Below are 56247 nucleotides of genomic sequence, written 5' to 3'. Positions count from 1 at the left end.
GGAGCACGGCGTAGCTGGACTGAGAAGGAAAGTCGGTCAGTACGACGCCCGGTTCAAGTTATCGGTGCTACAGCGCATGCAGCGTGATGGGCTGTCGTATGGCCAAACGGCAGCGGTGTTTGACATTCGAAGCGTCGGGCACGTGTCAACCTGGGAGCGCCTGTATCATGAAGGCGGTTTCGATGCACTGTCCCCTCGCCGACGAGGGCGCCCCCGAAAGATGGCCACTTCACTTCCGCCCAAACCCACTGAAGCCGGTTCGCCGGACGAACGCTCGCGCGAGGAATTGCTCAAGGAAAACGAGTATCTGCGCGCGGAGGTGGCGTACCTAAAAAAGCTCGATGCGCTGCTGCAAGCGAAGAAGCAGGCAGCGCAAAAGAAAAAACGCAAATAGTGCGTGAGCTCAGGCAGCACCATCCGGTGGCAGCACTTCTGAAGGCGGCCGGCTTGGCACGCAGTACGTTCTATTACCAACTCAGGACGCTGGATGCCGACGATCGTCACGCCGATCTGAAAGCGCAGATCCGAACGGTGTTTGAACGCCACAAGGGCCGCTATGGTTATCGACGCGTCACGGCTGCGATTCGGCAGGCTGGCCATCTCGTCAACCATAAGACGGTGCAACGGCTCATGCAGCAACTGCAACTGAAGTCCTGGGTGCGTCCGAAGAAATACCGAGCGTGGCAAGGCGAGATCGGCAAGGCCGCACCGAACCTGCTGCAACGCCAGTTCGAGGCCACTGGCGCCAATCAGAAGTGGGTAACGGATGTGACCGAGTTCAAGGTCAACGGCCAGAAGCTGTATCTGTCGCCGGTGATGGACCTGTACAACGGCGAGATCGTTGCTTACCAGATGGACAGACGGCCGAGCTTCGAGTTGGTCAACAGCATGCTGAAGAAGGCGCTGGCTAAACTCCCGCGCAAGGACAAGCCGTTGCTGCATTCGGATCAAGGCTGGCACTACCGGATGCCGGAGTTCCGCCGGAAGCTCGCGCAGCGCGAGTTGACGCAGAGCATGTCCCGCAAGGGCAATTGCCTGGACAACGCCGCGATGGAAAGCTTCTTCGGCACGCTCAAGTCCGAGTGCTTCAAGAAGCAGCGCTTCACTTGCGTGGAGCAACTACGCCAGACGCTGGAGTGCTACATCCATTACTACAACCACGAACGCATCATGAACCGCACCGGGAATCGTGGAGGCTGGTTGGTTTAAGTTAATGCGGACACGTCAGCGGCATTTCTGAGTTGCCTGTAGTAGTTTGCCTCAGCTTCAGCAGGCGGGATATAGCCGAGCGGTTCCATCAGCCGATGACGGTTGTACCAGGCGACCCATTCCAGCGTTGCCAGTTCGACGGATTCCCTCGTTTTCCAAGGGGCGCGCCGATGAATCAGTTCCGTCTTGTACAGGCCGTTGATCGTCTCGGCCAGCGCATTGTCGTAGCTGTCGCCCCGGCTGCCGACCGACGGCTCGATGCCGGCCTCAGCCAGCCGTTCGCTGTAGCGGATGCTGACGTATTGAGACCCTCTGTCGGAATGATGAATCAAAGTCCCGTCCTCACCCGGTTGGCGGGCGTACAGCGCTTGTTCAAGTGCATCCAGAACGAAGTCCGTGGTCATCGACGAGCTGACGCGCCAGCCAACAATACGGCGGGCAAACACGTCGATCACGAATGCCACGTACAGCCAGCCTTGCCATGTCGAGACATACGTAAAATCCGACACCCAGAGCTGATTCGGTCGGTCAGCCTTGAACTGCCGGTTGACTCGGTCCAGCGGGCGCGGCGCGGTCACCTCGGGAATCGTCGTGCGAACACGCTTACCGCGAACTGCGCCACGCAAGCCCTGCAGTTTCATCAACCGTCCGACCGTGCAGCGTGCCACTGCAATGCCTTCCCGGTTCATCTGCTTCCAGACCTTCGGCACGCCGTAGACCTGCATGTTGGCCTGCCAGACACGCTTGATCTCCGGTTGCAAAAGCTCATCGCGTTTCGCGCGGGCGCAGCGCTTCGACGGATCGCGAAGTTGTGCTGCATGGCGTCGGTAGCCCGACGGGGCAATCCGCAAGACCCTGCAGATCGGCTCGACCCCGAAGGTGTCGCGATGCAGATCGATAAAGGCCTTCAGGACTTCAAACGGCGGTCGAGCTCCGCCTGGGCGAAAAACGCACTGGCCAGCTTCAGGATCTCGTTGGCCCGGCGCAGTTCCTTGACCTCGCGCTCCAAGGCCTTGATGCGTTCACGCTCGGCCGTACTCACGCCATCGCGCTCTCCACGGTCGACCTCGTCGCGCTTAACCCAATCCAACAACGTCTGCGGCGTGCAGCCGATCATCGGTGCAATCGATTCGATCGCCGCCCACAGCGACGGATGTTCACTACGCTGCTCTCGTACCAGACGGACTGCGCGTTCCCGGACTTCCGGCGAAAACTTGTTCGACTTCTTGCTCATGGGCTCCATTCTCTCAAGAGTTGGAGCCTCCACCAAATCCGGGGCGGTTCATCAAGCTCAAACTGAAAGGACTGAGTCCCGTGCAATACAGAACTCAGTCCTCGGGCGCCTAGCCTTCAACTGTCCAACTTCGTGGGGTCAGTTCACTGGCGGGGCCTTTTAGCCAAACATGGGATTGCTTGGGAGTATATGTGGTGCGTGAGGCCGGACTCGAACCGGCACACCCTTGCGGGCGTCAGGACCTAAACCTGGTGCGTCTACCAATTTCGCCACTCACGCGCATTTCTGTCGCCCTGACCGCGCGGCACGCAAACATGCGTCGCACGCAGCCACGGATCCCGCGCCGGCTCGGAAACCGGCGCGCCCGATCAGGCGAGCGCGAGATTCTACCCGATCTCCGCCGCGTTGTGTTGCCCGGCCGGCGCCTGCCGGACAGCGGTGCTAGAATGCCGCGCTCGACGTGTCGTCCAAGCGCCGCCGCGCGCATCCCCGAACCTGCCTCCGCCACGATCCCACCCGTGAATTTCGACGACTACTGTCAGCAGAAAGCCGCGCCCGCCGGCTCCAGTGTCTACTACGCGTTGCGGCAGGCGCCGTTCGCCGTCCAGCCGCGCCTCACGGCCCTCTTCGCGCTGCGCCGCGAACTCGAGGAGACCGTCAAGGAAACCAGCGACCCGACCGTCGGCCACACCAAGCTCGCATGGTGGCACAAGGAACTCGCGGCGCTGGCCGCCGGGGAGCCGTCGCATCCGGTGACGAAGGCGCTCGCGCAGCACCATCCGTCGATCGCGGCCGAAACCGACGCGCTGCGCGCACTGGTCAGCGGCTACGGAATGGATCTCGAACAGGCGCGCTACCTCGATTTCGCGAACCTGCGGCGCTACATCGCACAGGTGGGCGGCGGCTTCGCGTCGCTCGTCGCGCGGGCGAGCGCCGCGCGTCCGGCCGAGCCGCAGCCGTGGGCCGATGAAGTCGGCCACGCGCTGATGCTCGCGCAATTCGTGCAGGAGCTCGGCAACGACGCGCGGCACGGCCGCATCTACCTGCCGATCGACGAGCTGCAACGCTACAACGTGACGGCCGCGGACCTGCTGAACCGGCGCTACAGCCCCGCGTTCACCGAACTGCTGACGTTCCAGACCGCTCGGGCGCGCGACGCGCTCGCGGCCGCCGACGCGGCGATTCCCGCCGCCGAGCGCCGCGCGCAGCGCACGCTGCGCGCGCAACTCGCGCTTGCCCACGCGCTGCTCGTCGAGATCGAGCGCGACGGCTACCAGGTCCTGCACCAGCGCATCGCGCTGACGCCGATCCGCAAGCTGTGGATCGCGTGGCGCGCCGCGCGCCGCCGTTGAGGTTCCGCTACGCCCTCAACAGCGGCAGCGGCTCGAATCGCTGCTGCAGCACGCGCGTCGCATCAAGCCCCCACCACGGCCCGAGCACCGTCGCATAGAGCTGGCGGAAGTCGACCTCGACCGGCAGGTTGCCGTTGCCGTCGAGCCGCCCGAGCGCGGGCGGCGCACCGTACAGCCCGCCGGCCACGCGCCCGCCCATCACGAAATGCGGCGCAGCCGTGCCGTGGTCGGTGCCGTTGCTCTGGTTCTCGCGCACGCGCCGCCCGAACTCCGCATACGTCATCACGAGCGTCTCGTTCCAGCGCCCGAGCTCGACCAGCGCGCCGCGCATCGCACTCATTCCTTCGGCGAACTGCTTGAGCAGCGCCGCCTGCTGGCCCGGCTGGTTCTGGTGCGTGTCGAAGCCGTTGAGCGTGAGCCGCAGCACCGCGACCCCGTCCTGCGCGGCCGGCCCCGACGCGTCGCACGCGGCGAGCACCTGCATCGCGGTCTTCACCGCGGTACCGAACGCGCCGCCCGGAAACGCCGTCCTGAATTCGCGCATCCCGCCGCGCGGACGCAGCCGGTCCGCGGCCTTCACGATGTCGTTCTCGACGTCGATGATGTGCGCGAGCGCCGGGTTCTGCTCGCGCAGCGACACGGGCTCGGCGAGCCGCGCGGCGCGAATGAACTGCGCCGGATTGACGAGCGCGATCGCGCGCGCGCCGTTCGCGAGCGGCCCCATCTCGGCGCTGCCGAGCACCACGCCGTCCGCCGCGAAGCCGGGCGGCACCGGCGCCTGCGCAAACGTGCGCGTGAGCCAGCCTTCGCGCAGATACTGGTCGGAACGCGACGCGGTATCCCAGATCTCGATCGAGCGGAAATGCGACAGGTTCGGCTGCGGATAGCCGACGCCCTGCACGATCGCGACCTGCCGGTCGCGCCACAGCGGCATCAGCGCCGCAAGCGACGGATGCAGCCCGGTACGTTCGTCGAGTTGGAGCACCTGCTCGCGCTTGATGCCGATGCTGCGGCGGAACGCGTAGTACAGCGGGTCCGCATAGGGCACGACGGTATTGAGGCCATCGTTGCCGCCCTTCAGCTCGACGAGGATCAGCACGTTCGCATAGCCCGCGCGCGCGTTCGTCGCGGCAAGCGGAGCCGCCAGCGCGCCGGGCTGCCAGAGCGACACGCCCGCCGTCGCGGCAGCGCCGGTGAGCGCGAGGAAATCGCGTCGGTTCATCGTGAATCCTTTGCCGGGCGCAGCGCATGCGTGCCGCGCCGGCGACTCGTCGTCATTTCAATTGATAGGCCGGGTCCATCAGCAGCGCCTCGAGATACGCGCTGCCGGTCGATCCGGTGTCGATCGCCGCGACGGGCGGCACCGGCAGCACCGCATGCTGCAGTTGAAGCTCGGTCGACAGCCCGGCAGGCGCCTGCGGCCGCGCGCGGTATTGCGCGAGCCAGCGTTCGAGATCGAAACGCAGGCCGCCGCGCGCGGGCATCGCACGCGGGTTGCCGCCGGCCATCGCGGCCATCCCGCCGGGACTTGCCCCGGCCTTCGCCGCCATCGCGCCGGCGCTTCCACCGAGCGTCGCGGGACGCATGCCGGCGGTCTCGGTCGCGCGGAACAGCTGCTCGACGAACTGCTTGCGCGCGAGCAGCGTCGAGCTGTTGATCCAGATCGCGCCGCCCGGCCAGCCCTTGACGTTCGGCGGATAGAACAGGTTCTGCCCGAGCGTGCGCACGGTGTTCGCGAGCATCTGCGGATCGCCGTAGCCGACGTCGAACAGCCGCACCGAGCCGACGACGAATTCCGCCGGCGACTTGACCAGCACGCCGCGATTGCGCGGATCCCAGAACGCGTCGGTCGACCACAGTGCGGCGAGCGCCGCGCGGATTTCGTAGCCGCTCGCGCGAAAGCGCTCGGCGACCGTCTCCAGTTCGCCTGCGTCCGGCGTATCGGACACGAACTCGCGCCACAGCTTGCCCGCGACGAAACGCGCGGTCTCCGGACGCTTCAGCAGGATGTCGAGGAAGCCGTCGCCGTCGAACGGCCCCGTCTCGCCGAGGATAGTCTTGTCCCCGGCGTCGTGCCACTCGGTCCGCACGGCAAAGCGCAGCGTGTCGGGATCGATCGTCCAGCCGGTCATCGCGCGCGCGGCTTCGGTCACGTCGCGCTGCGTGTAATGCCCTTCGCCGAGCGTGAACAGCTCCATCACCTCGCGCGCGAAATTCTCGTTCGGGCGCCCGTTGCGGTTGCTCGCGCCGTCGAGATACTGCAGCATCGCCGGGTCCTTCGCGATCGCATGCAGCAGCGTGCCGAAATTGCCGAGCGCCTCGCGGCGCAGCAGCGCGTTCTGCGCGGCCATCGTTTGCGGAAACGGCACCTTGTCCTGGCCCGACGTGAAATGGCCGTGCCAAAACAGCGTCATGCGCTCCGTCAGCGGCGACGGCGTCGCGATCATCTCGTTGACCCAGGCCGCGCGCAATGCGTCGTAGCGCCGGTTGCGCGTGCGCTGCTCGTCGCGCCGCTGGTCCGGCGTCTGCGCCTGCCGCTCGGCGCGCGTCGGCGGCAGTTCGGCGAGCCAGTCGGGCCACGTCGCGGCCGGCTCGCGCCGGACGTTGCCGAGCGCGTCGGCCACCGCCTGCGCACGCGTCTGGCCGACGAGGCGCGCCACGTCGGCGGGCGCCGGCGTAAAGCCGGTGCGGCTCAGGAAGAACAGCGCATCGTCCGCCTCGAGGGGCGTTTGCATCGCAGGCGGCAGCGCCTGCGCAGCGGCGTTCGCTCGACTCATCGTGAAGGACTCCCGAAGCGCGCGATGCGCGCATGTGCCGGTTAAACGGCATCCGGTGAGCGAAAGTTGACTGCAAAATTGCTACGGAATTTTTCCGGCGGCGGGCGGAAACAGCGCGAATCAGCGCTTGTACAGTTCGCGGACGGCGTCCTCGATGTGCTGGCGCAGCAAGTGGCGCTCCTCGGGCGTCATGTGCCCGTCGCGGCGGCGCTGTTCGAGATCGGGAGGCACGGCGGAGCGGGCAACGGCATCGGCGCGGTCGGCCTGCTGCGCCGCCTTGCCGCGGGGCAGCTTGCGCGACGAAGCGCCCGGCTCGGGGCGTTGCGCATATGCGAAGTTCGACGCACACGGACCGGCGAGCGCGATCGTCAGCATCAGTGCAATCCGGGCAGATCGCATGACCGTCCTCGCTTCTTTGGTCGATTTGTTCCCTACGTCACGCGGCAACCGGCTACCTCTGGTACTTGAAAAACCCTGCGGAAATCGGGCGTGCAAACCATGAAAGATTAAGTGCAGCAGTATCCACCGAATTTCGTCTTCGAGTAAAGGAATCTCTATAGCCTGCCTTTACTCCGCGCCACACCACGGGTAAATTTTGTAACTGACTGTAACGTGCCAAAATCCCCGGCCGCGCGCCATTTCCCATTCGCGATAAGATGCCGTTCATGGAAACGAAAAACCCCTCCAAGATTCTCGTCGTCGACGACGACCCGCGCCTGCGCGATCTGCTGCGCCGCTATCTGGGCGAGCAGGGCTTCAATGTGTACGTCGCGGAAAACGCGACCGCGATGAACAAGCTGTGGGTCCGCGAGCGTTTCGACCTGCTCGTGCTCGACCTGATGCTGCCCGGCGAGGACGGCCTGTCGATCTGCCGCCGCCTGCGCGGCAGCAACGACCGCACGCCGATCATCATGCTGACCGCCAAGGGCGAGGACGTCGACCGCATCGTCGGCCTCGAGATGGGCGCCGACGACTACCTGCCGAAGCCGTTCAACCCGCGCGAGCTCGTCGCGCGCATCCACGCGGTGCTGCGCCGCCAGGCGCCGGCCGAGCTGCCGGGCGCGCCGTCGGAAACGACCGAGGTGTTCGAGTTCGGCGAGTTCTCGCTGAATCTCGCGACTCGCACGCTGACGAAGTCCGGCCAGGAAATTCCGCTGACGACCGGCGAATTCTCGGTGCTGAAGGTGTTCGCGCGCCATCCGCGCCAGCCGCTGTCGCGCGAGAAGCTGATGGAGCTCGCGCGCGGCCGCGAATACGAAGTGTTCGATCGCAGCCTCGACGTGCAGATCTCGCGCCTGCGCAAGCTGATCGAACCGGACCCGGGCAGCCCGCGCTTCATCCAGACCGTCTGGGGCCTCGGCTACGTGTTCATCCCGGACGGCGCGGCCTGACCTTCCCTTCTTCCGGCATCGCCTGTCCACGGCCCGTCCCATGCGTATCGACCGGCGCCTTGTGCAGCTCGCCTTCGGCGGGCTGTTCTGGCGCACCTTCCTGCTGATCGCGCTGCTGATCTCGGTCAGTCTCGCGGCGTGGTTCCAGAGCTTTCGCGTGATCGAGCGCGAGCCGCGCGCGCAGCGCGTCGCGCTCCAGCTCGTCGCGATCGTCAAGCTCACGCGCACCGCGCTGCTCTATTCCGATCCCGACCTGCGCCGCGCGCTGCTGCAGGATCTCGAGAGCAACGAAGGCGTGCGCGTGTATCCGCGCGAGAAGACCGACAAGTTCAGGCTGCAGCCCGACGAGTCGCTGAACCGCCTGATCGAGCACGACATCCGCAGCCGGCTCGGCGACGATACCGTGATCGCGCAGACGGTCAACGACATCCCCGGCGTGTGGATCAGCTTCAAGATCGACGACGACGACTACTGGGTCGCACTCGACCGCGAGCAGCTCGACACCGTCACGGGGCTGCAGTGGGCCGGCTGGGGGCTGTTCGCGCTCGCGCTGTCGCTGTTCGGCTCCGCGTTCATCACGAGCCTCGTGAACCGGCCGTTCTCGCGCCTCGCGCTCGCCGCGCGCCAGGTCGGCTCCGGCCAGGCGCCCGAGCGGCTGCCGGAGCGCGGCATGGGCGTCGCCGCCGACACCAACCGCAGCTTCAACCAGATGGTGCGCGACCTCGAACAGCTCGAGGCCGACCGCGCGCTGATGCTCGCGGGCATCTCGCACGACCTGCGCACGCCGCTCGCGCGGCTGCGCCTCGAAACCGAGATGAGCCCGTCCGACCAGGCGACCAAGGACGCGATGGTCGACGACATCGAACAGATGGACCGCATCATCGCCGCGTTCATCGACTACGCGCGCCCGACGCAGCGCCGGCCCGAGCCCGTCGACCTGTCGACGATCGTGCAGGAAGTCGCCGCGCGCATCTCGGGCGAGGACGGCGTGCAGATCCAGACGCGGCTCGCGCCCACCGCCGTCATCGAGGCCGACGAGACCGACATGCGGCGCGTGATCGGCAACCTCGTCGAGAACGCGCGCAAGTACGGCCAGAGCCGGCAGGACGGCGTCGCGCGCATCACGCTCGAGACGCGCGTGTCGCACGCGCGGGTCGAGCTGTCGGTCAGCGACGAAGGCCCCGGCATCCCGGAGGACCAGCTGCCGCTCGTGATGCGGCCGTTCTACCGCGTCGATACCGCCCGCACCAAGGCGGACGGCACGGGCCTCGGAATGGCCATCGTGCAACGCCTCGTCGGCCGCTACCGCGGCGCATTGCGCCTGCGCAACCGCAGTCCGGAACCCGGGCTCGAAGTCACGCTCGAATTCCCCGGCGGCAAGGCGCGTGCGACTGCGTGACGCGCACAGGCACGCGTATTGCGCCGCACACTATCGACCCGGTTGACAAAATCTATGAGGGTCGTTAGTCAAAATCTATTGAGGCGTTCAGTCAATAGTGTTATAGTCTTCCCCATGCTGTCACATCACCGTTGCAGCACCGAGGTAGCTTGACTCAAGTCTTCTTCCCAACTCATTCATTCATACAGGAGTAGCCGCATGAAAACCGTGGGCGATAAACTCGAAGCTTTCACCGTCGTAGCCGCGAAGCCGGGCTTCAACCACCACGAGGAAAACGGCCAGTCGGCGTTCGAGACCATCACCGAAGCGTCGTTCCCGGGCAAGTGGAAGATCATCTACTTCTATCCGAAGGATTTCACGTTCGTGTGCCCGACGGAAATCGTCGAGTTCGCGAAGCTGACGAAGCAGTTCGAAGAGCGCGACGCCGTCCTGCTCGGCGGCAGCTCGGACAACGAGTTCGTCAAGCTCGCATGGCGCCGTGAGCACAAGGACCTGAACAAGCTGAACCACTACTCGTTCGGCGACGTCAAGGGCGAGCTGATCGACCAGCTCGGCGTGCGCGACAAGGAAGCCGGCGTGGCGCTGCGCGCGACGTTCATCGTCGATCCGGACAACACGATCCAGCACGTTTCGATCAACAACCTGAACGTCGGCCGTAACACGGACGAAATCCTGCGCATTCTGGACGGCCTGCAAACGGACGAACTGTGCCCGTGCAACCGCTCTGTCGGTGGCGCAACGCTGTAAGCGCATCGATGCACGAAGCCCGTGGCGCACTTGCTGCCTGCGGGCTTTTTTAACGGCCAACCCATAGGAGATATCAATGGAATTCATCGACTCGATTAAGGCACGTATCCCCGACTACGCGAAGGACATTCGCCTGAACCTCGACGGCACGATCTCGCGCTCATCGCTCGAAGGCAACGACGCGGTCGGCGTCGCGCTGGCGGCGGCGTTCGCGGCCAAGAGCACGGCGATCGTGAAGACGATCCGCGAAGCCGGCGTGCTGTCGCCCGAGGAAACCAACGCGGCGCTGACCGCGGCCGCGCTGATGGGGATGAACAACGCCTGGTATCCGTATGTCGAGATGGCCGACGACGCCGACCTGAAGACCCAGCGCGCCGAGCTGCGGATGGGCGCGTATGCGTCGCACGGCGGCGTCGACAAGCGCAAGTTCGAGATGTATGCGCTCGCCGCGTCGATCGTCGGCAAGTGCCACTTCTGCGTGAAGTCGCACTATGCGCTGCTGAAGAACGAACAAGGCATGACCGTCACGCAGCTGCGCGACGTCGGCCGCATCGCGTCGGTGATCAACGCCGCCGCGCAGGTGATCGCCGCCGAAGGCGAATAAGGCGCGCCGCGCGAGCCGCACGGCGCGCGCAACCAGCAAAAACGCCACGCGGGCCTGCCCCGCGTGGCGTTTTTCATTTCCGCAAGCGTTTGCAGCGCGGGCTGCGTCGCCGCGCTGTCGCGCGAGCCAGCCCCGCCGCGGCCCGTCAGCCGCCCTGCTTCACCAGCAGCGCGGCGGCCTGCGCCTCGATGCCCTCGCCGCGGCCGAGATAGCCGAGCTTCTCGTTGGTCTTCGCCTTCACGTTCACGCGCTCGAGCGGCAGGCCGAGATCCTCGGCGATGTTCGCGCGCATCCCGTCGATATGCGGCGCGAGCTTCGGCGCCTGCGCGATCACGGTGCTGTCGACGTTCCGGATCGTGAAGCCCGCTGCCTTCACGCGCGCCGCGCATTCGCGCAGCAGCACGCGGCTGTCCGCGCCCTTGAAGGCCGCGTCGGTGTCGGAGAAGTGGCGGCCGATGTCGCCGAGCGCCGCCGCGCCGAACAGCGCGTCGGTGAGCGCGTGCAGCAGCACGTCCGCGTCCGAGTGGCCGAGCAGGCCGCGCTCGTACGGAATCGTCACGCCGCCGATGATGAGGGGGCGCCCCGGGACGAGCTGGTGCACGTCGTAGCCTTGTCCGATTCTGAAATCCATGCGTGTTCCGATTGAGATTGAGTGGGGGTCAGGTGGATTGCGGGGCGCGCGCGAGGATCGCTTCCGCCAGCGCGAAGTCTTCCGGATACGTGACCTTGAAGTTGCGCAGGCTGCCCTGCACGACGCGCGGCGTATGGCCGGCCCATTCGATCGCGCTCGCCTCGTCGGTCAGGTCGTGCCCTTCCCGCTGCGCCTGCAGGATCGCTTCGCGCAGCATGCCGATGCGGAACATCTGCGGGGTCTGCGCCTGCCACAGCGCGTCGCGCGACTCGGTGCGCGCGATCGCGTCGCCGCCGGCCGGCACGCGCTTCAACGTATCCGCGACCGGCAGCGCGACGATCCCGCCGACCGGGTCGTCCTTCAGCGTCACAACCAACGTGCGGATCAGCTGCGGCGTGATGCCGGGGCGCGCGGCGTCGTGCACGAGCACCCAGTCGTGGTCGGTCGCGCCGAATTCGGTCAGCTCCAGGAGGCCGTTCAGCACCGACGCCTGCCGGGACGCGCCGCCGCAGCGGCGCACCGCGAAGCGCAGGCCGGCAAAGCGGCGCGCGTCGAAATGCGTGTCGTCGGGCGCGAGGACGACGAGCGTCTGCGCGAACTCGCTGCACCCGTCGAACGCGGCGAGCGTGTAATGCAGGAGCGCGCGCCCGGCGAGCGTGCGGTATTGCTTCGGCACGGCCGAGCCGGAACGGCTGCCCGTGCCGGCGCAGGGAATCAGGGCAAAGAGTCGGGGAGTCACGAAATGAAACGCCGGAAAGGTGAAATCGAGAAGCGGATTTTATAATAGGTCTTTCGTCTCGACCGGCGCACCGCGATGCGCCTCGCGCCCGCTACCCTGCCGTCCCTATGCCAGACAACGCTTCCAACCCGTTCGCGTCGCCCGTCGCACGCGTCAAGCCCGGCCAGCGCTTCGCCTTCGACGGCGCCCACGGCTCCGCCGATGCGCTCGCCATCGCCCGCTATCTTGCCGACAATCGCCACGACCTGCCGCTGCTCGCGGTGATCTGCGCGAACGCGGTCGACGCGCAGCGCCTCGCGCAGGAGATCGGCTACTTCTCCCCCGACGCGCGCGTGCGCCTGCTGCCGGACTGGGAAACGCTGCCGTACGACACGTTCTCGCCGCACCAGGACCTCGTGTCCGAGCGGCTCGCCACGCTGCACGACCTCGGCGAAGGACGCTGCGACGTGCTGCTCGTGCCGGCGACGACCGCGCTGTACCGGATGCCGCCCGCGTCGTTCATGGCGGCCTACACGTTCGCGTTCGCGCAGGGCGAGCGGCTCGACGAGGCGAAGCTGAAGGCGCAGCTCACGCTCGCCGGCTACGAGCACGTGAGCCAGGTCGTGCGGCCCGGCGAATACTGCGTGCGCGGCTCGCTGATCGACCTGTTCCCGATGGGCTCGCCGCTGCCGTACCGGATCGACCTGTTCGACGACCAGGTCGACTCGATCCGCGCGTTCGATCCGGACACGCAGCGCAGCCTCTACCCGGTGCGCGACGTGCGTCTGCTGCCGGGCCGCGAATTCCCGTTCGACGAGGCCGCGCGCACCGCGTTCCGCAGCCGCTGGCGCGAGACCTTCGAAGGCGACCCGAGCCGCGCGCCGATCTACAAGGACATCGGCAACGGCGTGCCGTCGGCCGGCATCGAGTATTACCTGCCGCTGTTCTTCGACGAAACGGCGACGCTGTTCCACTACCTGCCGCAGGGCGCGCACCTCGTGTTCACGGGCGACCTCGACGCGGCGATCCGCCGCTTCACCGCCGACACGAAGCAGCGCCACGCGTTCCTGTCGCACGACCGCGAGCGGCCGATCCTCGAGCCGCAGCGCCTGTTCCTGTCGGACGAGGATTTCTTCGCGTTCGCGAAGCCGTTCGCGCGCGTCGTGCTGCCCGCGCAGCCGGCGGGCGGCTGGGCGACCGGCCTGCCCGAGCTCACGGTCGACCGCCATGCCGACGATCCGCTCGTCGCGCTGCGCACGTTCATCGACACGTCGGGCAAGCGCGTGCTGCTGACCGTCGAATCGGCCGGCCGCCGCGAAACGATCCTGCAGCTGCTCGCCGAGCACCATCTGCGGCCGGCGTCGAACGACCACTTCGCCGGCTGGCTCGCGAGCGACGACCGCTTCGCGCTCGGCGTCGCGCCGCTGTCCAGCGGCTTCGCGGTGCCGGGCGAAGGCTATGCGATCGTCACCGAGACCGAGCTGTACGGCGCGCTCGGCCGCCGCGCGGGGCGCCGCCGCCAGGAGCAGGCGAGCAACGTCGACGCGATGGTGCGCGACCTGTCCGAGCTGAAGGTCGGCGACCCGGTCGTGCACGCGCAGCACGGCATCGGCCGCTACATGGGCCTCGTGTCGATGGATCTCGGCGAAGGCGAGACGGAATTCCTGCATCTCGAATACGCGGGCGACAGCAAGCTCTACGTGCCGGTCGCGCAATTGCACGTGATCTCGCGCTACAGCGGCGCCGATCCGGACAGCGCGCCGCTGCACGCGCTCGGCTCGGGCCAGTGGGAGCGCGCGAAGCGCAAGGCCGCGCAGCAGATCCGCGACACCGCGGCCGAACTGCTGAACCTGTACGCGCGCCGCGCGGCCCGCGAGGGCCACGCGTTCGCGCTCGACCCGCGCGACTACGTGAAGTTCGCGGAGAGCTTCGGCTTCGAGGAGACGCCGGACCAGGCCGCGGCGATCGCGGCCGTGATCGGCGACATGACGAGCGGCAAGCCGATGGACCGCCTCGTGTGCGGCGACGTCGGCTTCGGCAAGACGGAAGTCGCGCTGCGCGCCGCGTTCATCGCGGTGCTGGGCGGCAAGCAGGTCGCGCTGCTGTCGCCGACCACGCTGCTCGCCGAGCAGCACACGCAGACCTTCGCGGACCGCTTCGCCGACTGGCCGGTGCGGATCGTCGAGCTGTCGCGCTTCAAGACCGCGAAGGAAGTCAACGCGGCGATCGCGCAGATCAACGAAGGCAGCGTCGACATCGTGATCGGCATGCACAAGCTGCTGTCGTCGGACGTGCAGTTCAAGCGCCTCGGCCTCGTGATCATCGACGAGGAGCACCGCTTCGGCGTGCGCCAGAAGGAAGCGCTGAAGGCGCTGCGCGCGGAGGTCGACGTGCTGACGCTGACCGCGACGCCGATTCCCCGCACGCTCGGGATGGCGCTCGAGGGCCTGCGCGACTTCTCGGTGATCGCCACCGCGCCGCAGAAGCGGCTCGCGATCAAGACCTTCGTGCGCCGCGAGGAGGAAAGCGTGATCCGCGAGGCGATGCTGCGCGAGCTGAAGCGCGGCGGCCAGGTGTACTTCCTGCACAACGAGGTCGAGACGATCGAGAACCGCAAGGCGATGCTGGAGGAGCTGGTGCCCGAGGCGCGCATCGCGATCGCGCACGGCCAGATGCACGAGCGCGAGCTCGAGCGCGTGATGCGCGATTTCGTCGCGCAGCGCGCGAACGTGCTGCTGTGCACGACGATCATCGAGACCGGCATCGACGTGCCGAGCGCGAACACGATCATCATGCACCGCTCGGACAAGTTCGGCCTCGCGCAGCTGCACCAGCTGCGCGGCCGCGTCGGCCGCTCGCACCACCAGGCGTATGCGTACCTGCTCGTCCACGATCCGCAGGCGCTGACCAAGCAGGCGCAGCGCCGGCTGGAAGCGATCCAGCAGATGGAGGAGCTCGGCTCGGGCTTCTACCTCGCGATGCACGACCTCGAGATCCGCGGCACCGGCGAGGTGCTCGGCGACAAGCAGTCGGGCGAGATCCACGAGATCGGCTTCCAGCTGTACACGGAGATGCTGAACGACGCGGTGAAGGCGCTGAAGAACGGCAAGGAGCCCGACCTCACCGCCCCGCTCGCCGCGACGACCGAGATCAACCTGCACGCGCCCGCGATCCTGCCGGCCGACTACTGCGCGGACGTGCAGGAGCGGCTGTCGCTGTACAAGCGCCTCGCGAACTGCGAGCACGGCGACGCGATCGACGGCATCCAGGAAGAGCTGATCGACCGCTTCGGCAAGATGCCGCCGCAGGCGCACGCGCTCGTCGAGACGCACCGGCTGCGGCTCGCCGCGAAGCCGCTCGGGATCACGAAGATCGATGCGAGCGAGGTCGCGATCGGGCTGCAGTTCGTGCCGAATCCGCCGATCGATCCGATGCGGATCATCGAGATGGTGCAGAAGCATCGCCACATCAAGCTCGCGGGACAGGACAAGCTGCGGATCGAGACGCGCTCGCCGGATCTCGCGGTCCGCGTGTCGACGATCAAGGAGACGCTGCGCGCGCTCGGTCATTCGAACCGGCAGGACGCGGCCGCCGCATCGCGCTGAGCGGCCGCTTCGGCGGCCCGCCGACCCGAAAAGCGCCGCGTTGCTGCAGCGCATCGCGGCCCGCGAGAGCGGGCCGCAGCGTTTTTGAGTATGATTTTCGCATTCATCCGACGGAGTTGAGCCATGCCCACCCTCGACGCGACGGCGCCGGCCGCTGCCGACCATGTCGACCACGACGACGCATCGCTCGTCAGCCTGCCGTGGATCACGCAGCTCGTTTCGATGGACACGACGAGCCGCGTGCCGAACCTCGGCCTGATCGAAACGGTGCGCGACGCGCTCGCCGCGCGGGGCATCGCGTCCGTGATCACGCACGATCCGCGCAAAGGCTGGGCCAACCTGTTCGCGACCGTCCCCGCGCATGACGGCGCGACCGACGGCGGCATCGTGCTGTCCGGGCATACCGACGTCGTGCCCGTCGACGGCCAGCAGTGGGACAGCGACCCGTTCCGGCCGGAACTCCGCGACGGCCGCCTGTACGGCCGCGGCACCTGCGACATGAAGGGCTTCATCGGCGCGGCGCTCGCGCTGCTGCCCGAGATGCAGGCGGCGAAGCTCGCGAAGCCGATCCATTTCGCGCTGTCCTACGACGAGGAAATCGGCTGCGCGGGCGCGCCGCTGATGATCGCGGATCTGGTCAGGCGCGGCGTGAAGCCGTCCGGCTGCATCGTCGGCGAGCCGACCGGGATGCGCCCGATCATCGCGCACAAGGGCATCAACGCGTACCGCTGCTGCGTGCGCGGCCACGCGGCGCACTCGTCGCTGACGCCGAAGGGGCTGAACGCGATCGAATACGCGGCGCGCCTCATCTGCCACATCCGCGACATCGCCGACCGATTCCGCGCCGAAGGCCCGTTCGACGCGCTCTACGACGTGCCGTTCTCGACCGCGCAGACGAGCACGATCCAGGGCGGCAACGCGATCAACACGGTGCCGGCCGAATGCCGTTTCGATTTCGAATTCCGCAACCTGCCGACGCTCGATCCGGAGCCGATCTTCGCGCGCATCGAAGCCTATGCGCAGGAAACGCTGCTGCCGCAGATGCGGCGCGAGCATCCGAACGCGGCGATCGAATTCTCGAAGATCGCCGCGGCGCCCGGTCTCGACGCGACCGAGCAGGCGGCGATCACGCAGCTCGTGCGCGCGCTGACCGCCGACCAGGACAAGCGCAAGGTCGCGTACGGCACCGAGGCCGGCCTGTTCGAACGCGCGGGCATCCCGAGCGTCGTGTGCGGGCCCGGCTACATCGAGCAGGCGCACAAGCCGAACGAGTACGTGGAGCTCGCGCAACTGGCCGAATGCGAGCAGTTCCTGCGCAAGTTCATCCGCAGCATGTCGGTCGACGCGCACTGACCGTTTCCCGCCACGCCGGCTCGCGTGGGCGGGCCGGTTCACTCCCCCCACACGCCAGGCCATGTCGACACCACAACAGGGCACCGCCCACACGATCGACGGCGAGCCGATCCCGACGCTCGACGAAATCGCCGCGCAGCACTTCGCGCTGTCGCCATGGGTCTCGCGCACACCGGTGTTCGAGCGCGCCGACCTGCCTTCGCTCGAAGGCACGCACGTCAACTTCAAGTTCGAACTGCTGCAGGCCAGCGGCAGCTTCAAGGCGCGCGGCGCGTTCACGCACCTGCTCGCGCTCGACGAGGCGCGCCGCAATGCCGGGGTCACCTGCGTGTCGGCCGGCAACCATGCGGCGGCGGTCGCGTATGCGGCGATGCGGCTCGGCAGCAGCGCAAAGGTCGTGATGTTCCATACCGCGAGCCCGACGCGCATCGCGCAATGCAAGCAGTACCGCGCGGAGGTCGTGCTGGCGGCGAGCGCGTCGCAGGCGTTCGATCTGGTGCGCCGGATCGAGGCCGAGGAAGGCCGCTTCTTCATCCATCCGTTCAACGGCTATCACACCATCCTCGGCACCGCGACGCTCGGCTACGAATGGGCGACGCAGACACCCGACCTCGACGCGGTGATCGTGCCGATCGGCGGCGGCGGGCTCGCGGCCGGCGTGTCGACCGCGCTGCGGCTCGCGAATCCGCGCGTGCACGTGTATGGCGTCGAGCCTGACGGCGCCGACGCAATGAGCCGCAGCTTCGCGGCCAACCACACGGTCAAGATGGCCGCGATGCACACGATCGCCGATTCGCTGATGGCGCCGCACACCGAGGAATACAGCTACCAGCTGTGCCGCCGCCACATCGACAGCATCGTCACCGTCTCGGACGACGCGCTGCGCACGGCGATGCTGTACCTGTTCTCGCACCTGAAGGTCGCCATCGAGCCGGCCTGCGCGGCGGCGATGGCCGCCCTGCTCGGCCCGCTGCGCGAGACGCTGCAGGGCAAGCGGGTCGGCGTGCTGCTGTCGGGCACCAACACCGATCCGGTCACGCTCGGCATGCACCTCGCGCACGCGCAGTTGCAGCGCTGAACGCGCTCGCGACGCTCAGGGTTATCCCCAGTTTTTGTTGACAGCCCTGTTGATAACCCGCCGCACCTCTCCGCAAGTGGTTGAGCGCGCAGCGTTTTACGTGCGCGCACGGGGCCGGACGCAAAATAGGCAGATGCGGCCGGCGAACGCGATCCCTCGGCGCTTTGCGCGGCGCACCCGACCCTTCGTGATCCCGATCATCGCCGTCCGTTGCATCGCGGCGATCCGCCACGCGTAGCGCGGGCGATTCCTCACACGAACCATCGAACCATCGGCGTGCGCGTCGCGCCGGCACCCGACCGCCGGTCTGCTCGGGTTCGCGATCGACGTCGACGCGCGGCCGCACGCAAACGAAACGGGCGCCCGAAGGCGCCCGTTGCAGTCGACACGTCAGTGTTCCGCTTACTTGCTCTCGAACATGTCCATGATCTGCTGCTTCTCCTGCGCGGTCACGGGCGGCGGCGCCAGGCCCGCCACGCCGGCCGAGCCGAGCGCGTCGTTCGCGCTCATCGCATTGGCCGCCGGGTTGATGTCGACGCTCGCGACGAAGCCGGCGCCCGGCGTGCGATCCGCGTAGTACAGCTCGCCGTCGATCGTCGTCAGTCCGTCAGGCATCGGCATCGGCTGCTCCGGTACGCCCTGCAGCGCGGTGCGCATGTAGCCCACCCAGATCGGCAGCGCGAGCTGCGCGCCGAATTCGCGGCTGCCGAGGCTCTTCGGCTGGTCGAAGCCCATCCACGCGACCGCGACGAGCGACTGCTGATAGCCGGCGAACCAGCCGTCCTTCGCGTCGTTGGTCGTACCCGTCTTGCCCTGCAGGTCGCCGCGCCCCAGCACGTTGGAGCCGGCGCCCGTGCCGGCCGTCGCGACCGTGTGCAGCAGGCTGTTCATCACGTACGCGTTGCGGCCTTCGATCGTGCGCGGCGCGGTGCCGCCGGCGATCACCGGCTGCGCCTTCTGCAGCGGCTGGCCGCGCGCGTCGTCGACTTCGGCGATCAGGTACGGATCGACCTTGTAGCCGCCGTTCGCGAACACCGCGTAGCCGGTCGCGAGCTGCAGCGGCGTGACGAGCCCCGCGCCGAGCGCCATCGGCAGGTACGGCGGCGTCTTCGCCGGATCGAAGCCGAAGCGCTGCGTCACGTACTCCTGTGCGTACTGCGTGCCGATCGACGCGAGAATGCGGATCGACACGAGGTTCTTCGAACGCTGCAGGCCGGTGCGCATCGACATCGGGCCGTCCGGCTGGTCGTCGTCCTTCGGCTCCCACGCGGTGCCGCCCGGCACGCTCGGCGGGAAATACAGCGGCGCGTCGTTGATGATCGTCGCCGGCCCGAGCCCCTTGTCGAGCGACGCCGAGTAGACGAACGGCTTGAACGACGAGCCCGGCTGCCGCCATGCCTGCGTCACGTGGTTGAACTTGCTCTTGTTGTAGTCGAAGCCGCCGACGAGCGAGCGGATCGCGCCGTCCTGCGGCGCGATCGCGACGAGCGCGCCCTCGACCTGCGGCAGCTGCACGACCTGCCAGCCCGTCTTCGCGTCCTTCAGCACACGCACGATCGAGCCGGGCTTGATCTTCAGCGTGGCGTTCGCGCGCGGCCCGAGCGCCGCTGCGACGAAGCGCAGCCCGCCCGCGCCGATCGTGGCCGTCGCGCCGCCGACGAACTGCACCTCGACCGCGTTCGGCGCGGCGGCCAGCACCACCGCCGACTGCAGGTCGCCGTTGTCCGGGTGATCGGCGAGCGCGTCGTCGATCGCCTCGTCGCGGTCGTCGCCGGCCGCCGGCAGCGTGATGAAGCCTTCCGGCCCGCGGTAGCCGTGGCGGCGCTCGTAATCGAGAATGCCGCGCCGCACGGCCTGGTACGCCGCTTCCTGGTCCGCCGCATTGATCGTCGTCGTGACCGTCAGGCCGCGCGTATACGTCTCGTCCTTGTACTGCGCGTACATCATCTGCCGCACCATCTCGGCGACGTACTCGGCATGCACCGCGTACTGGTTGCCCGGGGTGCGCACGTGGATCTCTTCCTTGATCGCCTGGTCGTACTGCGGCTGCGTGATGTAGCCGACCTCGCGCATCCGCTTCAGGATGTATTCCTGACGCACCTTCGCGCGCTTCGGATTGACGACCGGGTTGTACGCGGACGGCGCCTTCGGCAGGCCCGCCAGCATCGCGGCTTCCGCCAGCGTGATGTCCTTCAGGTCCTTGCCGAAGTAAACCCGCGCAGCCGCGGCGAAACCGTACGCGCGCTGGCCGAGGTAGATCTGGTTCATGTACAGCTCGAGGATCTGGTCCTTCGTCAGGGCCTTCTCGATCTTGTACGCGAGCAGCATTTCGTAGATCTTGCGCGTGTAGGTCTTCTCGCTCGACAGGAAGAAGTTGCGCGCGACCTGCATCGTGATCGTGCTCGCGCCCTGGCGCGCGCCGCCGTGCATCAGGTCGGCGACGCCGGCACGCAGGATGCCGAGGAAGTCGACGCCGCCGTGTTCGTAGAAGCGGTAGTCCTCGATCGCGAGCACCGCCTTCTTCATCACGTCGGGAATCTCCTGGAAGCGCACGAGGCTGCGGCGCTCCTCGCCGAATTCGCCGATCAGCACGTGATCGGCGGAGTAGACGCGCAACGGCACCTTCGGCTGGTAGTTCGTCAGCGCATCGAGCGACGGCAGCTGCGGCGCCATCACGACGAGCGCATAGCCGACGATCAGCGCGCCGACGACGGCCAGCGTGGCGAACAGGCCGACGAACCACAGCGCGACGCGCGAGCGGAACGAGCGGCGGCCCCCGCCGCCGCCGTCATGCGACCCGCCGCGGTGCGCATCGCGGTCGTCGTCATCGGTGTAATAGGCTCCCGCGGGCGAACGGCGCAGCGTGTAGTGAGGTTCGTTCCTGGCGGGAGAAGAAGGCGGTCGTTTGATAATTGGCATGTCGGAATGGCGGGCGCGCATTGCGCCCTCGGACGCATGCGGAATGCAAGCGGATGAATCGAGAGAGAGTGCATCGTGACACATTCGTCACGTCGACAGACCGCGTCGCGCGGCGATCCGTTCCCGCGACGTGACAGCGCATTTTAATGAAATCAATCGATTGGCTTCGCGATTTTTTGTAAAAATTCCCGCGCCGCGGCGCTGCGCGCGCCATTTTGCCCGCCTGCCCGGCCTATCATGAACACGAAACCCGCGCGCCCGGGCTTTCAATCATGAAAGACTCGGCGCGCGGTTTTCCGGCCCGGAATTCGCATCGCTTGAACTTGCACGTTTAAGCCGTATTTAAGTGATCCGGTGGTGTAATATCCGCCGGCAATCGCGGGCCGGAACCGGCACCGCCGAGGGCCACGCCGCTACGATGCGGCGCCTTTCACACACGGAGGATTTCATGTCGCTTTTCGACTCTATTTCGCGCACGCTCAAGGGCTTGCTGAACGACGCGGCCGACTCGGTGCAGGACCCGTCGCGCGACGCACGGCAGATCGTGCGAGAGCTCGACGACAGCATCGGCCGCGCCGAGAACTCGCTGATCGAGATCGAGGCGCAGGTCGCGACCCAGCGCAGCAAGCGCGATGCGGCCGACGACAAGGTGAAGAAGTACGAGGACGGCGCCAGGCGCGCGCTGCAGTCGGGCGACGAGTCGCTCGCGCGCGAAGCGCTCGGCGCGCAGGCGAACGCCGAGGCGGAGCGCGATGCGCTCGCCGCCGAACTCGCGACGCTCGAGCCGTCGGTCGACAGGCTGAAGGGGCAGATCGCCGAGATGCGCCAGCGCCGCAACGACCTGAACGCCCGCTCGAACATCCTGCAGGCGAAGCAGGAAATCGCGCAGGCGAAGGACGTCGCGGCCACCGCGCTCGGCGGGATCGGCGGCAAGAACCTGTCGGAAGATTTCCAGAAGCTCGAGGACAAGGTCGCGCTGCAGAACGCGCGTTCGGACGCCCGCCTCAATTCGGCCGACACGTCGAGCGGCAAGGCGCTCGACGACAAGCTCGCCGCGCTGAACAAGGGCCCGTCGGTCGAGGATCGACTCGCTGCGCTGAAGAAGCAGCTCGATACGCCCGCGCAGTAACGGCGCGCGCCGCCCGGGGTGCCGGCGCGGCGCGCATCGATCCCAAGGAGACGGGCGCGCGCGCCCGGTTCGATCATGAAGAAATCCCTCGCCGCTCTCGGCTTCGCGCTGCTGACGTTGTCGTCCGCCGCGTTCGCGGTACCGTCGCTGCAGCAGGTCGAACAGTCGATCGCGCAGCGCGACTGGCAGCGCGCCGACACGCAGCTGTCGCAAGTCATCGACGCGCATCCGAACAACGCGCACGCGCACTACCTGTATGCACAGGTGCTCGATCGCGAAGGCCGTGCGTCCGACGCGCTCGCGCAGCTGCAACGTGCGAAGACGCTCGATCCGCAGTTGCGGTTCACCGATCCGTCGCGCTTCGCGCAGACGGAAGCGCGCATCCGCGCGGACGCCGGCCGCGTGAGCAACGCGCCGTCCATGAGCAACGCGCCGTCGGCAAGCGCCCGGAGCGGTACGCTTCAGTCGTCGCTCGCGCCCGCGGAAAAGCACGGGCCGTCGGCCGGCATGTGGATCGGCCTTGGCCTGATCGTCGCGGTGATCGCGCTGGTGCTGCGCTGGACGCTGCGGCGCGCGCGCTCGGCCGGCGACACGCGCGCCGACGACGAACGCCGCGCGCAATTGAAGCGCGCAACCGACGTGCTCAACGGCATCCGCCCGCTCAAGCTCGACGCGCGCCTGTCGACGGCGCCCGGCGCCGCCGCGCTGACGAGCGAGCTCGAGGGGATCGAGACCGACGCGCGCGAACTCGTCGAGGCGCTGTCGAACGGCAAGAACCCGGTGCCGTCGTACCGCGTCGACGAGCTCGAGAAACGCCACGCGAGCGTGAAGGCGCGCGTCGAAGGCCGGCCCGATCCGGCCGCGCCGGCGAGCGCGCCGGCCGGCGGCAGCGGCTCGGTGTTCGCGCAGGAAGCGGACCGCCTGAGCGGCGCGCAGGGCCAGCCGTACCCGCCGCAGCAGGTTCCGCCCCCTTACCCACCGCAATATCCGCCGCAGTATCCACCGCAGCAGCAACCGCCCGTCGTGATCCAGCAAGGTGGCGGCGGCTTCGGCGGCGGCATGGGCGGACTCCTGACCGGCGTGCTGCTCGGCCAGGCGATGTCCGGCGGCCGCGACCGCGTAATCGAACGCGAGGTGATCGTCGACGACGAGCACCGCCGGCGCGAAGCCGATCCGGGCTTCGACCTCGGCCGCGGCGACGATACGAACTGGGACGACGGCAGCAGCGGCAACAGCAGCAACGTCGATCTCGGCAGCAACGACGACGGCTGGACGGACACCTGATCGTCACGACCCGGGGCGCTGCCGCATCGCGCGCCGGCGTCCCGCGCGAGCGGGCTCCGCAACGCCGGAACCCGCTCGCGGCACCGATTTGTCAATCATTTCAAGATGGGCTATCGGCAATGGGGCACGTTCGCTATCATGCGGCCATCGGCGTGCCACCGACCCTGAATTCGACGCAACGCGTCACGGCACGCCTTCCCTTGCCCCAACCAGGAGAAAGCCGCTCATGAGCATCATCAAGGAATTCAAGGAGTTCGCCGTCAAGGGCAACGTGATGGATCTCGCCGTCGGCGTGATCATCGGCGGCGCGTTCTCGAAGATCGTCGACTCGATCGTGAAGGACCTGATCATGCCGGTCATCGGCGTCCTGACGGGCGGCCTGGATTTCTCGAACAAATTCGTACTGCTCGGCACGATCCCGCCGTCGTTCAAGGGTAATCCCGATTCGTTCAAGGACCTGCAGGCCGCGGGCGTCGCGGCGTTCGGCTACGGTTCGTTCATCACCGTGCTGATCAACTTCATCATCCTCGCGTTCATCATTTTCCTGATGGTGAAATTCATCAACAAGCTGCGCAAGCCCGCGGAAGCCGCGCCGGCCGCGACGCCGGAAGACATCGTGCTGCTGCGCGAGATCCGCGATTCGCTCAAGCAGCGCTGAGCAACTGGCCGCCGTCGTCAGCCAGGCCCGCCGTGTGCGGGCCTTTTTGTTGCCGCGCGCCATGCGGGACGCCACGCCGGCGCCTCGCATTTTTTTGTGACGAGCGGATGCACGCGCCGGGAAACCGGGTCTATGATGGAGACTAAACGACAGTACAGGCGCCAAGCGCTGACTGTGTCGGTGGCGAGCAGGTCGACGGGAGACATCGATCGTCGCACTGCACGAGCGCAGCATTTTCGTGTGCTATAAAGGATCGACATGCGGCGTACATAGCCGGGAGTGGGTCGCATGAAAATGCCGCATTTCTTGCAATTGTTTTTGAGGCGAGTGTTTATGTCCTTCCCGAAGAAACGTCGACGCGCGCAGCAGGATGGCCAGGAATCGTTCCTCGCGGTATTGCGCCACTCGAAACCGTTCGCCCAGCTCGACACCAAGATCGCGCGCGCCCGCGCGCAGGACGAACCGGTGCTGTACGCGCATGTGCTTCCCGGCCTGGACGTGCTCCTGTGCAGCGTGCGCGGCGCGCAGCCGCCATACCCGGCGATCGCCGAACTGCGCAAGCGCTGCATCGAATCGATCGCCAACGCGCTCGAACAGCCGCTCGACGGCCTCGAAAACGGCGGCTACTGGTACGAGTCCAACGGCTTCGGCTTCCTCGTGTTCGCGAGCCGCGCCCGTGCGCGCATCCTGCCCGAATTTGGTGCAGGCGCGAAAGCGAGCCTGCGCAGCGGACTCGGTCGACAGAACGCCGGGGACACGACGCCCCGCTCGCTCGGCTGATTCAACGCCGGTTTTCGATGGGCCGCCTCCGGGCGGCCCATCCGCCATTCATGCGTTGCCGTCACGCCTGCCGGCGCCGGTTCCCCGGCCTGACGATATCGATGAACGCGGCGAAGTCCGCATCGGCGAGCCCCATCGCCGCGCCGAGCCTCAGCACCTGCTGGACGGTGGCCGACACCGGCATCACCGCGCCCGTGTCGCGCGCCGCATCGGCAATCGTGTCGACGTCCTTCTGAAACGTGCCGAGCGCGCCGATCGGAGTGTGTCCGCCCGAGGTCATGCGCGGCACGAACGTCTGCAGCAGCACCGAATCCGCCCAGCCGCCGGCAAGCGCTTGCGCGAGGCGCGCGGCGTCGATGCCGCTCGCCTGCGCGAGACCCACCGCCTCTGCGATCGCGGTGACGGTCGCGGTGACGATCGCCTGGTTGCACAGCTTCGCGGTCTGGCCCGCGCCCGCGTCGCCCATGTGCGTGATGCGCGCGGCGTACGCATCGATCAGCGGCCGCACCGCATCGAGATCCTCCGCGCGGCCGCCCGCCATCACTGCGAGCGTGCCGGCCTGCGCGCCGGGCACGCCGCCCGACACCGGCGCGTCGACCCAGCCGACGCCGAGGTCCGCCGCGCGCTTCGCATAATCGCGCGTCACGCCGGGCGGAATGCTCGAGTGGTCGACGATGCGCCGCACGCGGCGCGCCGCCGAGTCGCCGGACAGCAGGCCGTCCGGGCCGAACACGACGTCGCCGACCGCGCGCGCGTCCAGCACGCACAGCAGCACCGTTTCGACCTGCTCCGCCAGCGCGCGCGGCGTGTCGACGACCTGCGCGCCGTCGGCCGCGAGCGCCTCCGATTTCGCGCGCGTGCGATTCCACACGCCGACGCGGTGACCCGCCGCCAGCAGATGCCGAATCATCGGCGCGCCCATCAATCCCGGTCCGCAAAATCCGACTTCCACGATGCCTCGTCTCCGATATGGGTTGAACTTGCCGCCCATCATACCTATCACTCAAGAAGCCGGACGCATTCCGCACGTGGCTGCGCTTGTGCGCTGCGCCCGCGGCGGAACCCGACACGACAGGGAGCGCATCATGAGCGACCACATTTATAAGCTGATCGAACTGACCGGCTCGTCGCGGGAGTCGAGCGACGATGCGATCCGCAACGCCATCGCGAAAGCCGCGTCGACGCTGCATAACCTGCACTGGTTCCAGGTGACCGAGACGCGCGGCCACATCGAAGGCAACCAGGTGATTCACTGGCAGGTGACGCTGAAAGTCGGCCTGCGCATCGACGACTGACGCGCGAGCGCCGCGTCACGCCTCATGCCCCCCGGATGCGCGCCCCGCGCATCCGCGCACCCTTCATGCGCCCCGCGCCCGCCGCGGTCGCTGCCGTGCCGGCGGCCCCGTGCGGGTATCCATCGCTTGACGCTCTTTTTCGTTCATATTAAAAACCATATACCCCATCCACCTCTCGATCAGCCCGGGCATATAAACGGAGAAATCATGAGTCAGCAACGCGAGGCGATCGACACGTACCTCTTGCGCGTCTTGCACACCCTGTTGATGGAGCGCAGCGTCACGCGCGCGGCCGTCAAACTGAACCAGTCGCAACCGGCGATCAGCGCGGCGCTGCGGCGCCTGCGCGACATCACCGGCGACCCGCTGCTCGTGCGCGGCAAGTCCGGCATGGTGCCGACCGAATACGGGCTGCGCCTGCTGGAGCCCGTGCAGAACGCGCTGCGCGAGATCGAGCGGATCAAGTTCCAGCAGCACAGCTTCGATCCGGCGACGTCGATCCGCTGCTACCGGATCGGCTGCCCCGACTACCTGAACGTGCTGTTCGTGCCGACCGTCGTCGAGCGCTTCCGCCAGGCCGCGCCGAACGCGACGCTCGAGTTCCACTCGCTCGGCCCCGCGTTCGACTACGAGCTCGCGCTCGAGGACGGCAAGCTCGACATCGTGGTCGGCAACTGGCCGGAGCCGCCGGAGCAGCTGCACCTGTCGAACCTGTTCGTCGACGAGATCGTCTGCCTGATGAGCAACACGCATCCGTTCGCGAAGCGCGGCGGCCTCACGCTCGACCAGTACCTGAACGCGCCGCACCTCGCGCCGACGCCCTACTCGGTCGGCCAGCGCGGCGCGATCGACGTGCACCTCGCGCGCGAGCGGCTGAAGCGCCACGTGGTCGTCACGCTGCCTTACTTCAACCTCGCGCCGTACGTGCTCGTGAAGTCCGACCTGATCTTCACGACGACGCGGCTGTTCGCCGATCACTACGCGAAGTTCCTGCCGCTGTCGGTCGTGCCGGCGCCGCTCGACTTCCCGCCGATGCAGTATTACCAGCTCTGGCACGAACGCTGCCATTACTCCGACGAAGTGCGCTGGCTGCGCGGCCTCGTCGCCGAGGCCACCCGCACGCTGATCGAGGCATAACGGCACGCGCGTGCTGCCGCCGGCCACCGCCGCGCACCATGACGGCGCGTGGCGGCGGCTAGCCGCGGCGTCAGCGCGACGCGTCGACGAGCGCCTGCGCGAGCGCGTTGTGGCGCGCGATGACGGGCGGCAGGTCGAGCGTCGCAAGGCGTCCTTCGCGCACGACGACCTTGCCGTTCACGACCGTATACGCCGCCTGCGACGGCGCGCAGAACACCAGCGCCGCGACCGGATCGTGCAGCGCGCCCGCGAACAGCGGCTGGCGCAGGTCGAACGCGGCGAAGTCGGCCGCCATGCCGGGCTTCAATGCGCCGATGTCGTCGCGGTTCAGCACCTTCGCGCCGCCCAGCGTCGCGATTTCGAGCGCCTCGCGCGCGGTCATCGCATCCGGCCCGAAGCCGACGCGCTGCAGCAGCAGCGCCTGGCGCACTTCCGCGACCATCTGCGCGCCGTCGTTGGACGCCGAGCCGTCGACCCCGAGCCCGACCGGCACGCCCGCAAGCCGCATCTTCTTCACCGGCGCGATGCCCGACGCGAGCCGCATGTTCGAGCAAGGACAGTGCGCGACGCCCGTGCCCGTGCGTGCGAACAGGCCGATGCCGGCATCGTCGAGCTGCACGCAGTGCGCATGCCACACGTCGTGCCCGACCCAGCCGAGATCCTCCGCGTATTCGGCCGGCGTCATCCCGAACTTCTCGCGGCTGTACGCGATGTCGTTGACGTTTTCCGCAAGGTGCGTGTGCAGCGACACCCCATGCTCGCGCGCGAGCACGGCGGCGTCGCGCATCAGCTCGCGGCTCACCGAGAACGGCGAGCACGGCGCGACGACCACGCGCAGCATCGCGTAGCGCCCTGCGTCGTGGTAGGTCTCGATCAGCCGTTGCGCGTCGCGCAGGATGTCCGGCTCGCGCTCGACGACCGAATCGGGCGGCAGGCCGCCGTCGCGCTGGCCGACGCTCATCGCGCCGCGGCTTGCGTGAAAGCGCATGCCGATCCGCTGCGCGGCCGCGATGCTGTCGTCGAGCCGGCTGCCGTTCGGATAGATGTACAGATGATCGCTCGACGTCGTGCAGCCGGACTGCAGCAGCTCGGCCATCGCGGTCAGCGTCGACACTTCGATCATCTCAGGCGTCAGGTGCGCCCAGATCCGGTACAGGTTCGTGAGCCAGCCGAACAGCTCGGCGTTCTGCGCGGCCGGAATCGCGCGCGTCAGGCTCTGGTACATGTGGTGGTGCGTGTTCACGAGCCCCGGGATCACGACGTGCCCGCGCAGGTCGAGCACCTCGTCGGCCGTGTCGGGCAGTTCGGCGCTCGGGCCAACCGCGACGATCCGGTTGCCTGCGATGTAGAGCCCCGCGTCGCGCAGCTCACGGCGCGCGTCGTCCATGGTCACCAGCACGTCGGCGTGCTTGACCAGCAGGGTCTTCGGGCGGAATGGGGAATCGTGCGGCGCGCGGGCGGGCGCGGGCGCGCCGGAGTGCTGCTCGAGGTTCATGCGTTCTCCGCGTCGGTCTGCCCCAGGGCGGTTCCTGTGGGCGGTCACAAAGCCGTTCGAACGCTGATTCGCGGCACGCCCGGTGCCTGCGTCCGTTCGAACGCCATGGCCCGGTTACCCGGCGTGCTCGCCGTCTTCGGGGTGCGCGCCGGCCGGAGCCGACGCGCACGGCGGGAGGATCGCGCATGCGCGTGCGGCACACAATGCGCGATCCCGAATACCCGAGTTCACAGTTCCGATATGGTACGCGCGCAGCCGGTGCGCGGAGGCGTCCGGCCACGGGCGGGAACGGCGTCGGGACGGCGTTGGTCGAGTGGATTTCGCGCCGTCGACAGCCGTTCATGCGCGGCGCATTATCTTTGATATCGCGCCCGTATTTGCATGGGGAACGTTCTTACAATGCCTGCACGGCGCTCGCTTCAATCTCGTCGACGGGTATGTAGCCACGTGACGTGGAGCCTCGATCCGCCGCACGGTCAATGGATCGGGTCGCCGCCGAACCACGCATTCACACAAGGACACAACGAATGGGAAAGCTCACTACCCACGTACTCGATACGGCGCACGGTCGTCCCGGCGCCGCGCTCAAGGTGGACCTCTACGCGCTGGACGGCGAATCGCGCCGCGCGATCAAGACCGTGCTGACCAATAGCGACGGCCGCTGTGACGCGCCGCTGCTCGAAGGCGCCGCGCTCGCCGCCGGCGAATACGAGCTGGTGTTCCATGCCGGCGACTACTTCGCGTCGCTCGGCGTGAAGGTGCCCGAACCCCGTTTCGTCGATCGCGTCGTGCTGCGTTTCGGCATCGCCGACCCGGGCGCGCACTACCACGTGCCGCTGCTCGTGTCGCCGTGGTCGTACAGCACCTATCGCGGCAGCTGACACCGTATCGGCCGCCCGCAACAAGACAACGATCCGAGTCTGGAGGAGTTTCATGGAAGGCTTCATCACCGACTGGCTGAACCTCGCGCTGCGATGGCTGCACGTCATCGTCGCCATTGCGTGGATCGGCGAGTCGTTCTATTTCGTCGCGCTCGACAACAGCCTGAAGCCGCCGACCGACCCGAACCAGCGCAAGCGCGGTGTGTTCGGCGAGCTGTGGCACGTCCACGGCGGCGGTTTCTACAACATGCAGAAATACACGGTCGCCCCGCCGGAAATGCCGGATGACCTGCACTGGTCGAAGTGGCCGTCGTACACGACCTGGCTGTCGGGCTTCTCGCTGTTCTTCGTGCTGTACCTGCTCGCGCCGAACACGTACCTGATCGACAAGAGCGTGCTCGACATGGGCCCGGTGGTCGCCGTCGCGTCCGCGCTCGGCTTCCTCGCGGCCGGCTGGATCGTCTACGACTCGCTGTGCCGCATCCTCGGCACCAACGACCGCGTGCTCGGCATCTGCGTCGGCATCTACGTCGTCGCCGCCGCGTACCTCGCGTGCCACATCTTCGCGGGCCGTGCCGCGTACCTGATCGTCGGCGCGATGCTCGCGACGATCATGTCGGCGAACGTGTTCTTCGTGATCATCCCCGGCCAGCGCAAGATGGTCGACAAGATGCTCAAGGGCGAGGAGCCGAACCCGATCTACGGCAAGCGCGGCAAGCAGCGCTCGGTGCACAACACGTACTTCACGCTGCCCGTCGTGTTCGCGATGCTGTCGAACCACTATGCGATGACGTATACGAACAAGTTCAACTGGGTCGTGCTCGTGCTGATCATGCTGGCCGGCGCGCTGATCCGCCAGTTCTTCGTGATGCGTCACCGCGGCAAGCAGCTGTGGTACTTGCCGATCGGCGGCGTCGCACTGCTGTCGGGCGCGCTGGTGTGGACGATGCCGAAGCCCGTCGCGCCGGAAGCCCAGGCCGCGAACGCACCGAAGGTCGTGATCAACGACATCATGCCGATCCTGCAGCAGCGCTGCGTCGAGTGCCACTCGTCGAAGCCGACGCTGATGGGCAGCGCGCCCGCCGGCGTGATGTTCGACACGCCGGACGAAGTGTCGAAGAACGCGCAGCGCATCTACGAACAGGCCGTGCGCCTGAAGGCGATGCCGATCGGCAACGTCACGCACATGACCGACGACGAGCGCACGAAGCTCGCCGCGTGGTTCGAGGGTGGCGCGGTGAAGTGAGGCGCTGTGAGCCGGCGTGTGATCGCCGGTGCGATACGTTGGTGGATGCGGGCCCGGAAACGGGCCCGCTTTTTTTGGCACGTGCGAAGGCGCGAAGGTACGGCCGTCGCGCCAGCCGCGCATCGCTTCACGCTGCAGCACGAGCAGTAGATTCATGGGAGGTCGTCGAACGGCAGGAAGATGTGATCGTGATGCGTGACCGTCGTCACGGTACAGCTGCGCCCTGCTGTGAACGATGCGTAGAGAATGCGACGCGGCGCGATCGGAATGCGCGCTCAGCGCGATTCATGCGGCGCGGAAAAACACGGGCCGGTTGCGTCGCACGGCCGCCGTCTCGCGGCGGGCTTCCTGGTCGGCATCATGAATGGACCCGGAACGCTCGTTCCAGCTGCACGCCCATCACGATTGCAGCCCGAAGATTTGCGACGGGACGGCGAAACGGCGCTGTGCGAATCGCCGGACGGCGACACGAACACCAGCCAGCCGCGACGGTCATCGCGTCGGCTTCGACGAAACGCGACGATCGCTTCGAACGACGACGCCCCGTCCACTTCATGCTCAGCAAGGCTGCACGTTCGCTTTCAGATCGACGCACCGGCACCGGGCCGGCAACCGTACTTCACGCGCCAACGCGTCGCGACGATCGCATGCGCATCGGCGCGATCGAGCCACACGTACTGCCCTGCGTGTCGGTTCGTGGCCGTGCGCCGCACTGCCTCGCAGTGTTGCGCACGAATGCCGACCACCACCCACACCGCGATCCCCAAGCGCACCGACATAAAAAAACCCGCGCGTGTCGCGCGGGCTGGTTCGACGATCGCTGCTACGGCAACGGCGCTCAGACCATCACCGCCTCGAGCGCATCTTCGGTCAGCCACAGCGATTCCTGGAGGTCCTGCTCGTTGAGGTTCAGCCCATCCCCGCCGCGATCGACGACGATGAAATCGCTGACGTCGCCGAGCGCGATCAGCGGATGATGCCACACGCCCTTCGCATAGTTGACGCCCTGCCAGCCGCTCGTCACGAACGCGCGGATCCGCGCCGGGTCGAGCTCGCCCGCGGGCGCGACGACGACGAGATACGGCTTGTCGTTCAGCGGCACGAACGCCTGGCTGCCGAGCGGGTGCCGCTCGAGCATCTTCACCTCGAACGGCAGCGTGCGCGGCTGGCCGCGAAACAGGTTGACGAGCGTGCGGCCGCCTTCGTCGTCGACATCGACCTTCGCAAGATCGTGAAAGCGGATCGTCGTGCCGAGGTTGATCGGAATCTGCTTCGCGCCCTCCGTCTCGATCACGTCGCCGAACGGCGCGAACGCTTCCCGGGTCAGCGGTTCGATGATGAGCGTCTTCATTTGTCGAGCGTCCCGAAGAGGCGCAGGCGCGACACGCCGCCGTCCGGAATGATGTTCAGGCGCACGTGCGTGACGGGCCCAAGCGACGCGATCTCATGCTCGAAAGAGTGCTGCTTGTCCATCTGCAGCTTCTGCTCGCCGAGCAGCACCGGCCAGAACATCGACTGCGTGACCAGCGAGCTGTCGGTGCCGCCCGTTACGTACGCGGCCTGGATCGAGCAGCGGTCCGGATAGTTGCCCTTGAAGAACGCGGTGTCGACTTCGATCTTGCGGATCACGCCCGGCTGCGCGAGCGCGATGATCGCCCAGTCGTTGCCCGGCTCGCGGCGGCGGCGGGTTTCCCAGCCGTCGCCCATGTTCACGCCGCGGCCCGGCAGCAGCAGGTTCGACGCGAGGCCGAAGTGCTGGTTGTTCGCGGCGACCACGTAGCCGCCGTTTTCCGTCGCGGCGAGATCGAACAGCTCGGTCGCGCTCGCGCCGGCCCAGTCGAGCTGCGGCTGGCCGTACACGCGCAGGCGCGCGATGCCGCCGTCCGGGTAGATGTTCACGCGCAGGTGCGTGAACGCGCGCGCATCGCTCGCCTCGACGTAGTGGTGGCTGTTGCCCTGCAGCGTCGTCGCGGGCACGACCTCGACCCACTCGGTCGCCTGCGTCGGCGCGCCGTCGGCCACGTGCGCGGCCTCGATCGACGCGGCCGGCGGGAAGTTGCCGGTGAAGTGGCTCGTGTCGATGTCGAAGCCCTTGATCACGCCCGGGCGCGCGAGCTTGACGATGCACCAGTCGTAGCCGGTGGTGCGCTTGCGGCGCGTTTCCCAGCCGTCCATCCACTTGCCGTGGTCGTCGTACTTGCCGGGGATGAACACCGCCGGCTCGGGGTTCAGCATGCGCTCCTTCGGCGCGAAGAAATCGTCGCTGGCCTCGAGCGCCTGCGCACCGAGACGCGGGTCGGCGAGGTTCACGTAGCGCCGCATGAAATCAGGTGCGTCGGGATCGAGAAGCGGGATTGCCATGGTGTGTCCTTGTCAGTATTGCGAAGCGGCCGCTGCGGCGCAGCAGGCCGTATTGAGGTGTCACGCGCCGATCAGGTCGTCGAGCCGGAAGCGCGCGATCCGGTAGATCTGGTCGAGGCTCGCGCGCAGCTCTTCGGTGCGCGAATGATTCACGCGCGACTCGAAGTTCGCGATGATCCCGTGCCGATCGTAGCCGCGCACCGCGAGGATGAACGGGAAGCCGAACTTCTCGCGATAGGTGCGGTTCAGCGTCTGCAGCGTGTCGAATTCTTCCTGCGTGCACTGGTCGAGACCCGCGCCGCTCTGCTCGCGCGTCGATTCGGCGGTCAGCTCGCCGCGCACCGCGGCCTTGCCCGCGAGTTCCGGGTGCGCGTTGATCAGCGCGAGCTGGCGCACTTCGCCCGCCGCCTCCACCGCGCCCGACATCGTCTCGTGCAGCGCGTCGATGCTCGCATACGGCCGCGTGCCCACGGCCGCCTCGGCGACCCACGGCGAATGCTCGAAGATCCCGGACAGCGCCGCGACGAATGCGCCCGGCGCCATCGTGTTCAGTTGCTCCAACGTGTATCGCATCGCCTTCATGCCTTTCCTTCGTTCCGTTGATTGGGCTGATACGGATGATGTTCACGCCAGTGCCGCGCGATGTCGACACGCCGCGTCACCCATACGCGATCGTGCTGCTCGATGTGGTCGAGGAACCGCTGCAGCGCGCGGAACCGGCCCGGGCGGCCGAGCAGCCGGCAATGCATGCCGATCGACAGCATCTTCGGCGCTTCGTCGCCCTCCTCGTACAGCACGTCGAACGCGTCGCGCAGGTAGTGGAAGAAGTGATCCGCGGTGTTGAAGCCCTGCGGCGTCGCAAAGCGCATGTCGTTGGTGTCGAGCGTGTACGGGACGATCAGCTGCGGCGTCGTGCCGCCGCCCGACACGCCGACGTCCATCCAGAACGGCAGGTCGTCGCCGTAGTAGTCCGAGTCGTACAGGAAGCCGCCGTATTCGGCGACGAGCCGGTGCGTGTTCGGGCTGTCGCGGCCGGTGTACCAGCCGAGCGGCCGCTCGCCGGTCACGCGCTCGATCGCTTCCATGCCGAGCCGCATGTGCTCGGCCTCGAGCTCGGGCGTCATGCTCTGGTAGTGAATCCAGCGCCAGCCGTGGCACGCGATTTCATGGCCGAGCTCGACGAACGCGCGCGCGAGCTCCGGATGCCGCTCGATCGCCATGCCGACGCCGAACACGGTCAGCGGCAGCCCGCGCTTCTCGAACTCGCGCAGGATGCGCCACACGCCGGCCCGCGACCCGTATTCGTAGATCGACTCCATGCTCATGTGGCGGTCCGGATACGCGGCCGCGCCGACGATTTCCGACAGGAACTGCTCGGAGCCGGGGTCGCCGTGCAGCACGCAGTTCTCGCCGCCCTCTTCGTAGTTCAGCACGAACTGCACCGCGATGCGCGCCCGCCCGGGCCAGTTCGCCTGCACCGGATGGCGGCCGTAGCCGATCAGATCGCGTGGATAGTTGGGATCGAGTGACATGGTTCGATGTGCGACGAAAGCTTGCTGAATGATGGGTATCGATCGGCCCGGCCGGCGGGCCGCCGCGCTCGCACCGGCTGCGCGGCGCCCCCGCGAGCCGATGCGAACGATGGCCCAGTGTAGCGAAAACGCCCATATGCGCCCATACGGCGGCGCAGATAGTGCGTGTCAGACGGTGTGTATGTGCGGGTGCGGAAAAGCGGCGGCGTCCGGCCGGCCCGGCGCCGGGTCCGCCGCGTCCCCGGACGGGCTGAAGCGCGCGAATTCGCCGTCATAGCGCTTCGGCAGCGGGCGGGCGTAGTCGCCGCGCTTCGCGGTCGCGAGCCGCAGCGCGACGAGCGCCTCGGCCCACTTCACCGCCGCCGTGACGCCTTCGACCACTGGCGCGCCGATCTGCTGCTCGATCTCGTGCGCGAATTCGGCCATCCCCGCGCAGCCGAGCACGATCGCGTCGGCGCCATCCTCGTCGAGCGCGCGCCGGCATTCGTCGACGATGATCCGGCGCGCGGCCGAGCCGGGGCGGTCGAGTTCGAGCACCGCGACGTCGGTCGCGCGCACGTTGCGGCAGAACCGCTTCATCCCGTAGCGCTCGGCGAGATGCCACGCCATCCCGCAGGTGCGCGCGAGCGTCGTGACGACCGAGAAGCCGGGCGCGAGCACGCTCGCCGCGTGCATCGCCGCCTCGGCGATGCCGATCACGGGCCCGCGCGCGAGCTCGCGCGCCGCGTACAGCCCCGGATCGCCGAAGCACGCGATCACGTACGCATCGAAGCCGTCGCGCTCGCCCTGCGCGATCTCGGCCAGCAGCCCGGGGGTCGCGAGCGCCTCGTCGTAATAGCCTTCGATCGACGGCGGGCCCAGCGGCGGGCTGACCGCCACCACCGCGGTGCCGGCGCCCGCGACCTCGCGCGCGCAGCGGCCCATCGCGTCGGTCATCCGCCGCGTCGTGTTCGGATTGATCAGCTTGATCTTCATCGCGCGCTCCTCAGGCCTTGCCGTTCGCCAGCAGTCGGTAGAACGCGAACCCGAGCGCCGCGCCGATGAACCACGAGAAGTTCGCGACGCCCTGCCAGCCCGGCATCATCACGCAGGCGATCGCGATCAGCGCGGCCGGCAGCAGCGCGGCGAGCGCGCGGCGGTTGACGCCGCCCGTGTACCAGTACGCGCCGCGCTCGGACATCGTGTACAGGTCGTCGCGCACGAGCCGGCCGCGCTTGACGAGGTAGAAGTCGGCGATCAGCACGCCGTACAGCGGGCCGATGAACGCGCCGAGCACGTCGAGCGTGTAATGGATCACGGCCGGGTTGTTGAACAGGTTCCACGGCGTGATGAAGATCGACGCGACCGCCGCGAGCATCCCGCCCGCGCGCCAGCTGATGAGCCGCGGCGCGACGTTCGAGAAGTCGAACGCGGGCGACACGAAGTTCGCGACGATGTTGATGCCGATCGTCGCGATCGTGAACGTCAGCGCGCCGAGGATCACCGCGGTCGGATGATCGATGCGCCCGACCGTCTCGACCGGATCGGTGATCAGCTCGCCGAACACCGGCAGCGTCGCGGCGGTCGTGATCACCGTGACGAGCGAGAACGCGAGGAAGTTGACTGGCAGCCCCCAGAAATTGCCGCGCTTCACGTCGCCGAAGCTGCGGCAATAGCGCGAGAAGTCGCCGAAATTCAGCATCGGCCCGGAGAAGTACGACACGACGAGCGAGATCGCGGTGATCATCACCGGAATCACGTCGGCGCCGTGATACCTGACGCCGCCGAGATTGATGCCGATGTTGCGCCAGCCCGCGCGCCACACCATGTAGCCGGCGAGGACGAACATCACGACGTAGACGGCCGGGCCCGCGAAGTCGATGAACTTCTTGATCGTCTCCATGCCGTTCCAGAACACGAATGCCTGCAGCACCCACAGCAGCATGAAGCCCGCCCAGCCGAGCGCCGACAGCCCGAGAAAGCCGTAGCGGTGCACGTCCGCATACGGCAGCCACTGCGGGAAGAACTTCAGCACGACGATCACGAGCGCGCTCGACGCGAGATAGGTCTGGATCCCGTACCACGCGATCGCGATCAGCCCGCGGATCACGGCCGGCACGTTCGCGCCGAGCACGCCGAAGGTCGCGCGGCACGCGACCGGATACGGCACGCCGATCTGCTGGCTCGGCCGCGCGATCAGGTTGCACAGCACGTTGACGAGGCCGATGCCGACGATCAGCGCGATCAGCACCTGCCAGCTCGTCAGCCCGAGCGCGAACAGGCTGCCCGCGAACACGTAGCCGCCGACGCTGTGCACGTCCGACATCCAGAACGCGAAGATGTTGTACGAGCCCCACGTCTGATTCTTAAGGGGTGCCAAATCTTCGTTATACAGACGTTCACTGAAACCGCCCGGCAATGGCGGACCGCTCTCCTCGCCGCCGCCCTCCGCCGGATATGCGCTGTCGTGCGCCACACTGAACTGAGCCATGACCTCTCCTTGACCGCGGCCGCACGGCCGCTTCATCGTCGTCGAAATCGCCCCGGGCCGTCGTCCCGGGGTCGGACTGGCGGCCGGCGGCGCTGACCGCCGGCCTGCATTGCTCTCGTCGTGTGGCGCGCGGGCCGGTTCGCGTCGCCGCTCAGGCGCCGCCGAACACTTCGCGCAAATCGACCGCCCCGGTTGCGGGCCGGTCCAGCATTCTCAACTCGACGTGCTGCAGGTGGTGCGCCATCAGCTCCGCCGCGCGCTTCGCGTCCCCTGCCTCCAGCGCGACCAGAATCTCGCCGTGGTCGTCAAACGAACACGGGCTGCGCCCGTGCGATTCGTACAGCGCCGACATCAGCGTCGAGCGCGCGACGAGGCCGTCGAGGCACGCGCTGAGCGTCGCATTGCCCATCAGCGCGGCGAGCGCCGTATGGAACTCCCCCGACAGGCGGATCCACGCCGGGAAGTCGCGCCGCTCGAACGCCTTGCGCTCCTTGTCGATCAGCGCCGCGACGCCCTTCAGGCGTTTCGCGCCCGGCCCGTTCGCGAGCCGTTCGACCACCGCCAGCTCGATGATCCGGCGCATCTCGAACACCTCGTGCACGTCCTGCAGCGTCGGGCTCGCAACGAACGCGCCGCGATTCGGCTCCAGGTCGACCAGCCGGTCGGTCGCGAGCAGCGCGAGCGCCTGGCGGATCGTCCCGCGCTTGACGCCGAACACGTCGCACAGCTGCGCCTCGGTCAGCTTCGCGCCGGGCGCGAGCCGATGCTCGAGGATCGCCGTCCGGATACGCTCGGCGATCGCTTCGGGCCCGGGCGCGCCGGACGGGACGGATTCGGGCTCGTTCATGATCTGCATCGTCTGATGGTCCTCATCGTAGAACGGACATAAAGATTGTCAACAATTCTTTTCATCGATTTTGCACAATCGGTGCGCATCGCGGCGAACCGGCATGGTGCAACACGCATCAAATCCATGCAGGATAAGCCTGAATCGCCCACCGGCAGCGATCCTTGCCCGTATTGGCGCCAGATTTTTTGTTGACAAAAGTGGTGCACGACAGAAGCGGCACCATGTTGCGCGAGGCTCGAATACTTGACCGTTAGTTGCGCGACGACATAAAGAAAAAGGCGGAAGACCCGCCCTTTCGATCGTGCGTCCCGGCATCAGCCGAGATGCGGATAGTCCGACAGCGTGAGCCGGAAGCCGTGCGCGTTCGCGACGAGCTGCGCGTGTGCGCCGAACGGCAGCGTCACCAGGTCCGGCACATGACCGAACTGCAGCCCCGTGATGACCGGAATGCCGATCACCGCGCGCACCTGCTCGATCATCGCCTGCATGTCATAGCCGTTGTCGTATTCGAACGGCCGCGCGCCGGTGAACTGGCCGAGCACGAGCGCCTGCTGGCGCGCGAGCAGCCCCGACAGGTGCAGCTGGTAGATCATCCGCTCGATGCGGAACGGCTGCTCGTTGACGTCCTCGATGAACAGAATGCCGCCCTCGATGTCGGGCATGTACGGCGTGCCGACGAGCGACGTGAGGATCGCGAGGTTGCCGCCCCACAGCGTGCCGGACACGTTGACGCTCTGCGCCTGCGGCGCATCGGCCACGATCGTCGCGGACGGCTGCGTGATCGTCCGCCAGAAATGGCCCATCGTGAAGTCACTGGACGTCTGCGCGCCGAAGTCGGCCGACAGCATCGGGCCGCCGAACGTCTTGATCCGTGCCTTTGCGTACAGCGCGAGCTGGATCGCGGTGAAGTCGCTGTGGCCGACCAGCGCGATCGGCTGGTCGTGCAGCCGGCGTTCGAGCCCGCGATAGTCGAGCCCGTGCAGGATCCGCGCGGCGCCGTAGCCACCGCGCACCGCGAGCCCGATGTCGGGCAGCGGCCGCGCGGGATCGGCGAGCCGGTTCAGGTCCCCCGCCCGTTCGCCGTCGGTGCCGCCGAAACGCTGGTAGCGCCGCTGCGTCGCCTCGATGTTCTCGATGCGGTGCTTCGCATTACTCAGGCGCTCCAGCGCGCGATTGATCGCGTCGGGATCGTGCGGATAGCCGGACGGCGCCAGCAGGCGAATCGAATAGGATGCAGTGGACGAAGCGGACATGGGCAGGACGTGTCGGTGATCAAACCAGCTTAGAGGGCCCGAACCGCGCCGGGTTCACGACGTGCCGGACGCCTGGTCGCGGGCGACACGCGCCTCGCGCAGCGCACGCCGGCGCTCGGCGAAGAACGACTTCAGCGCCGCGCCGCATTCGTCGGCCAGCACGCCGCCGACGACTTCGGTGTGATGATTGAGCTGCGGATTCGCGAACGCGTCGATCACGCTGCCGCATGCGCCCGTCTTCGGATCCGCCGCTCCGTACACGACGCGCGCGATCCGCGCGTGCATGATCGCGCCCGCGCACATCAGGCACGGCTCGAGCGTCACGTACAGTTCGCAGCCGGGCATCCGGTAGTTCTGCAGATGCCGGGCCGCCATCCGCAGCGCGGCCATTTCGGCATGGGCCGACGGGTCATGCCCGCCGATCGGGTGATTGAAGCCGCGCGCGATCACTTCGTCGCCGCGCACCAGCACCGCGCCCACCGGCACTTCGCCGGCCGCGCGCGCCTCTTCGGCGGCGGCCTGCGCGAGCCGCATGAAATGCGTGTCGCGCGCAGACGCGGGCGCGGGCTCGATCGTGGGCTCGGATACGGGGGAATCGGCAGCGCCGACGGATTCGGGGGCCGCGTCGTGCAGCGCGTCTGCGCTCACATCGGCCCCGCTTCGGCGGGCGCTTCGTCGAGCCCGCGCTCGCACAGGCGTTCGGCGATGCGGCGGCAGTATTCGCGGGGCACCGTCATCGGGCCGCCGCGCAGCGATTCGAGCGCCATGTCGAGCGCCAGCATCTTCGCCTGCAGTTGGCAACGCGCCGCGCGGTCGCTGACCGCGCGCAGTTCGTCCTGCAGGTTGCGCAGCGCGCGCAGTTGCTCGACGGCTGGCGGCACGAAGCCCGCATTCTTCAGGATACGGTTGGCCACCCGCACCTCCTCGGGTACGAGCAGGTCGTCGTCCAGCGCCTGTGGCGCGCCGGTACCCGGCAAATCGTCGAACGCGCCCCGCGCGGCGGCGGCGGCAATACGCTGTTCGACCAGGGCGTCAAGCAATCTCATTGGTCAATCGAAACAATGCGGCAGCCGAATTCTAGCAGGGTGACGCGCGTATGACAGGCCCTTCGAAGACCTGCTCGATATTGTCTTTTTAGGGGCCGAATCGGCGCGCATGTGTGAAGATCGGGGCGACTTGGGGCTGTGCTGCGCCGCGGCGGGCTGGGCGGGGGTTTGGCTGGTTCGGAGTGGGTATGTCGTGGTACGCGGCGCCCGGCACGAAAAAAAGCCCGGCAGGCTTCCCTGCCGGGCGCTCGCATCCTCCGATGCCGCGATCCGCTACCGGGGCGCACCCCGGCGCCGCATCACTCCCACTCGATCGTCGCCGGCGGCTTCCCCGAGATGTCATACACGACCCGGTTGATCCCGCGCACCTCGTTGATGATCCGGTTCGACGCGCGGCCGAGCAGCGCGTACGGCAGGTGCGCCCAGTGCGCGGTCATGAAGTCCGTCGTCTGCACCGCGCGCAGCGACGTCACGTAGTCGTACGTGCGGCCGTCGCCCATCACGCCGACCGACTTCACCGGCAGGAACACCGCGAACGCCTGGCTCGTGAGGTCGTACCAGCTCTTGCCGACGTCGGCTTCGCCGCACAGGCCCGCCGCCGCATCCTGCGCGGTCGCGGCCGTGTTGCGCAGCTCCTCGATGAAGATCGCGTCCGCGCGGCGCAGCAGGTCCGCGTACTCGCGCTTCACCTCGCCGAGAATCCGCACGCCGAGGCCCGGGCCCGGGAACGGATGGCGATACACCATTTCCGGCGGCAGGCCGAGCGCGACGCCCAGCTCGCGCACCTCGTCCTTGAACAGGTCGCGCAGCGGCTCGAGCAGCTTCAGGCCGAGCGTCTCCGGCAGGCCGCCGACGTTGTGGTGACTCTTGATCGTCGTCGCCTTCTTCGTCTTCGTGCCGCCCGATTCGACCACGTCCGGATAGATCGTGCCCTGCGCGAGCCACTTCGCCTTCGACAGCTTCTTCGCCTCGGCCTGGAACACCTCGACGAACTCGCGGCCGATGATCTTGCGCTTGGCTTCCGGATCGGTCACGCCGGCCAGATGGCCGAGGAACTGCTCCGATGCGTCGACGTGCACGACCTTCGCATGCAGGCGGCCCTCGAACATGTCGAGCACCATCCGGCCTTCGTTCAGGCGCAGCAGGCCGTGGTCGACGAACACGCAGGTGAGCTGGTCGCCGATCGCGCGATGGATCAGCGCGGCCGCGACACTCGAATCGACGCCGCCCGACAGGCCGAGGATCACTTCCTCGTCGCCGACCTGCTCACGGATGCGCGCCACGGCTTCCTCGATGTGATCGCGCATGATCCAGTCCGGCTTCGCGCCGGCGATGTCGAGCACGAAGCGCTCGAGCATCTGGCGGCCCTTCACGGTGTGCGTGACTTCCGGGTGGAACTGCACCGCGTAGTAGCCGCGCGCCTCGTCGGCCATGCCGGCGATCGGGCAGCTCGGCGTCGACGCCATCAGCTTGAAGCCCGGCGGCAGCTCGGTAACCTTGTCGCCGTGGCTCATCCAGACCTTCAGCATGCCGTGGCCTTCGGCCGTCGTGAAATCCTCGATGCCGTCGAGCAGGCGCGTATGGCCGTGCGCGCGCATTTCCGCATAGCCGAATTCGCGTTGGTCGCTCCACTCGACCTTGCCGCCGAGCTGCACGGCCATCGTCTGCATGCCGTAGCAGATGCCGAGCACCGGCACGCCGAGATCCCACACGGCCTGCGGCGCGCGCAGCTGATGGTCTTCGTACGTGCTCGCATGGCTGCCCGACAGGATCACGGCCTTCGGCGCGAACTCGCGGACGAAGTCGTCGGACACGTCGTTCGGGTGAATCTCGCAATAGACGTGCGATTCGCGCACGCGCCGCGCGATCAGTTGGGTGACTTGCGAACCGAAGTCGAGAATCAGGATTTTGTCGTGCATGGCTGCGGACGGGATGAAGAACAAACGGATAAGAAAAGCAGCGCATCGCGCGCTGCGTCAAAAGCATGGGCGGCGGCGTCGGGCGAAACGGGCGCGCGACGCACGGCCGGTCATTCCTGCATCGGCGGGCGCTCGTCCAGCGCGACGTCGCTTGACGCCTTGCCGGACGCGGCAGGCGCACCGGACGGCGCTGCGGTGGACGAAGCTGCGGCGGACGTGGCCGCCGGACGGGCGACGACCGGCTCGGCCCGCTGCGGCGACACCGCCGCCGGCTCGGCCGGCCGCTGCGCGGCACGGCCTTCGAGCGCCTGCGCCCGCTCGCGCCGCCGCACCGCCGAAGCCAGCCGCACGCCGCCGAGGCCGAGCACGAACAGCACGACGCCGGCCGCCGCGGACAGCAGCTGGCCGGCCGCCGCCAGCGCCGGACCGTGCGAGCCGATCGCCCACACGATCGTCAGCATGCCGGTCAGCCAGTTCACGTGGCCGACCGCGCGCGCGACCGGCGCCGTCAGGTCGCCGTTGACCGCCGCGTGCGCCGCGAGCCACGCGAGGCCGAGCAGCGCGATGCCGAACGCCTGGCCAAGCATCGCCGGCTCGACGTTCGCAAGCTGCAGCGCGTTGAACAGCGCATGCCAGGGCGTCAGCACGAACAGCAGGCCGAACGCCGCCAGCAGCACGGCATCGACGACCAGCACGGCTCGCAGCAACGGTTTCATCGGCGCTTAGTCCACGTGGTAGTTCGGCGCTTCCTTCGTGATCTGCACGTCGTGCACGTGCGACTCGCGCATGCCCGCCGCGGTGATCTGGACGAATTCGGCCTTCTCGTGCAGCTCGGCGATCGTCTTGCAGCCGCAGTAGCCCATGCTCGCGCGCACGCCGCCGATCAGCTGGAAGATGATGGCGTTGACCGAACCCTTGTACGCGACGCGGCCTTCGATGCCTTCCGGCACGAGCTTGTCGATGTTCGCGGAGTTGTCCTGGAAGTAGCGGTCCGCCGCGCCGTCCTTCATCGCGCCGACGGAGCCCATGCCGCGGTACGACTTGTACTGGCGGCCCTGGTACAGGAACACGTCGCCCGGCGCTTCCTCGGTGCCGGCGAACATGCTGCCCATCATCACCGCGTTCGCGCCGGCGGCAAGCGCCTTCGACACGTCGCCCGAGAAGCGGATGCCGCCGTCGGCGATGCACGGCACGCCGGTGCCGCGCAGCGCTTCCGACACGTTCGCGATCGCGCTGATCTGCGGCACGCCGACGCCCGCGACGATCCGCGTCGTGCAGATCGAGCCGGGGCCGATGCCGACCTTCACCGCGTCCGCGCCGTACTCGACCAGCGCCTTCGCGGCCGCGGCCGTCGCGATGTTGCCGCCGATCACCTCGACGTGCGGGAAGTTCTGCTTGACCCAGCGCACGCGCTCAAGCACGCCCTTGCTGTGACCGTGCGCGGTATCGACGACGATCACGTCGACGCCCGCCTGCACCAGCAGCTCGACGCGCTCTTCGTTGTCCGGACCGACGCCGACCGCCGCGCCTGCGCGCAGCTTGCCGTGCTCGTCCTTGCACGCGTCCGGGTGCTCGGTCTGCTTGGTGATGTCCTTGACGGTCATCAGGCCGCGCAGCTCGAACGCATCGTTGACGACCAGCACGCGCTCGAGGCGGTGGCTGTGCATCAGCGCCTTCGCTTCGGCGAGCGGCGTGCCTTCCTTGACCGTCACGAGGCGTTCGCGCGGCGTCATGATCGACTTGACCGGCTCGTCGAGGCGGGTTTCGAAGCGCAGGTCGCGGTTCGTGACGATGCCGACGAGTTGCGGGCCCTCGACGACCGGGAAGCCCGAAATGCCATGCTGGCGCGACAGCGCGATCACGTCGCGCACCTTCATCTGCGGCGGCACCGTGATCGGATCGCGGACGACGCCGGACTCGAAGCGCTTGACCTTCGCGACTTCGCGGGCCTGCTCGGCGGGCGTGAGGTTCTTGTGGATGATGCCGACGCCGCCTTGCTGCGCCATCGCGATCGCGAGGCGACCTTCGGTGACCGTGTCCATCGCGGCGGACACGAGCGGCATGTTCAGGGAGATGTTCCGGGTCAGCTGGGTTTTGAGGCTGGTGTCGCGCGGCAGAACGTCGGAGAAGGCCGGGACGAGGAGCACGTCATCGAAAGTGAGTGCTTTTTGGATCAGACGCATGGCAAATCCTATGGGCGCAAAAGCGAATTATACGCGATGTGCGGCTGAATTTCACAACACGAACAAAGGCTTAGCCGTTTTCCGGCGGTTGGGGCCCCGAATCGTTCGCATCCCCGTTCGAGTCGTTTTCGATCCGGTTTCGTTTTGGGCGCCGGCGTGTCCGTTCGCGCGCCCTCACGCCAGCCCGGCCGCGCGTGCGATCCCCGACGCGCCGGCCCGACGACCGCACCCCGACGACCCGCGCCGCGCGCGGGGGTGTGGTGCTAGATTAGTGCCGGGCCACGAACGGCGGGAGTGACAAGTGTGTCGGGATTCGGATGGATTCGCTGATTACGGCTGCAGCCCGCGCGCTCGCCGCGGGTGACCCGCTCGGCGCGCTGAACCGGGTCGCGCTGCGCGACGACGCGCCCGCGCTCGCGCTGCGCGGCATCGCGATGGCGCAACTCGGCGACTTCGAGCGCGCGAAGGCGCTCGTGCGCAGCGCGGCGCGCGCGTTCGGCCCGAAGGAGACCGTGGCCCGCGCGCGCTGCGTCGTCGCGCAAGCCGAGATCGCGCTCGCGTCGCGCGACCTCGGCTGGCCGGCCCGTGCGCTCGACGCCGCGCGCACCACGCTCGAAGCGCACGGCGATCACGTCAATGCGGCCCACGCACGCCACCTCGAAGTGCGCCGGCTGCTGCTGATCGGGCGCCTCGACGACGCCGAGCGCACGCTTGCCGGCCTCGATCCGGCGCCGCTGCCGGCGGCGTCGCGCGCCGTGCACGAGCTCGTCGCCGCGGGCATCGCGATGCGGCGCGTGCGGCCCGGCGCCGCGCGCGCGGCCCTCGCCCGCGCACGCCAGGCCGCGCAAGACGCCGGGATTGCCGCGCTGACGGCCGAGATCGACTGCGCGCGCGGCATCCTCGACGCGCCGGCCGCCCGCCGGATCGCGCCCGGCGGTGCGCGGCTCCTGCTGCTCGACGATGTAGAAGCGCTGCTGGCGTCGGACGCCGTCGTCGTGGATGCGTGCCGCCATGTCGTGCGCGCCGCGCGCACGACGATCCCGCTCGCGCGGCGGCCGGTGCTGTTCGCGCTGGCGCGTGCGCTCGGCGAGGCGTGGCCGGCGGACGTGCCGAGGGACGCGCTCATCGCCCACGCGTTTCGCGCACGGCACGCGGACGAATCGCATCGCGCGCGCCTGCGCGTCGAGATCGGCCGGCTGCGCGCGATGCTCCAGCCGCTCGCGGACGTGACCGCGACCGCGCGCGGCTTCGCGCTCGAGCCGCACGGCGCGCGCGAGGTCGTCGTGCTCGCGCGCCCGGTCGACGAGAAGCATGCGGCAGTGCTCGCCCTCCTCGCCGACGGCGAAGCGTGGTCGAGCTCCGCGCTGGCCCTCGCGCTCGGCGCGAGCCAGCGCACCGTGCAGCGCGCGCTCGACGCGCTCGCGCAGGCAGGCAAGGTGCAGACGTTCGGCCGCGGGCGGGCGCGTCGCTGGACGACGCCGCCCATGCCGGGATTCGCGACGACCTTGTTACTCCCCGCGCCGCTGCCGGGCGACTAGGATGGCGTTACCGAACGCACTGAACGACGAGGACGGCGAAATGAAACGATCCGCAGCAGACATCATCCGGGAATACGGCCCCTTTCCAGGCGTCGACGGCGTGCACGGCGTCACGTTCGACGGCCGGCAGGTCTGGTTCGCGTCCGGCGACCGGCTGAACGCGCTCGATCCGGACAGCGGCGAGACGCTGCGCGCGCTCGACGTCGCCGCGCATGCGGGCACGGCGTTCGACGGCCGGCACCTGTTCCAGATCGTCGAGGACCGCATCGAGAAAATCGATCCGCAGACCGGCCGCGTGCTCGCGACGATCCCCGCGCCCGGCGGCGGCGGCGATTCGGGGCTCGCGTGGGCCGAAGGGACGTTGTGGGTCGGCCAGTATCGCGAGCGGAAGATTCATCAGATCGATCCGCAGACCGGCGCGGTGCTGCGCACGATCGAGTCGAACCGCTTCGTCACCGGCGTGACCTGGGTCGACGGCGAGCTGTGGCACGGCACCTGGGAAGGCGACGCAAGCGAGCTGCGGCGGGTCGATCCGCAATCGGGGCAAGTGCTCGAACGGCTCGACATGCCGCCGGGCGCCGGCGTGTCGGGGCTCGAATCCGACGGCGGCGACCGCTTCTTCTGCGGCGGCGGCAGCAGCGGCACGCTGCGCGCGGTGCGCCGCCCCGCGTCGGGGAACGCCGTGCACGACAGCGACGCCGACGCCGACGCAGCAGCCGAACGCTGATACGCCTGCGATCGCACCGCGGCCGCACGCGCACCACGTCCACCCCCCTGTGCAGGAATGAACAAGACGCCTTTGCGCCGACACCGCTAAGATGCGCGCTCGTCAGTGATTCAGCCGGAGAAGTCGATGCAGCGCGGTGTGGTGTACGGAGTGTTGGCGGGCGCCCTGTGGGGCATGGTGTTCATGGTTCCGCGGCTGTTGACCGACTTCTCGCCGCTGCTGCTGAGCGCCGGCCGCTACGCGATGTACGGCCTCGTATCGCTCGCGGCCGCGCTGCCGGTCGCGCGCTCGCTGCTCGCGCGCCTGACCCGCGAGGATTTCATCGCGCTCGCGAAGCTCGCGCTCGTCGGCAACGTCGCCTACTACATGCTGCTGTCCGGCGCGGTGCACCTGATCGGCATCGCGCCCAGCTCGCTGATCGTCGGCGTGCTGCCCGTGACCGTCACGCTCGCCGGCCTCGGCGATCACGGCGCGGCGCCGCTCAGGCGGCTGGCCGGCCCGCTCGCGCTCGTCGTCGCCGGCATCGCGTGCATCAACGTCGACCTGTTCACGTCCGAAGCCGCGCACGCGACGACGCTCGCGCAGAAACTCGCCGGCATCGCGTGCGCGGCGGGCGCGCTCGCGAGCTGGACCTGGTATGCGGTCGCGAATGCCCGCTACCTGCAGCGGCATCATCATTTCAGCGGCAACGAGTGGTCGGTGCTGTGGGGCGTCGTAACGGGCCTGATCGGCGCCGTGTGCTGGCTCGGCGTCCTCGCGGCGCCCGCCGGCACGCTGCAGGCGGCGCTGCCCGCGTCGCGCTGGCAGTTGTTCTGGCTGCTGAACCTCGGTCTCGCGATCGGCGCGTCGTGGCTCGGCAACGGGCTGTGGAACGCCGCGTCGAAGCGCCTGCCGCTGACGCTGTCGGGCCAGCTGATCGTGTTCGAGACCGTGTTCGCGCTGCTGTACGCGTTCGTCTACGATCACCGGCTGCCGCGCGTGCTCGAAATCGCGGCGCTCGTACTGCTGCTCGCGGGCGTCTACGGCTCGGTGCGCCGGCACGGCGACACGCACACGAAGCACGATCCGATGAATGCGAACCTCACCGCGCACTGAGCGCGACGGGGCTTGATCGGACGAATCGGATAAATCAGCGTCGGATCGCGCGAGTCAGCGCGAATCCTTGTGCTGCCACTTGCGGCCCTCGATGGAGCCTTCGCGACGCGATTTCTCGACGCGGCGCTGGCGCGCGACCTTCGGATCGACGATCAGCGGCCGGTAGATCTCGACGCGGTCGTGGTCGGCGAGCGGCGCGTCGAGCGGCGCGAGCTTGCCGAACACGCCGGTTTTCGCGTGTTCGAGATCGATCTCCGGATGCAGCGCGAGCACGCCGCTCGCGTCGATCGCCGCGCGCATGGTCGCGCCGTCCGGCACCGTGACCTGAATCAGCGTCTGGCGCTCCGGCAGCGCGTAGCAGACTTCGATCGACAGCATCGCGTCACCCCTTCCCGTAGCGCTGGTCGGCGCGCTTGACGAACGAATCGACGAACGTGTTCGCGATATGGCTGAACACCGGCCCGATGATCTTCTCGAGCAGGATGTTGGAGAACTCGTAATGCAGCGAGAATTCGATCTTGCACGCATCGGCGCGCAGCGCCGTGAAGCGCCACGAGCCGGTGAATTTCTTGAACGGGCCGTCCGCGAACTCCATGTCGATGCGCGTCGGGCGCTGCTGCGTGTTGCGGGTCGCGAAATGCTGCTTGATGCCCTTGAAGTTGATGTCGATGCGCGCCTCCATCCCGTTCTCGTCCTGGCGGCGGATCTCGATGCCGCCGCACCAGGGCAGGAAATTGGGGTAATCGGCAACGTCGGTGACGAGGTCGAACATCTGTTCCGCCGAATGACGGATCAATACGGTTTTCTGGACATCTGCCATAAATCGCGCGGCATCGCAAAGGTGGGAACGCAAGCCGGGCGATTCTCGCCCCGCTTTGCTAAAATCGTGATTTTAAACGAGTTGGCCCGATCCTTTCATGAGCATCATCGACAACAGGAAAGCGCACTTCGATTACCACATCGAGGAACGCTACGAGGCGGGGCTCGTGCTCGAGGGCTGGGAAGTCAAGGCGCTGCGCGCCGGGCGCGGCCAGATCAAGGAAGGCTACGTGATCGTGAAGAACGCCGAGATCTTCCTGATCGGCACGCACATCAGCCCGCTGCCCGAGGCCTCGACGCACATCAAGCCCGATCCGCTGCGCACCCGCAAGCTGCTGCTGCATGCCGAGGAAATCAAGAAACTGATCGGCAAGGTCGAGCAGCGCGGCTACACGCTCGTGCCGCTGAACTTCCACTACAAGGGCGGCCGCGTGAAGTGCGACATCGGCCTCGCGAAAGGCAAGAAGCTGCACGACAAGCGCGAAACCGAGAAGAAGCGCGACTGGGAGCGCGAGAAGGCACGCATCATGCGCGCCGGCACCTGACGCGCCGCTACTTCGCATGAAAAGGCCCGCTCGAAGCGGGCCTTTGTCCTGTGGGGAAGCGTGACGAGCCGGCGGGCGGCCGGACGCGCACTTCATCGCACTTCGTCGCGGCAATCCGCCGCATGCCCGGCACACGACGCAGCCGCGGCAAGACTGCCGCGGCGACACCGCTCAGACCTTGCCGGCCGGCGTGCCGGCTCCCGCCGGCCCCGCATGCCTGACGATCGACAGCGCCGACGCGATCGCGGTGCCGAGATCCGACAGGTTCGACGGCACGATCAGCGTATTGCCCTGCTTCGCGAGATTCGAGAACGCACCGACGTACTGCTCGGCAACCTTCAGGTTCACCGCATCCATCCCGCCCTGCGACTGGATCGCGTTCGCGATCTTCTGGATCGCCTGCGCGTTCGCCTCGGCGACCGCGAGAATCGCCGCCGCCTCGCCCTGCGCCTGGTTGATCGCCGCCTGCCGCTCGCCCTCGGACTTCTGGATCGCGGCTTCGCGCGCGCCCGACGCGAGGTTGATCTGCTCCTGCTTGCGGCCTTCCGACGCGGCGATCAGCGCGCGCTTCTCGCGCTCCGCGGTGATCTGCGCCTGCATCGCGTGCAGGATCTCCTTCGGCGGCGTGAGGTCCTTGATCTCGTAGCGCAGCACCTTCACGCCCCAGTTCGCCGCAGCCTGGTCGAGCGCCGAAACGATGTTGTGGTTGATGAAGTCGCGCTCCTCGAAGGTCTTGTCGAGCTCAAGCTTGCCGACCACCGAACGCAGCGTCGTCTGCGCGAGCTGCGTGATCGCGAGCACGAAGTTGCTCGACCCGTACGACGCCTTCATCGGATCGGTCACCTGGAAGTACAGCACGCCGTCGACCTGCAGCTGCGTGTTGTCGCGCGTGATGCAGACCTGGCTCGGCACGTCGAGCGGAATTTCCTTCAGCACGTGCCGGTACGCGATGCGGTCGACGAACGGCAGCACGATGTTCAGGCCCGGCGACAGCGTCGCGTGATAGCGCCCGAAGCGTTCGAGCACCCACGCGTGCTGCTGCGGCACGATCTTCACCGTCTTCGACACGATCACGACGGCAATGACGAGCAGGACGACCCAGATGATCAGCGAGTCCATGAAGCGTTCCCTCCTTGTTGTCAGCGGACGATCAGCCCGCGGGTTTCGCTACGACCACGAGACAGTTGCCGCGCACGGCGTGCACCTGATAAAGGCGCGCGTCGTCGCGCTCGCCTTCGGCCAGCTCGACGTCCCATTCGGCGCCCCGGTACAGGACGCGCGCGCGGCGGTCGCGCCACGCGTCGACCGTGAGGGTCGCGCCGATGTCGAGATTGATGTCCGGATTGGCCGACGCGTCGCGCTTCTGCCTGCGCCCGACCCCCGAACGGCGCAGCGCGATCATCGCGCCGATCGCGACCAGCGCAGCCGCCCCGAACTGCACGTGTGGCGCGAAGCCGGCCAGCTGCAGCAGGCCGCCCACGAGAAACCCGAGCGCGATCATCAACAGATTGAACGTGCCCGTCAGCAGTTCGCCGACGACCAGCACGCCCACCCCGATCCACCAGAACAAGTGCCCCGACATCATGTGGTCTCCAGAAAAACGCTTGCGCCCCACTACGCACTATATTCGCTGTCGGACCGCGCGTGGCGGTCGGCACCGTCGAGCGATCCGGCGGGCGCAGATAAAAAAACACCCCGGTAGATACCGGGGTGTTTATAGCACGAAGCTTGCATTTTGCCTTCATCAAAAGAGCGGCGGACCGCCCTTTCGATGCAGCGGCGGGCTGCCGTTACTTCCGCTTGGCGAGCGCCTGCCACGTATCGATGATCGTGTCCGGGTTCAGCGAGATCGACACGATGCCTTCATCGGTCAGCCATTGCGCGAAGTCCGGGTGATCGGACGGGCCCTGGCCGCAGATGCCGACGTACTTGCCCATCTTGCGGCAGGTGTCGATCGCGCGCTTCAGCAGGAACTTGACCGCCGGGTCGCGCTCGTCGAAATCGACTGCGAGCAGTTCCATGCCCGAGTCGCGATCGAGGCCGAGCGTGAGCTGCGTGAGGTCGTTCGAGCCGATCGAGAAGCCGTCGAAGTGCTGCAGGAACTCTTCGGCGAGGATCGCGTTGGTCGGCACTTCGCACATCATGATCAGGCGCAGGTCGTTCTCGCCGCGCTTCAGGCCGAACTTCGCGAGCAGGTTCACGACGCGCTCCGCCTGCTTCACGGTCCGCACGAACGGCACCATGATCTCGACGTTGGACAGGCCCATCTCGTCACGCACGCGCTTGAGCGCGAGGCACTCCATCTCGAACGCCTGCGCGAAATCGTCGGCGATGTAGCGCGACGCGCCGCGGAAGCCCAGCATCGGGTTTTCCTCGTCCGGCTCGTAGCGCGAACCGCCGATCAGCTTCTTGTACTCGTTCGACTTGAAGTCGGACATCCGCACGATCACGGGCTTCGGGTAGAACGCCGCGGCGATCGTCGCGATGCCTTCCGTCAGCTTGTCGACGTAGAACGCACGCGGCGACGCATGGCCGCGCGCAACGCTCTCGACCGCCTTCTTCAGATCCTGGTCGATGTTCGGGTACTCGAGGATCGCCTTCGGGTGCACGCCGATGTTGTTGTTGATGATGAACTCGAGACGCGCGAGGCCGACGCCGGCGTTCGGCAGCTGCGAGAAGTCGAACGCGAGCTGCGGGTTGCCGACGTTCATCATGATCTTCACCGGGATTTCCGGCAGTTCGCCGCGCTGCACTTCGGTGACTTCCGTCTCGAGCAGCCCGTCGTAGATCTTACCTTCGTCGCCTTCCGCGCACGACACCGTGACGAGCGCGCCGTCCTTCAGCACGTCGGTCGCGTCGCCGCAGCCGACGACCGCCGGCACGCCGAGCTCACGCGCGATGATCGCCGCGTGGCAGGTACGGCCGCCGCGGTTCGTGACGATCGCGGCCGCGCGCTTCATCACCGGCTCCCAGTTCGGGTCGGTCATGTCCGCGACCAGCACGTCGCCCGGCTGCACGCGCTCCATTTCCGACGGGTCCTGGATCACGCGCACGGGGCCCGCGCCGATCTTCTGGCCGATCGCGCGGCCCGTCGCCAGCACCTGCGACTGGCCCTTCAGCTTGAAGCGCTGCTCGGCCTTGCCGCTCGCCTGGCTCTTCACCGTTTCAGGGCGCGCCTGCAGGATGAAGATCTTGCCGTCGCGGCCGTCCTTGCCCCACTCGATGTCCATCGGACGCTGGTAGTGCTTCTCGATGATCACCGCGTACTTCGCCAGCTCGATCACGTCGTCGTCGGTGATCGAGTAGCGGTTGCGCTGCTCGTGCGGCACGTCGACCGTCTTCACGCGGCCCGGCTCGCCCGGCTGCGTGAACTCCATCTTGATCAGCTTCGAGCCGATCGAGCGGCGGATGATCGGGTACTTGTCCTGCGCGAGCGTGGTCTTGAACACGTAGAACTCGTCCGGGTTCACCGCGCCCTGCACGACGGTTTCGCCCAGGCCGTAGCTCGACGTGATGAACACGGCGTCCTTGAAGCCCGACTCGGTGTCGATCGTGAACATCACGCCGGCCGCGCCGACGTCCGAGCGGACCATGCGCTGCACGCCGGCCGACAGCGCCACTTCGGCGTGCGTGAAGCCCTTGTGCACGCGGTACGAGATCGCGCGGTCGTTATACAGCGACGCGAACACGTGCTTCATGCGATCGAGCACGTCGTCGATGCCGACGACGTTCAGGTACGACTCCTGCTGGCCCGCGAACGATGCGTCGGGCAGGTCTTCCGCGGTCGCGGACGAGCGCACGGCGAACGACAGCTCGCCCGGCGAGCCGTTCTGCAGGACTTCGAACTGCGCGCGGATGTCCTGCTCGAGGCGCGGCTGCAGCGGCGCGTCGACGATCCACTTGCGGATCTCCGCACCGGCTTCGGCGAGCGCCTTCACGTCGTCGATGTCGAGCGACTCGAGACGTTTCGCGATGCGGTCGGTGAGGTCGTTGTGCTTGAGGAAATCGCGGAATGCGAGCGCGGTCGTGGCAAAACCGGTGGGTACGCGCACGCCTGCCGACGCAAGCTGGCTGATCATCTCGCCGAGCGACGCATTCTTGCCGCCGACGATCTCCACATCGGTCATCCGCAACTGCTCGAACGGAATTACATACGCCTGGTCCTTTGCGACGTTTGCTGCGTTAGTCATACAAGCCCCTAAGTGTGAAAAAAATGCTCGATCGCGCAAGTGGGCTTGAACGCGGGCGCTTGCAAAAAGGCGCGGCGCGTCTTGTGCAACCTGTTAGATAAACAATCGCGAGGCCCGAAAACCCTCCGACCCGATTTACAAAAATCCCGGCAGAAGGGCGACATTTGCAGCCATATCGCCGAACTTGCCGGGATTTTTCAATCGTTTGCGGCAAGCGCGCTGCGCGCGTCGCGCGCGGCCCCCCGCAATTGCTTATCCAACAGGTTGCCGCTATTCTACCGTGCCGGCTGCCGGATGTGGCGCGACCTTGTCACTGCGCCTGGAGAGCGACCTCCAGCCGCCTGCGCCGCCCCGCCCTTCACGTTCGACTTCCAGATTCATGCTGCCTACCGTTTTCATCGTCTCCGACGGCACCGGGATCACTGCCGAGACCTTCGCGCATTCGATCCTCTCCCAGTTCGACCAGAAATTCCGCCTCGTGCGCGTGCCGTTCGTCGATTCGCTCGACAAGGCGTACGCAACCGTCGAGAAGATCAACGAAGCCGCCGTGCATGACGGCCGCCGCTCGATCGTGTTCACGACGCTCGTCGACAGCGAGTCGAACGAGATCGTCAAGCGCTCGAACGCGCTCGTGCTCGACATGTTCCAGCGCTTCGTCGAGCCGCTCGAGCAGGAGTTGCAGCTCAAGTCGAGCCACGCGATGGGCCGCGGGCACCAGAACGCGGACACCGAGGAATACAAGACGCGGATCGAGGCGATCAACTTCTCGCTCGCGCACGACGACGGCCAGTCGAACCGCAACCTGTCGGAGGCCGACGTGATCCTCGTCGGCGTGTCGCGCAGCGGCAAGACGCCGACGAGCCTGTACCTCGCGATGCAGTACGGCGTGAAGGCCGCGAACTATCCGCTGATTCCGGAAGACTTCGAGCGCGGCAAGCTGCCGTCCGCGCTCAGGCGCGCACCGCGACAAGCTGTTCGGGCTGTCGATCGATCCGCAGCGCCTGTCCGAGATCCGCAACGAGCGCCGGCCGGGCAGCAAGTACGCGGCGCCCGAGAATTGCCGCTACGAGATCAACGAAGCCGAGGCGATGATGCGCCGCGAAGGCATCAAGTGGCTGTCGTCGACGCACAAGTCGATCGAGGAAATCGCGACGACGATCCTGCAGGAAGTCCGCCTCGACCGGCAATCGTACTGACGCGGCGCGGGCGCGCCGCCCTTCCCGCCCCGCAAGGACAAAAGGCCGCGTGCGACACGCGGCCTTTTTCGTTTCGCGGCGCGGGGGCGTGACCGCCCTGCCGCCCCGCACCGTCACGCGCGGCGCTGCTGCCGCACTTGCTCGAACAGGCAGACCGCGGCTGCGGCCGCGACGTTCAGCGACTCCATCCCGCCCGGCTGCGGAATCGTCACGCGATGCGTCGCCGCGTCGCGCCAGAACGCCGACACGCCGGCGCCCTCGTTGCCGAACACCCAGACGACCGGTCCGGCCAGATCGCAATCGTAGATCGCCTGCGCGCCGTGCGAATCCGTCAGCGCGACCGGCACGCCGATCCGCTCGGCGAGCGCGCCCGCCTCGATGTCCTCGTGGATCGACAGCAGGAAATGCGCGCCCATGCCCGAGCGCAGCACCTTCGACGACCACGCGTACGCGGTGCCCGGCGCGCAGAACACGTGCTTCACGCCCGCCGCTGCCGCGCTGCGCAGGATCGAGCCGACGTTGCCGGCGTCCTGCACGCCGTCGAGCACGACCGACGTGCCGGTCACGCGCGCGGGCAGCGGATGGGACGGCCGGTCGACGAGCAGCAGGAAGCCGACGCCGTTGACGACGTTCGACAACTGGCCGAACAGCGCGTCGGGCAGCGTGACGAGCCGGTGCGCGTCGATGCGCGCGACGATCGCCTGCGCCTCGTCGTGGCGCAGCGCGCCTTCGGTCGCGACGCACAGTTCGGGAATCGCGCCGGTGTCGAGATACGCGCTCGCGAGATGGAATCCTTCGAGCAGCGCCTGGCCGCTGCGGCGCTGATGCGACGTCGAACCCGCGAGCGCCTTCAGGCGCTTGTACAGCGGGTTGTCGCGGGAAGTAATGACTTTCATCGAATCAGATCGAGCGCCGCGCGCACCGGCGCGAACGAGCGGCGATGCGCTTCGCACGGCCCGTGCTCGCGCAGCGCGGCAAGGTGTTTCGCGGTGCCGTAGCCTGCATGCACGTTGAATCCGTAGACCGGGAAGCGTTCGTGCAGGTCGACCAGCATGCGGTCGCGCGTGACCTTCGCGAGGATCGACGCCGCCGAGATGCTCGGCACCAGCGCATCGCCGCTGACGATCGCCTCGGCGCGCACCGACAGCGTCGGGCAGCGGTTGCCGTCGATCTGCGCGAGCGTCGGCACGACCGCGAGCCCTTCGACGGCTCGCTTCATCGCGAGCATCGTCGCGTGCAGGATGTTCAGCGTGTCGATTTCGTCGACGCTCGCCGACGCGACGCAGTACGCGCGCGAACGCGCGACGATCAGCTCGTACAGCGCGTCGCGCTTCTTCGCGGACAGCGCCTTCGAATCGTCGAGCCCGTCGATCGGCTGCGCAGGATCGAGAATCACCGCGGCGGCCACGACCGGGCCCGCCAGCGGGCCGCGCCCGGCTTCGTCGACGCCGCAGACGATCTCGTCGGGGCGGCTGAAGTCGAAGCCGCCCTGCGCCGCGTCGGCCGGCGCGCGGCGACGCGATGTGCGTGCTGCCGTCATGCGCGCCGTCGTCCCTTGCGCTGCTCGATCACGCGCACGACCGCCTCGGCGGCCTTCGCGG

52 protein-coding genes, 1 tRNA gene, 1 pseudogene and 1 other annotated feature (2 of these 55 only partly in view) are annotated in these 56247 nt (G+C 67.7%); of the genes and pseudogenes, 22 read left to right on the top strand and 32 right to left on the bottom strand.

Annotation, left to right across the window (positions count from 1 at the left end):
- Positions 1 to 1209, top strand: a protein-coding gene (locus WJ35_RS30960; RefSeq protein ID WP_155121843.1) for an IS3 family transposase whose coding sequence is annotated in 2 segments (ribosomal slippage) — positions 1 to 329 and positions 329 to 1209 — 1344 coding nt in all; it begins 134 nt to the left of the window's first position. Because the reading frame shifts where the segments join, the coding sequence is not laid out codon by codon here.
- Here WJ35_RS30960 and WJ35_RS02360 read toward each other — a convergent pair.
- Together WJ35_RS02360 and WJ35_RS02350 are read right to left on the bottom strand one after the other, a co-directional pair.
- Positions 1206 to 2443, bottom strand: a protein-coding gene (locus tag WJ35_RS02360) for an IS3 family transposase (protein ID WP_196222084.1) whose coding sequence is annotated in 2 segments (ribosomal slippage) — positions 1206 to 2152 and positions 2152 to 2443 — 1239 coding nt in all. Because the reading frame shifts where the segments join, the coding sequence is not laid out codon by codon here. The genes WJ35_RS30960 and WJ35_RS02360 overlap by 4 nt on opposite strands.
- Positions 2046 to 2162 (bottom strand) — a sequence feature (AL1L pseudoknot). (Overlaps the previous gene by 117 nt.)
- 192 nt (positions 2444 to 2635) lie before the next feature.
- Positions 2636 to 2722 (bottom strand) — tRNA-Leu (locus WJ35_RS02350).
- 239 nt (positions 2723 to 2961) lie between these two features.
- On the opposite strand from WJ35_RS02350, the gene hpnD reads away from it, so the two are divergent.
- A complete protein-coding gene (hpnD, locus tag WJ35_RS02345; RefSeq protein WP_060235050.1) occupies positions 2962 to 3795 on the top strand; it encodes a presqualene diphosphate synthase HpnD in 834 nt (277 codons plus the stop codon).
- Positions 3796 to 3802: 7 nt separating this feature from the next.
- Here the strand turns inward: hpnD and WJ35_RS02340 are convergent, their stop codons facing one another.
- The 3 genes from WJ35_RS02340 to WJ35_RS02330 all read right to left on the bottom strand — a co-directional run bounded on the left by WJ35_RS02340 (position 3803) and on the right by WJ35_RS02330 (position 6971).
- Entirely contained in the window at positions 3803 to 5017 is a 1215-nt protein-coding gene (locus WJ35_RS02340) for a DUF1501 domain-containing protein (protein WP_060234989.1), read from the bottom strand.
- A gap of 52 nt (positions 5018 to 5069) precedes the next feature.
- Entirely contained in the window at positions 5070 to 6572 is a 1503-nt protein-coding gene (locus tag WJ35_RS02335) for a DUF1800 domain-containing protein (protein WP_060234990.1), read from the bottom strand.
- Positions 6573 to 6692: 120 nt separating this feature from the next.
- Positions 6693 to 6971 (bottom strand): hypothetical protein, encoded by a 279-nt coding sequence (locus tag WJ35_RS02330; RefSeq protein WP_010092130.1) that lies wholly within the window; start codon positions 6969 to 6971, stop codon positions 6693 to 6695.
- A gap of 257 nt (positions 6972 to 7228) precedes the next feature.
- Here WJ35_RS02330 and ompR point away from each other — a divergent pair, with 257 nt between their 5' ends.
- From ompR to WJ35_RS02310, 4 genes are all read left to right on the top strand, one after another.
- Entirely contained in the window at positions 7229 to 7963 is a 735-nt protein-coding gene (gene ompR / locus WJ35_RS02325; RefSeq protein WP_370542727.1) for a two-component system response regulator OmpR, read from the top strand.
- Between the two features lie 40 nt (positions 7964 to 8003).
- Positions 8004 to 9362 carry an ATP-binding protein gene (locus WJ35_RS02320; protein ID WP_010092129.1) on the top strand — a complete coding sequence of 453 codons (1359 nt, stop codon included), beginning with the start codon at positions 8004 to 8006 and terminating at the stop codon, positions 9360 to 9362.
- A gap of 198 nt (positions 9363 to 9560) precedes the next feature.
- Entirely contained in the window at positions 9561 to 10109 is a 549-nt protein-coding gene (locus WJ35_RS02315; protein ID WP_010092128.1) for a peroxiredoxin, read from the top strand.
- A gap of 76 nt (positions 10110 to 10185) precedes the next feature.
- Positions 10186 to 10713 (top strand): carboxymuconolactone decarboxylase family protein, encoded by a 528-nt coding sequence (locus WJ35_RS02310; RefSeq protein ID WP_059750586.1) that lies wholly within the window; start codon positions 10186 to 10188, stop codon positions 10711 to 10713.
- 145 nt (positions 10714 to 10858) lie between these two features.
- Here the strand turns inward: WJ35_RS02310 and ispF are convergent, their stop codons facing one another.
- A complete protein-coding gene (gene ispF, locus WJ35_RS02305) occupies positions 10859 to 11344 on the bottom strand; it encodes a 2-C-methyl-D-erythritol 2,4-cyclodiphosphate synthase (RefSeq protein ID WP_060234991.1) in 486 nt (161 codons plus the stop codon).
- 28 nt (positions 11345 to 11372) lie between these two features.
- Entirely contained in the window at positions 11373 to 12083 is a 711-nt protein-coding gene (gene ispD, locus WJ35_RS02300) for a 2-C-methyl-D-erythritol 4-phosphate cytidylyltransferase (RefSeq protein ID WP_060234992.1), read from the bottom strand.
- A 107-nt stretch (positions 12084 to 12190) separates the two neighbouring features.
- Here ispD and mfd point away from each other — a divergent pair, with 107 nt between their 5' ends.
- The 3 genes from mfd (at position 12191) to WJ35_RS02285 (ending at position 18098) form a co-directional block, all read left to right on the top strand.
- Complete coding sequence (gene mfd / locus WJ35_RS02295; protein WP_060234993.1) at positions 12191 to 15667, top strand: transcription-repair coupling factor; 3477 nt, start codon at positions 12191 to 12193, stop codon at positions 15665 to 15667.
- A 123-nt stretch (positions 15668 to 15790) separates the two neighbouring features.
- Entirely contained in the window at positions 15791 to 17020 is a 1230-nt protein-coding gene (gene argE, locus WJ35_RS02290) for an acetylornithine deacetylase (protein WP_060234994.1), read from the top strand.
- Between the two features lie 61 nt (positions 17021 to 17081).
- Positions 17082 to 18098 carry a threonine/serine dehydratase gene (locus WJ35_RS02285; protein WP_069238673.1) on the top strand — a complete coding sequence of 339 codons (1017 nt, stop codon included), beginning with the start codon at positions 17082 to 17084 and terminating at the stop codon, positions 18096 to 18098.
- Between the two features lie 402 nt (positions 18099 to 18500).
- On the opposite strand, the gene WJ35_RS02280 is transcribed toward WJ35_RS02285, so the two are convergent.
- On the bottom strand, positions 18501 to 21017 hold the full coding sequence (locus WJ35_RS02280) for a penicillin-binding protein 1A (RefSeq protein ID WP_069239381.1): 2517 nt from the start codon (positions 21015 to 21017) through the stop codon (positions 18501 to 18503).
- 448 nt (positions 21018 to 21465) lie between these two features.
- Here WJ35_RS02280 and WJ35_RS02275 point away from each other — a divergent pair, with 448 nt between their 5' ends.
- The 4 genes from WJ35_RS02275 to WJ35_RS02260 all read left to right on the top strand — a co-directional run bounded on the left by WJ35_RS02275 (position 21466) and on the right by WJ35_RS02260 (position 24868).
- Complete coding sequence (locus WJ35_RS02275) at positions 21466 to 22146, top strand: PspA/IM30 family protein (RefSeq protein WP_010092117.1); 681 nt, start codon at positions 21466 to 21468, stop codon at positions 22144 to 22146.
- A 75-nt stretch (positions 22147 to 22221) separates the two neighbouring features.
- Positions 22222 to 23430: a tetratricopeptide repeat protein gene (locus WJ35_RS02270; protein ID WP_060234997.1), complete on the top strand. Its 1209-nt coding sequence runs from the start codon at positions 22222 to 22224 to the stop codon at positions 23428 to 23430.
- A gap of 226 nt (positions 23431 to 23656) precedes the next feature.
- Positions 23657 to 24088 (top strand): large conductance mechanosensitive channel protein MscL, encoded by a 432-nt coding sequence (gene mscL / locus WJ35_RS02265; RefSeq protein ID WP_010092114.1) that lies wholly within the window; start codon positions 23657 to 23659, stop codon positions 24086 to 24088.
- 333 nt (positions 24089 to 24421) lie between these two features.
- Complete coding sequence (locus WJ35_RS02260; protein WP_010092113.1) at positions 24422 to 24868, top strand: hypothetical protein; 447 nt, start codon at positions 24422 to 24424, stop codon at positions 24866 to 24868.
- Positions 24869 to 24929: 61 nt separating this feature from the next.
- Here the strand turns inward: WJ35_RS02260 and WJ35_RS02255 are convergent, their stop codons facing one another.
- Complete coding sequence (locus WJ35_RS02255) at positions 24930 to 25862, bottom strand: NAD(P)-dependent oxidoreductase (protein ID WP_196222083.1); 933 nt, start codon at positions 25860 to 25862, stop codon at positions 24930 to 24932.
- Between the two features lie 91 nt (positions 25863 to 25953).
- On the opposite strand from WJ35_RS02255, the gene WJ35_RS02250 reads away from it, so the two are divergent.
- Both WJ35_RS02250 and WJ35_RS02245 read left to right on the top strand, forming a co-directional pair.
- Complete coding sequence (locus WJ35_RS02250) at positions 25954 to 26163, top strand: dodecin (RefSeq protein WP_010092111.1); 210 nt, start codon at positions 25954 to 25956, stop codon at positions 26161 to 26163.
- Between the two features lie 207 nt (positions 26164 to 26370).
- Complete coding sequence (locus WJ35_RS02245) at positions 26371 to 27300, top strand: LysR substrate-binding domain-containing protein (protein WP_010092110.1); 930 nt, start codon at positions 26371 to 26373, stop codon at positions 27298 to 27300.
- A 70-nt stretch (positions 27301 to 27370) separates the two neighbouring features.
- Here WJ35_RS02245 and WJ35_RS02240 read toward each other — a convergent pair whose 3' ends face one another.
- Entirely contained in the window at positions 27371 to 28795 is a 1425-nt protein-coding gene (locus tag WJ35_RS02240; RefSeq protein ID WP_069238672.1) for an 8-oxoguanine deaminase, read from the bottom strand.
- 527 nt (positions 28796 to 29322) lie between these two features.
- On the opposite strand from WJ35_RS02240, the gene uraH reads away from it, so the two are divergent.
- Positions 29323 to 29676, top strand: coding sequence for a hydroxyisourate hydrolase (gene uraH, locus WJ35_RS02235; protein ID WP_060235000.1), 354 nt, complete (start codon positions 29323 to 29325; stop codon positions 29674 to 29676).
- A 52-nt stretch (positions 29677 to 29728) separates the two neighbouring features.
- Positions 29729 to 30922: a urate hydroxylase PuuD gene (locus WJ35_RS02230; RefSeq protein ID WP_069238671.1), complete on the top strand. Its 1194-nt coding sequence runs from the start codon at positions 29729 to 29731 to the stop codon at positions 30920 to 30922.
- Positions 30923 to 31503: 581 nt separating this feature from the next.
- Here WJ35_RS02230 and WJ35_RS02225 read toward each other — a convergent pair.
- The 14 genes from WJ35_RS02225 to guaB form a co-directional block, all read right to left on the bottom strand.
- The gene (locus tag WJ35_RS02225) at positions 31504 to 31701 is read right to left on the bottom strand and encodes a hypothetical protein (protein WP_069238670.1); all 198 of its coding nucleotides are present in this window, start codon (positions 31699 to 31701) and stop codon (positions 31504 to 31506) included.
- A gap of 59 nt (positions 31702 to 31760) precedes the next feature.
- Positions 31761 to 32273 (bottom strand): ureidoglycolate lyase, encoded by a 513-nt coding sequence (locus WJ35_RS02220; RefSeq protein ID WP_069238669.1) that lies wholly within the window; start codon positions 32271 to 32273, stop codon positions 31761 to 31763.
- Complete coding sequence (gene alc / locus WJ35_RS02215; protein WP_060235004.1) at positions 32270 to 33283, bottom strand: allantoicase; 1014 nt, start codon at positions 33281 to 33283, stop codon at positions 32270 to 32272. Before alc ends, WJ35_RS02220 begins: the two co-directional genes overlap by 4 nt.
- A gap of 60 nt (positions 33284 to 33343) precedes the next feature.
- Complete coding sequence (uraD, locus tag WJ35_RS02210; RefSeq protein ID WP_060235005.1) at positions 33344 to 33865, bottom strand: 2-oxo-4-hydroxy-4-carboxy-5-ureidoimidazoline decarboxylase; 522 nt, start codon at positions 33863 to 33865, stop codon at positions 33344 to 33346.
- Positions 33862 to 34815, bottom strand: coding sequence for an allantoinase PuuE (gene puuE / locus WJ35_RS02205; RefSeq protein ID WP_010092099.1), 954 nt, complete (start codon positions 34813 to 34815; stop codon positions 33862 to 33864). The genes uraD and puuE overlap by 4 nt, the downstream gene beginning before the upstream one ends.
- A gap of 168 nt (positions 34816 to 34983) precedes the next feature.
- Positions 34984 to 35790, bottom strand: coding sequence for an aspartate/glutamate racemase family protein (locus WJ35_RS02200; protein ID WP_060235006.1), 807 nt, complete (start codon positions 35788 to 35790; stop codon positions 34984 to 34986).
- A 10-nt stretch (positions 35791 to 35800) separates the two neighbouring features.
- Positions 35801 to 37285: an NCS1 family nucleobase:cation symporter-1 gene (locus WJ35_RS02195; RefSeq protein WP_060235053.1), complete on the bottom strand. Its 1485-nt coding sequence runs from the start codon at positions 37283 to 37285 to the stop codon at positions 35801 to 35803.
- Between the two features lie 151 nt (positions 37286 to 37436).
- A complete protein-coding gene (locus tag WJ35_RS02190; protein WP_069238668.1) occupies positions 37437 to 38141 on the bottom strand; it encodes a GntR family transcriptional regulator in 705 nt (234 codons plus the stop codon).
- Positions 38142 to 38449: 308 nt separating this feature from the next.
- A complete protein-coding gene (ldcA, locus tag WJ35_RS02185; RefSeq protein WP_060235008.1) occupies positions 38450 to 39388 on the bottom strand; it encodes a muramoyltetrapeptide carboxypeptidase in 939 nt (312 codons plus the stop codon).
- Between the two features lie 54 nt (positions 39389 to 39442).
- Complete coding sequence (gene tadA / locus WJ35_RS02180; protein WP_069238667.1) at positions 39443 to 40036, bottom strand: tRNA adenosine(34) deaminase TadA; 594 nt, start codon at positions 40034 to 40036, stop codon at positions 39443 to 39445.
- Positions 40033 to 40434, bottom strand: coding sequence for a DnaJ family domain-containing protein (locus WJ35_RS02175; RefSeq protein ID WP_069238666.1), 402 nt, complete (start codon positions 40432 to 40434; stop codon positions 40033 to 40035). The genes tadA and WJ35_RS02175 overlap by 4 nt, the downstream gene beginning before the upstream one ends.
- A 299-nt stretch (positions 40435 to 40733) precedes the next feature.
- The gene (gene guaA / locus WJ35_RS02170) at positions 40734 to 42353 is read right to left on the bottom strand and encodes a glutamine-hydrolyzing GMP synthase (RefSeq protein ID WP_060166077.1); all 1620 of its coding nucleotides are present in this window, start codon (positions 42351 to 42353) and stop codon (positions 40734 to 40736) included.
- Positions 42354 to 42463: 110 nt separating this feature from the next.
- A complete protein-coding gene (locus tag WJ35_RS02165) occupies positions 42464 to 43069 on the bottom strand; it encodes a hypothetical protein (RefSeq protein WP_060235018.1) in 606 nt (201 codons plus the stop codon).
- A gap of 6 nt (positions 43070 to 43075) precedes the next feature.
- Positions 43076 to 44536, bottom strand: a complete 1461-nt coding sequence (gene guaB, locus WJ35_RS02160) for an IMP dehydrogenase (RefSeq protein ID WP_042584278.1) — start codon at positions 44534 to 44536, stop codon at positions 43076 to 43078.
- Between the two features lie 317 nt (positions 44537 to 44853).
- On the opposite strand from guaB, the gene WJ35_RS02155 reads away from it, so the two are divergent.
- From WJ35_RS02155 to WJ35_RS02145, 3 genes are all read left to right on the top strand, one after another.
- On the top strand, positions 44854 to 46074 hold the full coding sequence (locus WJ35_RS02155) for a winged helix-turn-helix transcriptional regulator (RefSeq protein ID WP_060235019.1): 1221 nt from the start codon (positions 44854 to 44856) through the stop codon (positions 46072 to 46074).
- A 40-nt stretch (positions 46075 to 46114) separates the two neighbouring features.
- Positions 46115 to 46801, top strand: a complete 687-nt coding sequence (locus tag WJ35_RS02150) for a PQQ-binding-like beta-propeller repeat protein (protein WP_069239380.1) — start codon at positions 46115 to 46117, stop codon at positions 46799 to 46801.
- 126 nt (positions 46802 to 46927) lie between these two features.
- Complete coding sequence (locus WJ35_RS02145) at positions 46928 to 47896, top strand: DMT family transporter (protein WP_060235056.1); 969 nt, start codon at positions 46928 to 46930, stop codon at positions 47894 to 47896.
- 54 nt (positions 47897 to 47950) lie between these two features.
- On the opposite strand, the gene WJ35_RS02140 is transcribed toward WJ35_RS02145, so the two are convergent.
- The gene (locus tag WJ35_RS02140; RefSeq protein ID WP_060235020.1) at positions 47951 to 48274 is read right to left on the bottom strand and encodes an RnfH family protein; all 324 of its coding nucleotides are present in this window, start codon (positions 48272 to 48274) and stop codon (positions 47951 to 47953) included.
- Between the two features lie 4 nt (positions 48275 to 48278).
- Positions 48279 to 48716: a type II toxin-antitoxin system RatA family toxin gene (locus tag WJ35_RS02135; RefSeq protein ID WP_010092083.1), complete on the bottom strand. Its 438-nt coding sequence runs from the start codon at positions 48714 to 48716 to the stop codon at positions 48279 to 48281.
- A 97-nt stretch (positions 48717 to 48813) separates the two neighbouring features.
- On the opposite strand from WJ35_RS02135, the gene smpB reads away from it, so the two are divergent.
- The gene (gene smpB, locus WJ35_RS02130) at positions 48814 to 49260 is read left to right on the top strand and encodes an SsrA-binding protein SmpB (protein WP_042584280.1); all 447 of its coding nucleotides are present in this window, start codon (positions 48814 to 48816) and stop codon (positions 49258 to 49260) included.
- Positions 49261 to 49431: 171 nt separating this feature from the next.
- Here the strand turns inward: smpB and WJ35_RS02125 are convergent, their stop codons facing one another.
- From WJ35_RS02125 to ppsA, 3 genes are all read right to left on the bottom strand, one after another.
- Positions 49432 to 50379 (bottom strand): SPFH domain-containing protein, encoded by a 948-nt coding sequence (locus WJ35_RS02125; RefSeq protein ID WP_010092080.1) that lies wholly within the window; start codon positions 50377 to 50379, stop codon positions 49432 to 49434.
- Between the two features lie 31 nt (positions 50380 to 50410).
- Positions 50411 to 50845 (bottom strand): NfeD family protein, encoded by a 435-nt coding sequence (locus WJ35_RS02120; RefSeq protein ID WP_060235021.1) that lies wholly within the window; start codon positions 50843 to 50845, stop codon positions 50411 to 50413.
- Positions 50846 to 51050: 205 nt separating this feature from the next.
- Complete coding sequence (gene ppsA, locus WJ35_RS02115) at positions 51051 to 53450, bottom strand: phosphoenolpyruvate synthase (protein ID WP_069238665.1); 2400 nt, start codon at positions 53448 to 53450, stop codon at positions 51051 to 51053.
- A 445-nt stretch (positions 53451 to 53895) separates the two neighbouring features.
- On the opposite strand from ppsA, the pseudogene ppsR reads away from it, so the two are divergent.
- Positions 53896 to 54646 (top strand): annotated as a pseudogene (gene ppsR / locus WJ35_RS02110) (posphoenolpyruvate synthetase regulatory kinase/phosphorylase PpsR).
- A gap of 113 nt (positions 54647 to 54759) precedes the next feature.
- Here ppsR and WJ35_RS02105 read toward each other — a convergent pair.
- The 3 genes in view from WJ35_RS02105 to lpxB are tightly spaced (each overlapping or abutting the next) and all read right to left on the bottom strand, a layout consistent with a single transcriptional unit that may run on beyond the window.
- A complete protein-coding gene (locus WJ35_RS02105; protein WP_010092076.1) occupies positions 54760 to 55542 on the bottom strand; it encodes a TrmH family RNA methyltransferase in 783 nt (260 codons plus the stop codon).
- Positions 55539 to 56186, bottom strand: coding sequence for a ribonuclease HII (rnhB, locus tag WJ35_RS02100; RefSeq protein ID WP_069238664.1), 648 nt, complete (start codon positions 56184 to 56186; stop codon positions 55539 to 55541). Before rnhB ends, WJ35_RS02105 begins: the two co-directional genes overlap by 4 nt.
- Positions 56183 to 56247: the final stretch of a lipid-A-disaccharide synthase gene (gene lpxB, locus WJ35_RS02095; protein WP_069238663.1), read on the bottom strand. It continues 1111 nt past the right edge of the window; 65 of the gene's 1176 nt are visible here — the last part of the coding sequence; its start codon lies off the right edge, out of view; its stop codon occupies positions 56183 to 56185. Before lpxB ends, rnhB begins: the two co-directional genes overlap by 4 nt.

It is taken from the genome of Burkholderia ubonensis, from assembly GCF_001718695.1.
Taxonomy (GTDB): Bacteria; Pseudomonadota; Gammaproteobacteria; order Burkholderiales; family Burkholderiaceae; genus Burkholderia; species Burkholderia ubonensis_B.
The sequence above is the reverse complement of the archived record's forward strand: the minus strand, read 5'-3'. Positions and strand labels throughout refer to the sequence as shown.

What these genes read in the sequence shown, in the direction of transcription:
- WJ35_RS02340 (WP_060234989.1), bottom strand. Translation starts at nt 5,017, where the DNA reads ATGAACCGACGCGATTTCCTCGCGCTCACCGGCGCTGCCGCGACGGCG.
- WJ35_RS02335 (WP_060234990.1), bottom strand. Translation starts at nt 6,572, where the DNA reads ATGAGTCGAGCGAACGCCGCTGCGCAGGCGCTGCCGCCTGCGATGCAA.
- WJ35_RS02330 (WP_010092130.1), bottom strand. Translation starts at nt 6,971, where the DNA reads ATGCGATCTGCCCGGATTGCACTGATGCTGACGATCGCGCTCGCCGGT.
- ompR (WP_370542727.1), top strand. Translation starts at nt 7,229, where the DNA reads ATGCCGTTCATGGAAACGAAAAACCCCTCCAAGATTCTCGTCGTCGAC.
- WJ35_RS02320 (WP_010092129.1), top strand. Translation starts at nt 8,004, where the DNA reads ATGCGTATCGACCGGCGCCTTGTGCAGCTCGCCTTCGGCGGGCTGTTC.
- WJ35_RS02315 (WP_010092128.1), top strand. Translation starts at nt 9,561, where the DNA reads ATGAAAACCGTGGGCGATAAACTCGAAGCTTTCACCGTCGTAGCCGCG.
- WJ35_RS02310 (WP_059750586.1), top strand. Translation starts at nt 10,186, where the DNA reads ATGGAATTCATCGACTCGATTAAGGCACGTATCCCCGACTACGCGAAG.
- ispF (WP_060234991.1), bottom strand. Translation starts at nt 11,344, where the DNA reads ATGGATTTCAGAATCGGACAAGGCTACGACGTGCACCAGCTCGTCCCG.
- mfd (WP_060234993.1), top strand. Translation starts at nt 12,191, where the DNA reads ATGCCAGACAACGCTTCCAACCCGTTCGCGTCGCCCGTCGCACGCGTC.
- argE (WP_060234994.1), top strand. Translation starts at nt 15,791, where the DNA reads ATGCCCACCCTCGACGCGACGGCGCCGGCCGCTGCCGACCATGTCGAC.
- WJ35_RS02285 (WP_069238673.1), top strand. Translation starts at nt 17,082, where the DNA reads ATGTCGACACCACAACAGGGCACCGCCCACACGATCGACGGCGAGCCG.
- WJ35_RS02280 (WP_069239381.1), bottom strand. Translation starts at nt 21,017, where the DNA reads ATGCCAATTATCAAACGACCGCCTTCTTCTCCCGCCAGGAACGAACCT.
- WJ35_RS02275 (WP_010092117.1), top strand. Translation starts at nt 21,466, where the DNA reads ATGTCGCTTTTCGACTCTATTTCGCGCACGCTCAAGGGCTTGCTGAAC.
- WJ35_RS02270 (WP_060234997.1), top strand. Translation starts at nt 22,222, where the DNA reads ATGAAGAAATCCCTCGCCGCTCTCGGCTTCGCGCTGCTGACGTTGTCG.
- mscL (WP_010092114.1), top strand. Translation starts at nt 23,657, where the DNA reads ATGAGCATCATCAAGGAATTCAAGGAGTTCGCCGTCAAGGGCAACGTG.
- WJ35_RS02260 (WP_010092113.1), top strand. Translation starts at nt 24,422, where the DNA reads ATGTCCTTCCCGAAGAAACGTCGACGCGCGCAGCAGGATGGCCAGGAA.
- WJ35_RS02255 (WP_196222083.1), bottom strand. Translation starts at nt 25,862, where the DNA reads ATGATGGGCGGCAAGTTCAACCCATATCGGAGACGAGGCATCGTGGAA.
- WJ35_RS02250 (WP_010092111.1), top strand. Translation starts at nt 25,954, where the DNA reads ATGAGCGACCACATTTATAAGCTGATCGAACTGACCGGCTCGTCGCGG.
- WJ35_RS02245 (WP_010092110.1), top strand. Translation starts at nt 26,371, where the DNA reads ATGAGTCAGCAACGCGAGGCGATCGACACGTACCTCTTGCGCGTCTTG.
- WJ35_RS02240 (WP_069238672.1), bottom strand. Translation starts at nt 28,795, where the DNA reads ATGAACCTCGAGCAGCACTCCGGCGCGCCCGCGCCCGCCCGCGCGCCG.
- uraH (WP_060235000.1), top strand. Translation starts at nt 29,323, where the DNA reads ATGGGAAAGCTCACTACCCACGTACTCGATACGGCGCACGGTCGTCCC.
- WJ35_RS02230 (WP_069238671.1), top strand. Translation starts at nt 29,729, where the DNA reads ATGGAAGGCTTCATCACCGACTGGCTGAACCTCGCGCTGCGATGGCTG.
- WJ35_RS02225 (WP_069238670.1), bottom strand. Translation starts at nt 31,701, where the DNA reads ATGTCGGTGCGCTTGGGGATCGCGGTGTGGGTGGTGGTCGGCATTCGT.
- WJ35_RS02220 (WP_069238669.1), bottom strand. Translation starts at nt 32,273, where the DNA reads ATGAAGACGCTCATCATCGAACCGCTGACCCGGGAAGCGTTCGCGCCG.
- alc (WP_060235004.1), bottom strand. Translation starts at nt 33,283, where the DNA reads ATGGCAATCCCGCTTCTCGATCCCGACGCACCTGATTTCATGCGGCGC.
- uraD (WP_060235005.1), bottom strand. Translation starts at nt 33,865, where the DNA reads ATGAAGGCGATGCGATACACGTTGGAGCAACTGAACACGATGGCGCCG.
- puuE (WP_010092099.1), bottom strand. Translation starts at nt 34,815, where the DNA reads ATGTCACTCGATCCCAACTATCCACGCGATCTGATCGGCTACGGCCGC.
- WJ35_RS02200 (WP_060235006.1), bottom strand. Translation starts at nt 35,790, where the DNA reads ATGAAGATCAAGCTGATCAATCCGAACACGACGCGGCGGATGACCGAC.
- WJ35_RS02195 (WP_060235053.1), bottom strand. Translation starts at nt 37,285, where the DNA reads ATGGCTCAGTTCAGTGTGGCGCACGACAGCGCATATCCGGCGGAGGGC.
- WJ35_RS02190 (WP_069238668.1), bottom strand. Translation starts at nt 38,141, where the DNA reads ATGCAGATCATGAACGAGCCCGAATCCGTCCCGTCCGGCGCGCCCGGG.
- ldcA (WP_060235008.1), bottom strand. Translation starts at nt 39,388, where the DNA reads ATGTCCGCTTCGTCCACTGCATCCTATTCGATTCGCCTGCTGGCGCCG.
- WJ35_RS02175 (WP_069238666.1), bottom strand. Translation starts at nt 40,434, where the DNA reads ATGAGATTGCTTGACGCCCTGGTCGAACAGCGTATTGCCGCCGCCGCC.
- guaA (WP_060166077.1), bottom strand. Translation starts at nt 42,353, where the DNA reads ATGCACGACAAAATCCTGATTCTCGACTTCGGTTCGCAAGTCACCCAA.
- WJ35_RS02165 (WP_060235018.1), bottom strand. Translation starts at nt 43,069, where the DNA reads ATGAAACCGTTGCTGCGAGCCGTGCTGGTCGTCGATGCCGTGCTGCTG.
- guaB (WP_042584278.1), bottom strand. Translation starts at nt 44,536, where the DNA reads ATGCGTCTGATCCAAAAAGCACTCACTTTCGATGACGTGCTCCTCGTC.
- WJ35_RS02155 (WP_060235019.1), top strand. Translation starts at nt 44,854, where the DNA reads ATGGATTCGCTGATTACGGCTGCAGCCCGCGCGCTCGCCGCGGGTGAC.
- WJ35_RS02150 (WP_069239380.1), top strand. Translation starts at nt 46,115, where the DNA reads ATGAAACGATCCGCAGCAGACATCATCCGGGAATACGGCCCCTTTCCA.
- WJ35_RS02145 (WP_060235056.1), top strand. Translation starts at nt 46,928, where the DNA reads ATGCAGCGCGGTGTGGTGTACGGAGTGTTGGCGGGCGCCCTGTGGGGC.
- WJ35_RS02140 (WP_060235020.1), bottom strand. Translation starts at nt 48,274, where the DNA reads ATGCTGTCGATCGAAGTCTGCTACGCGCTGCCGGAGCGCCAGACGCTG.
- WJ35_RS02135 (WP_010092083.1), bottom strand. Translation starts at nt 48,716, where the DNA reads ATGGCAGATGTCCAGAAAACCGTATTGATCCGTCATTCGGCGGAACAG.
- smpB (WP_042584280.1), top strand. Translation starts at nt 48,814, where the DNA reads ATGAGCATCATCGACAACAGGAAAGCGCACTTCGATTACCACATCGAG.
- WJ35_RS02125 (WP_010092080.1), bottom strand. Translation starts at nt 50,379, where the DNA reads ATGGACTCGCTGATCATCTGGGTCGTCCTGCTCGTCATTGCCGTCGTG.
- WJ35_RS02120 (WP_060235021.1), bottom strand. Translation starts at nt 50,845, where the DNA reads ATGATGTCGGGGCACTTGTTCTGGTGGATCGGGGTGGGCGTGCTGGTC.
- ppsA (WP_069238665.1), bottom strand. Translation starts at nt 53,450, where the DNA reads ATGACTAACGCAGCAAACGTCGCAAAGGACCAGGCGTATGTAATTCCG.
- WJ35_RS02105 (WP_010092076.1), bottom strand. Translation starts at nt 55,542, where the DNA reads ATGAAAGTCATTACTTCCCGCGACAACCCGCTGTACAAGCGCCTGAAG.
- rnhB (WP_069238664.1), bottom strand. Translation starts at nt 56,186, where the DNA reads ATGACGGCAGCACGCACATCGCGTCGCCGCGCGCCGGCCGACGCGGCG.